The 57671-nt window shown below is 69.5% G+C and carries 41 protein-coding genes (1 of these 41 only partly in view); 29 read left to right on the top strand and 12 right to left on the bottom strand.

Annotation, left to right across the window (positions count from 1 at the left end; genetic code table 11):
* Positions 1-251 precede the first annotated feature (251 nt).
* The 6 genes from D892_RS0134840 to D892_RS0134810 all read left to right on the top strand — a co-directional run bounded on the left by D892_RS0134840 (position 252) and on the right by D892_RS0134810 (position 14210).
* The gene (locus tag D892_RS0134840) at positions 252-6758 is read left to right on the top strand and encodes a type I polyketide synthase (RefSeq protein WP_024805686.1); all 6507 of its coding nucleotides are present in this window, start codon (positions 252-254) and stop codon (positions 6756-6758) included.
* A gap of 86 nt (positions 6759-6844) precedes the next feature.
* Positions 6845-8287, top strand: a complete 1443-nt coding sequence (locus D892_RS0134835) for a condensation domain-containing protein (protein ID WP_024805685.1) — start codon at positions 6845-6847, stop codon at positions 8285-8287.
* Between the two features lie 452 nt (positions 8288-8739).
* On the top strand, positions 8740-9195 hold the full coding sequence (locus D892_RS0134825; protein ID WP_156959822.1) for an NUDIX hydrolase: 456 nt from the start codon (positions 8740-8742) through the stop codon (positions 9193-9195).
* Between the two features lie 703 nt (positions 9196-9898).
* Positions 9899-12124 carry an MMPL family transporter gene (locus tag D892_RS0134820; protein ID WP_024805682.1) on the top strand — a complete coding sequence of 742 codons (2226 nt, stop codon included), beginning with the start codon at positions 9899-9901 and terminating at the stop codon, positions 12122-12124.
* 219 nt (positions 12125-12343) lie between these two features.
* A complete protein-coding gene (locus D892_RS0134815) occupies positions 12344-12790 on the top strand; it encodes a CBS domain-containing protein (protein ID WP_024805681.1) in 447 nt (148 codons plus the stop codon).
* Positions 12791-12917: 127 nt separating this feature from the next.
* Positions 12918-14210: an ArsB/NhaD family transporter gene (locus D892_RS0134810; RefSeq protein WP_024805680.1), complete on the top strand. Its 1293-nt coding sequence runs from the start codon at positions 12918-12920 to the stop codon at positions 14208-14210.
* A 7-nt stretch (positions 14211-14217) separates the two neighbouring features.
* Here the strand turns inward: D892_RS0134810 and D892_RS0134805 are convergent, their stop codons facing one another.
* Positions 14218-15792, bottom strand: a complete 1575-nt coding sequence (locus D892_RS0134805; protein WP_024805679.1) for an amidase — start codon at positions 15790-15792, stop codon at positions 14218-14220.
* 455 nt (positions 15793-16247) lie between these two features.
* Between D892_RS0134805 and D892_RS0134800 the strand changes: the two genes are divergently transcribed.
* From D892_RS0134800 to D892_RS42865, 3 genes are all read left to right on the top strand, one after another.
* Complete coding sequence (locus tag D892_RS0134800; protein WP_024805678.1) at positions 16248-18449, top strand: SulP family inorganic anion transporter; 2202 nt, start codon at positions 16248-16250, stop codon at positions 18447-18449.
* Positions 18450-18742: 293 nt separating this feature from the next.
* Positions 18743-20974, top strand: a complete 2232-nt coding sequence (locus tag D892_RS0134795; protein WP_024805677.1) for a bifunctional SulP family inorganic anion transporter/carbonic anhydrase — start codon at positions 18743-18745, stop codon at positions 20972-20974.
* Positions 20975-21179: 205 nt separating this feature from the next.
* On the top strand, positions 21180-22226 hold the full coding sequence (locus D892_RS42865; RefSeq protein ID WP_024805676.1) for an HD domain-containing protein: 1047 nt from the start codon (positions 21180-21182) through the stop codon (positions 22224-22226).
* 235 nt (positions 22227-22461) lie between these two features.
* On the opposite strand, the gene D892_RS0134785 is transcribed toward D892_RS42865, so the two are convergent.
* Positions 22462-23709 (bottom strand): Glu/Leu/Phe/Val dehydrogenase dimerization domain-containing protein, encoded by a 1248-nt coding sequence (locus D892_RS0134785; protein ID WP_198037189.1) that lies wholly within the window; start codon positions 23707-23709, stop codon positions 22462-22464.
* A gap of 277 nt (positions 23710-23986) precedes the next feature.
* On the opposite strand from D892_RS0134785, the gene D892_RS0134780 reads away from it, so the two are divergent.
* Complete coding sequence (locus D892_RS0134780) at positions 23987-24988, top strand: LysR family transcriptional regulator (protein ID WP_024805674.1); 1002 nt, start codon at positions 23987-23989, stop codon at positions 24986-24988.
* A 41-nt stretch (positions 24989-25029) separates the two neighbouring features.
* Here the strand turns inward: D892_RS0134780 and D892_RS0134775 are convergent, their stop codons facing one another.
* From D892_RS0134775 to D892_RS0134760, 3 genes are all read right to left on the bottom strand, one after another.
* The gene (locus D892_RS0134775; protein WP_024805673.1) at positions 25030-26505 is read right to left on the bottom strand and encodes a glyceraldehyde-3-phosphate dehydrogenase; all 1476 of its coding nucleotides are present in this window, start codon (positions 26503-26505) and stop codon (positions 25030-25032) included.
* A gap of 250 nt (positions 26506-26755) precedes the next feature.
* The gene (locus D892_RS0134765; RefSeq protein ID WP_024805672.1) at positions 26756-28051 is read right to left on the bottom strand and encodes a cysteine desulfurase; all 1296 of its coding nucleotides are present in this window, start codon (positions 28049-28051) and stop codon (positions 26756-26758) included.
* Entirely contained in the window at positions 28048-29448 is a 1401-nt protein-coding gene (locus D892_RS0134760) for a family 2B encapsulin nanocompartment shell protein (RefSeq protein WP_024805671.1), read from the bottom strand. Before D892_RS0134760 ends, D892_RS0134765 begins: the two co-directional genes overlap by 4 nt.
* A gap of 187 nt (positions 29449-29635) precedes the next feature.
* Between D892_RS0134760 and D892_RS48960 the strand changes: the two genes are divergently transcribed.
* The 8 genes from D892_RS48960 (at position 29636) to D892_RS0134720 (ending at position 38469) form a co-directional block, all read left to right on the top strand.
* Positions 29636-30040 (top strand): TIGR02611 family protein, encoded by a 405-nt coding sequence (locus D892_RS48960; protein ID WP_036570915.1) that lies wholly within the window; start codon positions 29636-29638, stop codon positions 30038-30040.
* A 293-nt stretch (positions 30041-30333) separates the two neighbouring features.
* Positions 30334-31092 (top strand): (2Fe-2S)-binding protein, encoded by a 759-nt coding sequence (locus D892_RS0134750; RefSeq protein ID WP_024805669.1) that lies wholly within the window; start codon positions 30334-30336, stop codon positions 31090-31092.
* 560 nt (positions 31093-31652) lie between these two features.
* Complete coding sequence (gene thrS, locus D892_RS0134745; protein ID WP_024805668.1) at positions 31653-33728, top strand: threonine--tRNA ligase; 2076 nt, start codon at positions 31653-31655, stop codon at positions 33726-33728.
* Positions 33721-34344: an HIT domain-containing protein gene (locus tag D892_RS0134740; protein WP_024805667.1), complete on the top strand. Its 624-nt coding sequence runs from the start codon at positions 33721-33723 to the stop codon at positions 34342-34344. The genes thrS and D892_RS0134740 overlap by 8 nt, the downstream gene beginning before the upstream one ends.
* Position 34345: 1 nt before the next feature.
* A complete protein-coding gene (pgsA, locus tag D892_RS0134735; protein ID WP_024805666.1) occupies positions 34346-35020 on the top strand; it encodes a phosphatidylinositol phosphate synthase in 675 nt (224 codons plus the stop codon).
* A 58-nt stretch (positions 35021-35078) separates the two neighbouring features.
* On the top strand, positions 35079-36119 hold the full coding sequence (locus tag D892_RS0134730) for a phosphatidylinositol mannoside acyltransferase (protein WP_024805665.1): 1041 nt from the start codon (positions 35079-35081) through the stop codon (positions 36117-36119).
* Positions 36116-37240 carry a glycosyltransferase family 4 protein gene (locus D892_RS0134725; protein WP_024805664.1) on the top strand — a complete coding sequence of 375 codons (1125 nt, stop codon included), beginning with the start codon at positions 36116-36118 and terminating at the stop codon, positions 37238-37240. Before D892_RS0134730 ends, D892_RS0134725 begins: the two co-directional genes overlap by 4 nt.
* Positions 37237-38469, top strand: coding sequence for an NUDIX domain-containing protein (locus tag D892_RS0134720; protein WP_036567695.1), 1233 nt, complete (start codon positions 37237-37239; stop codon positions 38467-38469). The genes D892_RS0134725 and D892_RS0134720 overlap by 4 nt, the downstream gene beginning before the upstream one ends.
* 11 nt (positions 38470-38480) lie before the next feature.
* Here the strand turns inward: D892_RS0134720 and D892_RS0134715 are convergent, their stop codons facing one another.
* On the bottom strand, positions 38481-38873 hold the full coding sequence (locus D892_RS0134715) for a hypothetical protein (protein ID WP_024805662.1): 393 nt from the start codon (positions 38871-38873) through the stop codon (positions 38481-38483).
* A 288-nt stretch (positions 38874-39161) separates the two neighbouring features.
* Between D892_RS0134715 and D892_RS49290 the strand changes: the two genes are divergently transcribed.
* Positions 39162-39293 carry a hypothetical protein gene (locus tag D892_RS49290; protein ID WP_255360270.1) on the top strand — a complete coding sequence of 44 codons (132 nt, stop codon included), beginning with the start codon at positions 39162-39164 and terminating at the stop codon, positions 39291-39293.
* A 167-nt stretch (positions 39294-39460) separates the two neighbouring features.
* Complete coding sequence (gene pdxS, locus D892_RS0134700) at positions 39461-40363, top strand: pyridoxal 5'-phosphate synthase lyase subunit PdxS (protein WP_024805661.1); 903 nt, start codon at positions 39461-39463, stop codon at positions 40361-40363.
* Between the two features lie 95 nt (positions 40364-40458).
* Here pdxS and dnaE read toward each other — a convergent pair whose 3' ends face one another.
* Positions 40459-43950: a DNA polymerase III subunit alpha gene (gene dnaE / locus D892_RS0134695; protein WP_369801849.1), complete on the bottom strand. Its 3492-nt coding sequence runs from the start codon at positions 43948-43950 to the stop codon at positions 40459-40461.
* A 203-nt stretch (positions 43951-44153) separates the two neighbouring features.
* On the opposite strand from dnaE, the gene D892_RS0134690 reads away from it, so the two are divergent.
* Together D892_RS0134690 and D892_RS0134685 are read left to right on the top strand one after the other, a co-directional pair.
* Positions 44154-45134 carry a LysR family transcriptional regulator gene (locus tag D892_RS0134690; protein WP_024805659.1) on the top strand — a complete coding sequence of 327 codons (981 nt, stop codon included), beginning with the start codon at positions 44154-44156 and terminating at the stop codon, positions 45132-45134.
* Positions 45135-45645: 511 nt separating this feature from the next.
* Positions 45646-47328, top strand: a complete 1683-nt coding sequence (locus D892_RS0134685; RefSeq protein WP_036567691.1) for an ABC-F family ATP-binding cassette domain-containing protein — start codon at positions 45646-45648, stop codon at positions 47326-47328.
* Positions 47329-47525: 197 nt separating this feature from the next.
* Here the strand turns inward: D892_RS0134685 and D892_RS0134680 are convergent, their stop codons facing one another.
* Positions 47526-48221 (bottom strand): class II aldolase/adducin family protein, encoded by a 696-nt coding sequence (locus D892_RS0134680; protein WP_024805657.1) that lies wholly within the window; start codon positions 48219-48221, stop codon positions 47526-47528.
* 110 nt (positions 48222-48331) lie between these two features.
* Between D892_RS0134680 and D892_RS0134675 the strand changes: the two genes are divergently transcribed.
* Positions 48332-48841, top strand: a complete 510-nt coding sequence (locus D892_RS0134675) for a pyridoxamine 5'-phosphate oxidase family protein (protein ID WP_024805656.1) — start codon at positions 48332-48334, stop codon at positions 48839-48841.
* Positions 48842-48951: 110 nt separating this feature from the next.
* On the opposite strand, the gene D892_RS48075 is transcribed toward D892_RS0134675, so the two are convergent.
* Positions 48952-49455, bottom strand: coding sequence for a hypothetical protein (locus D892_RS48075; RefSeq protein WP_051499297.1), 504 nt, complete (start codon positions 49453-49455; stop codon positions 48952-48954).
* Between the two features lie 239 nt (positions 49456-49694).
* Here D892_RS48075 and D892_RS44200 point away from each other — a divergent pair, with 239 nt between their 5' ends.
* Together D892_RS44200 and D892_RS0134655 are read left to right on the top strand one after the other, a co-directional pair.
* On the top strand, positions 49695-50345 hold the full coding sequence (locus D892_RS44200; protein WP_198037064.1) for a TetR/AcrR family transcriptional regulator: 651 nt from the start codon (positions 49695-49697) through the stop codon (positions 50343-50345).
* Entirely contained in the window at positions 50327-51217 is an 891-nt protein-coding gene (locus D892_RS0134655; protein ID WP_024805654.1) for an alpha/beta hydrolase, read from the top strand. Before D892_RS44200 ends, D892_RS0134655 begins: the two co-directional genes overlap by 19 nt.
* 1 nt (position 51218) lies before the next feature.
* On the opposite strand, the gene D892_RS0134650 is transcribed toward D892_RS0134655, so the two are convergent.
* Positions 51219-52046: a mycofactocin-coupled SDR family oxidoreductase gene (locus tag D892_RS0134650; RefSeq protein ID WP_024805653.1), complete on the bottom strand. Its 828-nt coding sequence runs from the start codon at positions 52044-52046 to the stop codon at positions 51219-51221.
* Between the two features lie 202 nt (positions 52047-52248).
* On the opposite strand from D892_RS0134650, the gene D892_RS0134645 reads away from it, so the two are divergent.
* Both D892_RS0134645 and D892_RS0134640 read left to right on the top strand, forming a co-directional pair.
* On the top strand, positions 52249-53487 hold the full coding sequence (locus D892_RS0134645) for a cytochrome P450 (RefSeq protein WP_024805652.1): 1239 nt from the start codon (positions 52249-52251) through the stop codon (positions 53485-53487).
* Between the two features lie 113 nt (positions 53488-53600).
* Complete coding sequence (locus D892_RS0134640) at positions 53601-54575, top strand: enoyl-CoA hydratase/isomerase family protein (RefSeq protein WP_024805651.1); 975 nt, start codon at positions 53601-53603, stop codon at positions 54573-54575.
* Positions 54576-54643: 68 nt separating this feature from the next.
* Here D892_RS0134640 and D892_RS0134635 read toward each other — a convergent pair whose 3' ends face one another.
* Together D892_RS0134635 and D892_RS48070 are read right to left on the bottom strand one after the other, a co-directional pair.
* Positions 54644-55126 carry a hypothetical protein gene (locus tag D892_RS0134635; protein ID WP_024805650.1) on the bottom strand — a complete coding sequence of 161 codons (483 nt, stop codon included), beginning with the start codon at positions 55124-55126 and terminating at the stop codon, positions 54644-54646.
* 9 nt (positions 55127-55135) lie between these two features.
* Positions 55136-56584, bottom strand: coding sequence for a DNA-binding transcriptional regulator (locus D892_RS48070; protein ID WP_198037063.1), 1449 nt, complete (start codon positions 56582-56584; stop codon positions 55136-55138).
* A gap of 373 nt (positions 56585-56957) precedes the next feature.
* On the opposite strand from D892_RS48070, the gene D892_RS0134625 reads away from it, so the two are divergent.
* Positions 56958-57488: a hypothetical protein gene (locus D892_RS0134625; protein WP_024805648.1), complete on the top strand. Its 531-nt coding sequence runs from the start codon at positions 56958-56960 to the stop codon at positions 57486-57488.
* A gap of 7 nt (positions 57489-57495) precedes the next feature.
* Positions 57496-57671, top strand: partial view of a hypothetical protein gene (locus tag D892_RS0134620; protein WP_024805647.1) — the 5' portion only. The gene runs 103 nt beyond the window's last position; only the first 176 of its 279 coding nucleotides appear in the window; the start codon lies at positions 57496-57498; the stop codon falls past the right edge of the window.

The raw sequence follows: 57671 nt of genomic DNA, 5'->3' as shown, positions 1-57671 counted from the left end.
GTAGCGGAACAGCGCACCATGCCCTAACACCGAATCAGCCATTCAGAGCTGCGATTAGGTCATCTCACAGCCGCGCTGGACCGAGTCCGTGAAAGACACAGAAATGCCGTAGGGGTCGGGTCGGCGTCGCCCCGTGTCGTCCATGCTTGGCCCGATCGGTCAACGATGTATTGACCTCTGTCCGGCATGGTCCGGCACGTCGCTCGGGGTAGAGCGACACATACCGAACACCCGACCGCGGGAGGACACGCGTGTCAGATATTGCAATTGTCGGTATCGGCTGTCGATTCGCGGGGGGAATCGACTCACCCGACACCTTCTGGGACTTCGTCGTCGACAAGCGGGACGGTGTGGTCGAGGTTCCGGCGAACCGGTGGGACTACCGGCGCTACTACGACCCCGAACCGCGCACGCCCGGCCGCGCCTACACGAAGCACGGCGCGTTCATGACGGTCGACCCGTGGGAGTTCGACCCGGACTTCTTCGGCATCTCGCCGCGCGAGGCCACGGTGCTGGATCCGCAGCAGCGCCTGATGCTGGAGGTTACCTGGGAGGCCCTCGACGACGCCGGGATGGCCGGGCGTGCCGCCGGGGGGTCGGTAGGCGTCTACGTCGGCGGATTCGTGGTCGACCAGTCGGTCATCGGCGTGGTCGGGCCCGCCCTGTTCCACACCGATATGCACACCCCGGCGAGCGCGTCGTACACGATGCTGTCGAACCGGATCTCCTACGCGCTCAACCTGATCGGGCCGGCGCTGACCGTCGACACGGCGTGCTCGTCGTCGCTGGTGGCGTTCCATCTGGCCTGCCAGGCGATCGAGAACGGCGACTGCGAGGTGGCGCTGGCGGGCGGCGTGAACGTCATGCTGCAGCCCGAGACGTTCGTGCTGATGTGCAAGGGCGGCTTCCTGGCCACCGACGGCCGCTGCAAATCCTTCGACGCCAGTGCCGACGGTTACGGCCGTGGCGAGGGCGCCGGCATGGTGGCGCTGAAGAAGGTCGAGGATGCGGTGCGCGACGGCGACCGCATCTACGCCGTGGTCAAGGCCACCGGCTCCAACCAGGACGGCCGCACCACTGCGATCACCGTGCCGAACGTCGACTCGCAGGAGTCGCTGGCGCGTGCCACCTGCCTGCGGTCCGGCCTGGCCCCGCACGAGATCACCTATCTGGAGGCGCACGGCACCGGCACGCTGGTCGGCGACCCGGTCGAACTGCGGGCGCTGGGAAGGGTTTTCGGCGCACCGGCCGGCCGCGACGAGGCCATCGGTGTCGGCTCGGTGAAGGCGACCATCGGCCACACCGAGGCGGCCGCGGGCATCGCCAGCGTGATCAAGTCGGCGCTGGCGATCCGGCATCGCACCATTCCGCCGCAGGGCTGGCTGGAGAAGCCGAACCCGGACATCCCGTTCGACGAGTTGGGCCTGCGCGTCCAGCTGGAGGCCGAACCGGTGGCGCCGGGCGCGGACCCGATGTCCATCGCGGTCAACGGATTCGGCTACGGCGGCACCAACGCGCACGCGATCCTGCAGGAGTACCGCGGTGAGCCGGCGGCGCCGGCGCCGACCGGGCGGCACCACGGGATCCTGCCCATCTCGGCCCGCAGCACCGGCGCGGCCCGGGCACTGGCGGGCCGCTTCGCCGACCTGATCTCCGGCGGCACCGATCCGGGCCATCTGGCCGAGGCGGCCTGGACCCGGTTGGCGCACCATCACTTCCGCACCGGCGTGCTGGTCGGCGACAGCACCGAGGACCTGATCCGGGACCTGCGCGAGTATGCGGCGGGGGAGGGGCGCGAGGCGGCGCGCACGATCATCTCGCGCGCCGCCGAGCCGGTGTTCGTATTCTCCGGGATGGGCCCGCAGCACTGGCGGATGGGTCGCGAACTGCTGTCCGCGGGTGGCGTTTTCGCCGAGACCGCGGAGCAGATCGACAAGGAGTTCCGGGACCTGTCGGGCTGGTCGATCATCGAGGAGCTGCAACGCCCGGAGGAGGAGTCGCGGGTCGGCCGCACCGAGATCGCGCAGCCGGCCAACTTCCTGGTCCAGGTGGGGCTCGTGCGGGAGCTGGCGCAGTACGGTATCGAGCCCGCCGCCATCGTCGGCCACAGCGTCGGCGAGGTGTCGGCGGCGTACGTCGGCGGCATGCTGTCGCTGCGCGACGCCGTGCAGGTGGCCTACCACCGGGCCCGGCTACAGGCGACCACGGCCGGTACGGGCGGCATGCTCGCGGTCGGCCTGTCCCCGGAGCAGGCGAACGAACTCGTCGGCGACGACCCCCGCGTGGACATCGCCGCGATGAACAGCGCGAGCGCGCTGACCCTCGCCGGTGACGAGGACCGCCTGGACGAGATCGCCGAAAAGCTCACGGAGGACGGTGTTTTCGCCCGCCGCCTGCGGGTGGAGGTGCCCTATCACAGCCGCCTGATGGATCCGATCCTGGCCGAGCTGCGCGAGGTGCTGGCGGATCTGACCCCGCGGCAGCCGGCCGTGACGATGTACTCCTCGGTCACCGGCGGGCTGGTCACCGAGGGCGACTGGGACGCCGACTACTGGTGCGCGAACGTCCGTCAGCCGGTGCGGTTCGGCGCCGCGATCACCGAGATGATCGCCGCCGGCAGCCGCGTCTTCCTGGAGGTCGGCCCGCATCCGGTGCTGTCGGGCAACATCCGCGAGACGATGCTCGGCGCGGACGTCAGCGGCACCACGGTGGGAACGCTGAACCGCGAGGAGGCCGACGCGGATGCCCTCCGCCGCGCGCTGATCGGCCTGCACGCCGCCGGAGTCCTCGACCGGGAGCGGCTGTTCCCGGCCGACGGACCGGCCACGCCGCATCTGCGGCTGCCCCGCTACCCGTGGCAGCGCACCCGGCTGCACGCGCCGCTGCCGCTGTTCGAGCAGGCGCGGCTGGGCACCCCCGACGGCTACGCCATGCTCGGCGACCCGGATATCGAGGGACGGCCGGACTACCTGCTGCAGGTCGGCTCCGAGGTGCTGCCCTGGCTGGACGACCACGTGGTCAACGGGATCCGGATCATGCCCGGCGCGGCGTATCTCGATGCCGCGCTCAGTGCCACCGCGACGCGGATCGGCTCGAAGCGGGTCGGGGTGGAGGACGTCCGGTTCGTGGCGCCGCTGATCATGGGCTCGCCCGATGTGCCGCTGATGTCGCTGACCCTGGAGGAGGCGAGCAACCGCTTCCAGATCCGCTCGCGCAGCGCGACCGGTACGGCGTGGACGGTGCACGCCCACGGCCGCACGCTCACCGGCAGCTACGAGGAGTCGACGGCCGAGGTCCCGTCGATCGATGTCGGCGTCGACGTCGACCCGGAGATGTTCTACTCCGGCCTGCACGCCGCGGGCCTGCAGTACGGCCCGTCGTTCCGGCGGGTGACCCGGGTACGGGTCGGCGAGGACACGGTGGTGGCGACGGTCGACGGCAGCATCGCCGCCGGATCGCGGCACCTGGCGCATCCGGCGGTCGTGGACGCGGCGATGCAGAGCGCCGCCATGCTTTTCGCCGACGAGCGGATCAACGAGGGCGTCCTCGTTCCCGTCGGGGTGGCGGCGGTGCGGCTGCTCGGCGAGCTGCCCGAGGAGGTCACCGTCGTCGCGCGCAAGCACCCGACGATGCGGCTGCGCGCCGACGTGGACCTGCTCGACGGCGAACACCACCTGGTGATGCGGCTGACCGGCCTGCAGATCGGCGCGCTGAAGCCGGGCGACGATCCGCTGCACCGGATGTCGGACTTCTACTACAGCGACACGATGGAGGAACGCGACCCCGTCGACCCGGCCGCACTGGCGGATACGCCGCCGGCCACCACACTCGTCGTGGCGCTCGGAAACAGCGGCCGCGCAGACGAACTCGCGGCGGCGATCACCGGATCGCGGCAGGTTCTCGCCGACCCGTCCGACGAGGAGCTGGAGAAGGAACTGGTCGCGAACCTCGAGGCCGTGCGGGCGACCGAACCGCAGCGCCTGCACGTCTGCGTGGTCGCCGGCACCGCGAACGAGGATATGGCGAACCTCTGGACGCTCAAGCGGATCGCGGTCGCCCTGGAGGAATTCGTCACCCCGGAAACGGCGGCCGAGTCCCCGCAGTCGGTCTTCGGCGACGGCTCCGTGCACGCCACGCTGGTGACCGAGCGGGCATTCGTGTTGCCGGACACCACGATCGCGCCGAACACCGAACAGTCCGCGCTGGCCGGCGCGCGCCGGGTGCTGCTCAACGAGCAGACGTCGCTGCGGTGGCGGCTGATCGACGTGGAACCCGACACCCCGATCGCCGAGATCGTCACGGAAATGGCCGTACCGGGCGCGTTCGCCTACGACAACGCCGACGAGGTGCTGTTGCGCGACGGCAAGCGCTGGGCGCCGGTGGTGACCAGGCCGCTGCCCGAGCGCCTCGAGGCCCACGACACCGATCACCCGCTGACCGATCCGGAGGCCAACTTCGCCCTGGAACTGCCCCGGACCCGCCTGCTGCAGGCGCTGGCCTGGCGGGAGTGCGAGCGCCCGGAACCCGGGCCCGAGCAGGTCGAGGTGCGGATGCAGGTCATCGGACTGAACTACAAGGACCCGCTGAAGGTCATCGGCCTGCTCGGTGAACGAGAGCTGGCGCCCACCTATTTCGGCACGGTCCCCGGGATGGAGGGCGTCGGCACCGTCGTCCGGGTCGGTTCCGGCATCGACCATGTCAAGGCGGGCGATCTGGTTGCCGTAGCCGCCAAGGGCATGATGCGGCGTTACGCCCTCATCGACCGCGAACTGGCGATTCCGCTGCCGCCCGACGCCGACCCGGCGTACTGCACCAGCACCATCGCCTTCGGCACCGCCGAATACGCCCTCAACGACCTGGCACACCTGGAGCCGGGGGAGACCGTGCTGATCCACGGTGCGGCGGGCGGCGTCGGCACCGCGGCGATCCAGGTCGCCAAGGCGGCGGGCGCGCGCATCATCGGCACGGCCAGCACCGAGGAGCGGCGTGCCCACGTGCTGTCGCTGGGTGCCGACCACGCGGTGAACTCGCGCTCGCTGAACTTCGTCGACGAGGTGCTGGCGCTGACCGGCGGCAAGGGCGCCGAGGTGATCGTGAGCAGCGCGCCCGGCGAGATCCTGCGCCAGAACTTCAACGCCGCAGCGGAATTCGGGCGCATCGTCGAGGTCGGCAAGGCCGACATCTACACCGGCGGCGTGCTGGAGATGTCGTACTTCGACAAGAACCTGGCGTACTTCTCGATGGATCTGGACCGGCTGGTGGCGGTCGACCCGCAACGGCTGGCCAACCTGCTGCAGCGGGTCTACGAGAAGGTGCTGGCGGGCACCTATACGCCGCTGCCGTACAAGCTGTTCGAGACCGACGAGGTCAGCAAGGCCTTCGAGGAGACGCTCCGCTCGACCCGGCTCACCCGGATCGCGCTGAAGATGGACGCGCCGGAGCCGCCCGTGCGGCCGTACCTGCCGGACATCGAGATCGACGGCGCCGCAACCTATCTCGTCACCGGTGGCTTCGGCGGCTTCGGCATGGCCACCGCCCGCTGGCTGACCATGCGCGGCGCCCGCCGGCTGGTGCTGGTCGGGCGCAGCGGCGCGACCACCGAGGAGGCGCGGCGGCAGCTCGAGGCGTGGCGCACGGTGGGCGTCGAGGTGGTCGAGGAACGGGCGGACGTGACCGACGCCGAGGCCCTCGCCGGCGTGGTGGCGCGGGCGCACAGCGCCGAACACCCGCTGCGCGGCGTATTCCACGCGGCCGGTTCGGTGGCCGACAACCGCATCGGCAAGATGGAGCACGCCGAAATGGACCGGGTGTACCGGCCGAAGGTGCACGGCGCGCGCATCCTGCACGAGGTGATCAACGATGCGGGCATCGAGCTGGACATGTTCGTGCTCTGCTCCTCCGGCGGCTCGATGTACGGCATCTACGGCCAGTACAACTACTGCGCGGCCAACGTCGCGGTGGAGCAGCTGGCCGAGCAGTGGTCGCGGGCGGGGGAGCGGGCGCTGTGCATCGGCTGGGGCCACCTGTCCGGGGCGACCGGCGGCATGGCGGCCGACGAGACCGCCGTGAAATACCTCGACCTGGTGGGCTTCGGTCCGATCGACATGTCCGACGCCACCGCGTACATGGAGCAGACGCTGCGGCTGGGAGCGACTCGGGCGGCGATCATTCCGACCGACTGGGCCAAGCTCACCGGCACCTTCCCGCAGCTGACCCGCACCGGCCGCACCATCGCGCTGGCCCAGGCCTCCGCCAAGGACACCTCCGAACTGGCCCAGCTGCGTGCCGAATTGGTGGCGATGGAGGAGAGCAAGCGCGGACCCTTCGTCGCGCGGAAGATGGCCGAGGAGCTCGCCGTCGTGATGGGCGTGCCGGTGGACTCGATCGACATGACCGTTCCGGTACCGGAGTTGGGGCTGGACTCGCTGATGGCGGTCGAGCTCGGCGCCCGCGTCACCAAATCCCTGGGCATCGACCTGATGTCGCTGCAGATGGGCCGGTCGTTCAGCCTGGAGCAGGCCGGGCCGAAGGTGGCGGAGCTGATCGTCGCCTCCGAACCCGGTCAGCCGGAACCGCTTCCGGAGTCCGGGATCGCGGAACCGGCCGCGGCGGCCAACGGGTCCGCGGGTGAGCGGCCCGCGACGTCCGGGAACGGTTCGGCGGGCAACGGAGCCCACGGCAGCGGGTCCGATGGCAACGGAGCCGACGGCAACGGCGGCAGTGTTGCCGCGGAGCCGGTGCCGGCCTCGCAGGGATGACGAAACGCCGGTCGGCGGAAGGGTTTCCGCCGACCGGCGGACCGGCGGTACCGGCCCCGCAGTTTCGACGAAGAGAGGTTGTCTCCGTGGTCAATTTCGGGCTGATCGACGAGTGGGAACCGGCGCCCGGCCGGCTGACCACCTGGGTCGCCACGCCGGAGTCGCTGGCGCGGGCGGCGCAGGCGCCCGTGCATCCGGCCCCGCCGTCGCACCAGCAGGAGCAGTATCTGCAACTGGCCGATCGGCATTCCGAGGCCGATTTCCGCTTCTCCGGACTGTGCCTGGTGACCGCGGAGATACCCCTGGGCGACCTGGACCAGGAGGCGATGACGCGCGCCATCAACGCCTTCCTGATGCGCCACGACACCTTCCGGACGTGGTTCTCGCTCGCGTCCGGCGGCGTGGTGCGCAGGCATCTCGTGGACGCCGGGGCGGTCGACTTCGCTCCGGTCGACTACGGCCTGATCGACGATCCCGAGGCCATCCGCCAGCACGTGCAGAAGACGACTCCCGGTCCGCTGCAATGGGATTGCTTCACCTTCGGCGTCATCGAGCACGGCGAGTCGACCACGGTGTACCTCGCCGCCGACCACCTGCACACCGACGGTCTCGGGCAGTACCTGTCGTGTTACGACCTGGCCCACCTGTACGCGGCCGAGGTGGGGGAGGAGGTCGACGAACTCCCTCCGGCCGCAAGCTATCTCGACTACTGCACGATGGAGCGCGGCTACACCGCGCAGCTGACCCCGGCCTCGCTCGGCGTCCGGAAGTGGCTCGAGCTCATCCGCGGCAACGACGGCCGATTGCCCTCCTTCCCTTTGAATCTCGGCAGGCGGTCGGACGTGTACAACCGCAGCGCGCACCGCAGCATCGAACTGCTGAGCGAGGAGGAGGCGCTGCGTTTCGAACAGCACTGCCGGGACAACGAGGCCGAGTTCATCGGCGGGGTCTTCGCCGCGGCGGCGCTGGCCGAACGCGAGCTCGTCGGCTCCGACTACTACTTCGGCATGACGCCGATCAGCACCCGCACCTCCGCGCCGGAGCGCGCCTCGGTCGGCTGGTACGTGACGCTGGTGCCGGTGGCGTTCCCGGTCGGCCCGACCACGTCGTTCGAGCGTGCCGCGACCATCGCGCAGCGGGCCTACGAGAACGGTATCCGGCTGGGCCCCACGACCTTTCACCGCGTCCTGGAGCTACTGCCGGCCGATTCGGAGATCCAGGCCGGACCGGGGCATCCGAATCCGATGATCTCCTACGTCGACGCCCGCGACTTCATCGGCAGCGAGTTCTTCGGCGAGGTGACCGGTGGCATCTACGCCAACCGCGCGGCCTCCGAAGAGGTCCTCATCTGGGTCAACCGATTCCCGTCGGGCACCTCGCTGAGCGTCATCTACCCCGACACGCCGGTGGCGCACGAATCCGTCGAACGCTACGTGGCCGCCATGAGCGCGGTGTTCGAGCGGGCGCTCAGGCAATCAGCTCCACCAGCGCCCGCTGCGCCGACGGCACCGGCTCGATCGGAAAGCTGAACCGCACCAGCCGGTGCGGCGGCGCCGTCTCGAAATGCGCGAAGCACGGTGGGAGCGGTATCGGGCGGATCGCCCGTCCCGACGCGCCGTCTCCGGCATGATCGTCGTCACCGGTGCCGGTCGCGCGGAAGTGTGCGGAGCCCGCCGGTGGCCGTTCGCCCGGTAGCCGCTCCATGGCGGGCGGATGTGTCCGGATCGTGCCGCGCGCGGATGTTGCCGCCCGGTTTCGTCGCGGGTGGGCCGGTTCGAGCGCCCGGTCTCCGGGTGGTCCGGCGCCCGCTGGAACGGCTGGTAGGGGACCGGAGCGAGGTGCGCAGGCTGCGCGGTCCGGGGCGGAACAGCAGGTACGAGTTCGGTGTTGAGGCGTCCTGGTGTCATGTGGTGGACACGTCGCGGTAATATCGAATAATCGCCGCCGGTTGGCTGCGGCGAGTACGCCGGATCGAAGGTTGGTGAGTTCGCCGATGTCGGTGTCGATGTTCGACGAGGTACTTCCGCACGGTGAACGAGACGGTGTCGGGCTGCGCGTGGGTGCCGTCATCGATCGTGGCGGCGAGGTGCTGCTGCTGGAACCGCACAGTTCGGGGCCCATCCAGCCCACCCGGAAGCTTCCCGGAGCGACCGTGAAACCCGGGGAATCGGTGTCGGGGGCGGTGATTCGCGGCGTCGCCGAGGAGACCGGCCTGCTGGTCACCGCCGTCGGCCACCACATCGGCGATTTCGACTATCTGTCCCCGGCCGGACACCCCGTGCGCCGCTTGCACTTCGTGGTGGAAGTGGCGAGCACCGGCCCGGTCCGGCTGAGCGCCCACGGCGGATACATCTGGGCTCCCCTGGACGGCGACCTGCACGTCACCTCGTCCATTCGCGGAATCCTGGACGCCTACCGCGAACTCGCGTACCCGTAGCCGTCGGTGCGGCGGCGCCGTCGGAGCTGCGGTCATCCTTCCCGGCGCGCGGCGGTCGGCCTGCTCGTTGCCGGGATACGGACGCACGGTGTCATTTCCGCGCATGCGGATGCCGAGCGGTGGTCGTCCGCCGCCGCGGCACGGCGTCGTCGTGCACCGGCACCCGATGTGGCCACCAAGTTCGACCTGGAGGTCATCGCCGCCGAGTGACCATCCGGCCACCCGATCCTGCGTGGCAACGATGGGCACCTTCGTCTGCCGTGCGTCCTCCCGCGGTCTGCCGCGCGTGCTTCCTTCGTTCGTTCCGGCGTTCCCCGCATTGTCGTTCCGGCATGGTCTCGGCCGGATCGGACGGTGCCCGCGCTTGCGGTACGGATCTCGGCCGACATCGCGCCGGGATGATGCGGGGGATCGCGGGCTGGGGTCGTAGGAGCATGCTGAGGACGGTGGGGGAGCGCCGGGACGACAGATGGTCGGGTCGCGGCGGACGACAGTCGAACCGGCGCCGGCGAGTAGCGGGGCGGTGCGCTCATACCGTGGTAGGAGCCCGAGGTCGTCCCGGGGTAGCTGGTTCGTTCGGCTCGGACGAAGTACTGTCCCTTCCGGAAGGGGGCGCGGTCCGAGGACCCGACTGATCCGGCGAAGCCGGGTTCGTCCCGGGTCGCGGTGCGGCGCAGACGTTTTCGGAGCAGCGGGAGGGACCATGGCCGTGACACAGGAGCTGGTCGAGGCCAGGCCGTCGGTCGGTCTCGTGCAACGCTGGGGGCGCGCCGTGGCGCGCCGCAGCCGGCTCGTGCTCGGGGTCTGGGTGCTGCTGCTGGTGCTGTGCGGCATCGCCTATCCGATGCTGCAATCGCGTCTCGAGGCACCGAACTACAACCCGGAGCAGTCCGAATTCCTGCGCGCGGAACAGCTGGTCCGGGAGTATTTCCCGGCGCTCGGCGACGAGCAGGACGTGGTCGTCTTCGATTCGCCGACCCGCACGGTCGACAGCCCGGAGTTCCGGCAGACGGTGTCGGAGGTGCTGGGCCGCCTGCACGGCGCCGAGGGCATCACCCGCGTGACGGGCCCGTTCGAGGGAATGGGCCAGATCTCGCCGGACCGGCACACCGCCTTCGCACTGGTCGGCCAGACCGGCACGCCACCGGAGCGGGCTGATCGGGCACAACACTGGCAGGACGATCTGCGCTCCGCGGGGGCCGGCGACATCGGCGTCGCGGTGACGGGTTTCGTGCCGATCCAGAACGATCTCGCCACCGCCGAGAAGACCGATCTGACCCGTGCGGAGATGATCGGCCTGCCGGTCGCGCTGCTGGTGATGATGGTGGCGCTGGGCGCCGTGGTCGCCGCGGCGGTACCGGTCGGCATCGGGCTGGCCGCGATCCTGCTCGCCAACGGCGTGCTGTTGGCGCTGTCCCCGCTCACCGGCATCGACATCCTGATGACCACGATGGCGTCGATGATCGGGCTCGGCATCGGCATCGACTACGCGATGTTCGTGGTCAGCCGCTTCCGTGAGGAACTCGGCCGGGCCGGGGTGACCAGCCGCCGCGATCCGGCCGTGGCGGAGGCGATCGGTGCCGCGATGAATACCGCGGGTCGCACCGTCCTCGCGTCGGGGGTGATCGTCGCGGTATCCGTCGTCGCGCTGGCGCTCATCCCGGCCCCGACGTATCGCGGCCTCGCGCTGTCGATTTCGGTGTCCGTCGCCGCCACCCTGGCCGTGGCGCTGATCCTGCTGCCCGCGCTGCTGGCGGAGCTGGGTCCCGCGGTGAACCGCGGCGCGCTGCCGGAGCGGTTCCGGCCGGCGGTCATGCGCGGTGAGGCGGCCGCGGCGCACGGCAACTGGTATCGGTGGGCGCAGACGATGATGCGCCGGCCCCTGCTGTTCGGGGTGGGCGCCGTATTACTGCTGCTGGCGCTCGCACTGCCGCTCACCCGCATCGAGCACGGCCTCAACCTGGGCGTGGACAGCCTCGGCGGGCAACCGGCGGGCCGGGCCGCCCAGGTGATGGCCGCCGACTTCCCGCCCGGCACGATGGCGCCGATCACGATCGTGGCGACGGGTCCGGGCGGCGGGCCGCTGACCGCCGACGGCTCCGATCAACTGGACCGTTTCGTGGCCGCGACGAGCGCCGACTCGCGCGTGACCACAGCCTTCCAGCAGCAATCCGACGGCCGCACGCTCGTCGTCGCGCTGCCCGCGGCGGCCGTCGACGACCCGCAATCGGCGCGGCTGGTCACCGATCTGCGCGACCGGGCCCGACACCTCGACGGCGTACAGGCCACGGTCGGCGGCGTCAACGCCGGATTCGTCGACGTCTCCGGCATGATTACCGGCAGGCTGCCCGCGGTGGTGGCGTTCGTGCTGATCGTGTCGTTCGCCTTCCTGGTGTTCGCGTTCCGCAGTATCGTGTTGCCGCTCAAGGCGATCGCGATGAACCTGCTCGCCACCGGCGCCGCCCTGGGCCTGACGGTGGCCGTCTTCCAATGGGGCTGGGGCGAATCGCTGTTCGGTTTCCACAGTCCCGGCTACCTCCAGGTCTATCTGCCGGGCATGGTGTTCGTGATCCTGTTCGGGCTGTCGATGGACTACGAGGTGTTCCTCATCCGGCGGATGAAGGAGCGCTGGGACGCCGCCGGCGACCACTCCGACACGGGCAACCGCGCCGCGGTGGCGGAGGGCATCGAGCACACCGCCCGGCCGATCACGGCCGCGGCGGCCATCATGGTCGTGATCTTCGGCAGCTTCCTGACCGCGGATGTGCTGGAGCTGAAACAGATCGGCTTCGCCCTGGCGGTGGCCGTGACGCTGGATGCGATCGTGGTGCGGATGGTGCTGGTCCCGGCCTTCATGCGGCTGTTCGGGCGCTGGAACTGGTGGTTGCCGGGCCGGTCGGCGGCCTCCGCCCCACAGTCCGTCGAGTAGCACCGGCGGCCGGGGCACCGGCGATTCGATTTGCCCCGACGAGGGCATTTACGGCATCTTTACTACCAGGTGTGCCGGGAAGTCTGGTCGGCGAGCGACGCCCGTGAACTCGGGCGACGCGGAATCTGCCGACAGGAGGCCCGCCGTTGACCCACGCCGATTCGATCTTGACGATTTCTCTACCGGTGATCATGCACCGTCCGGTCGTATCCTGCGAGTGTGCATGCTTCTCAGATGGCCGAGGATTATCCGGTGGTCGGGTTGGACACCGACGCGCTCGACGCGGCCCGGCTGCTCGCCGAGCACCGGCTGCCCGGCATCGTGGTGACCGATCCGAAGGGACGTCCGGAGGCGGTGCTGCCGGCGTCGCAGGTGGTGCGTTTCCTGGTGCCGACCTACGTGCAGGACGACCCGTCGCTGGCCGGGGTGCTGAACGAGTCGATGTGCGACCGGGTGGTGGCGAAGCTGCGCGGCAAGAAGGTCCGCGACGTCCTCCCGGAACGGCTGGCGAAGGTCCCGGCCGTCGAGGCCGACGACACCGTCATCGAGGTGGCGGCCACGATGGCGCAGTTCCGCAGCCCGCTGGTCGCGGTCGTGAAGGATTCCGAGATGATCGGCGTGATCACCGCGTCCCGGTTGCTGCAGGCGTCGCTGCAGAGCTGCTGAGCCGCGCCCGCGCGACCGGGCTGTCGCACGGCGGCACCAGGCATGGCGCCGGGGAAGGGCTTCCGGTCGGCAGCACGGGCTCGTGGGACGGTACCTTCGCATCGGCGCCCGGGCGGACGTCGTGAGCATGTCCGCCGTCGTCGCGGTCGGCGTCTTCGCCGTCGCCTACGTCCTGATCGCGACCGAACGCATCCACAAGACCGCGGCCGCGCTCGGCGGCGCGGCGATCGTGCTCGCGCTCGGTGTCGTCGGTTCGGGCGACAGTTTCTTCTCCCACGACACCGGCATCGACTGGAACGTCATCTTCCTGCTGCTGGGGATGATGATCATCGTCGGGGTGCTGCGCCGGACCGGCGTGTTCGAGTACACGGCGATCTGGGCGGTCAAGCGCGCCAAGGGATCTCCGCTGCGGGTGATGATCCTGCTGACTCTCATCACCGCGGTGGCGTCGGCGTTCCTGGACAACGTCACCACCGTGCTGCTCATCGCGCCGGTCACGCTGCTGGTGTGCGAGCGCCTCGACATCAATCCGGTGCCGTTCCTCATCGCCGAGGTCCTGGCGTCGAATATCGGCGGCGCCGCGACGCTGATCGGCGACCCGCCCAACATCATCATCGGCAGCCGGGCGGGCCTGGCGTTCAACGACTTCCTGGTGCACATGGCGCCGCTGGTGGTCCTCGAACTGATCGTGTTCACGCTGGTGCTGCCGCTGTTGTTCCGCGGCAGTTTCTCGGTCGACCCGGAGCGTGCCGAGGATGTCATGTCGCTGAACGAGCGCGAGGCGATCCGCGACCCGCGGCTGCTGATCAAGTGCGGCCTGGTGCTGGCAGGAGTGTTCGCCGGGTTCGTCGGGCATTCGGTGTTCCACGTCGACCCGTCGGTGGTGGCGCTGCTGGGCGCCGGGGTGCTGGTGCTGATCTCCGGTGTGCCGCAACAGGATTACCTGTCGGCGGTGGAATGGGAGACGCTGCTGTTCTTCGCGGGCCTGTTCGTGATGATCGGCGCGCTGGTGAAAACGGGTGTGATCGAGGATCTTTCGCGCCTGGCGGTGGACGCGACCGGTGGTGACGCGCTGGTGGCGACGATGCTGATCCTGGTGGTGTCGGCGGTGCTGTCGGGCGTGATCGACAACATCCCGTACGTGGCCACGATGAGCCCGCTGGTCGCCGAGCTGGTCGGCGGGATGGACCAGCACGCCGACACCCTGTGGTGGGCGCTCGCGATCGGCGCCGACTTCGGCGGCAACCTCACCGCCGTGGGCGCGAGCGCCAACGTGGTCATGCTCGGTATCGCGAAACGGGCAGGGACACCGATCTCGTTCTGGGAGTTCACCCGCAAGGGCATCGTCGTCACCACGATCACCATCGCGATCGCCGCACCGTATCTGTGGCTGCGCTACTTCGTCTTCGGCTCGGGCTGAGCGGGCCTCACCCCAGGGGCGGGGGCGCGCGATGCCCGGTGGCCTGCTCGTAGGCGTAGGCCATCCCGATGAGTTTTCCGTCGTCGAACGGCCTGCCCAGCAGCTCGATGCCGATGGGCAGGTTCCGGTCGGTGAACCCGGCCGGAACGGTGATGGCCGGCAGCCCGGTCACGGGGCTGCGGCCCTGGGCCAGCATCTGGATCTCGTGCCGGGCCACCGGCGCCGCGGCGATCAACGGCGCACCCGTGGGCGTGGTGGGATAGAGCAGGGCGTCGAGCCGGTTGTCGTCGAGCACGCCCAGCGTGTATCCGATCATTGCGGCGCGGGCCGCCGTGGCCGTCCGGTACATCGGGAAGTCCGTGGTGAACGGCTGGTAGGCGACGAGCTGCTGCTGTACGTCGGGCACGGTGGTGTTGGACGCGATGATCTCCGCCAGATCCCGCGCCGGCGTCGGCGTGCCGGACTCGGCGAGATAGCGGTCGAGGCCCTGCCGGAACTCGTACTCGGTCAGTTCGGCGGCGAGCGAGGTGACGGTGCCCAGGTCGCCCACGTGGACGAATTCGGCGCCCAGCGCGGCCATGTCGCCGATCGCGCGGTCGGCGAGGGCGTTGGTGGCCGCGCAGTCGGGATCGGCCGGGTCGCCGAAGAAACTGTCCACAATGCCGATTCGCTTGCCCGCCAACGCATTCGGATGCATCCCGGCCGAGAAGCCGATCTCCGGGCGGGCCGTGTCGAGCGTGCTGGGGTCGGCCGGATCGGGTCCGGCGATGAGGTCCAGGAGCAGGGCGGCGTCGCCGACCGTGCGCGCGATCGGCCCGGGGATGTCCTGGGTCGTCGACAGCGGGATCATTCCGGCCCGGCTGACCAGTCCGGCGGTGGGCCGGATGCCGACGCAGTTGTTGCGTGCGGCCGGTATCCGGATCGACCCGAGGGTGTCGGTGCCCAGCCCGGCCGCGGCGAACCCGGCGGCGACCGCGGCCGCCGTGCCGCCGCTGGAGCCGCCGGGATTGCGCGCGGTGTCGTAGGGGTTGCGGGTCTGCCCGCCCAGGGAGCTGACGGTGGTCGTGCCCATCGCCCATTCGTGCATGTTCGTCTTGCCCACGATGATCGCGCCCGCCCGCCGCAGCAGCCCGGTGACCGTCGCGTCGCGGCCGGGAACGTAGTCGCGGAACAGGATGTTGCCGGCGGTCGTCGGCAGGTCCGCGGTGTTGAGATTGTCCTTGAGCACGATCGGAATGCCGTGCAGCGGACCGCGTTTCCCGGTCGCGGCGCGCTCGGCGTCCAGGGCGGCGGCCCGGTCGACCGCGGTGTGGTCGACGGTGATGAACGCGTTGATCGCGGGGCCGGACCGGTCGTAGGCGGCGATCCGGTCGAGGTGGTAGCGGACCAGGTCGCGGGAGGTGAGCGCGCCGCCGTCGAGCGCGGCGCCCAGGTCGCCGATCGTCATCTCCGCCATCTCGTGCGCGGACGTGCGCGCCCTCGCGCGCCCGGGGGCCGCCAACCCCAGTGCGGTGGCGCCGGCCAGGGCGAGGAACTCGCGCCGCCGGCGGCCGGGCGGCGTGGTCGTATCGCGGGCCATCATGTCTCCTGAGTGGGCTGTCACCGGATCGCCCGAGCCACGATGCCGGCGAACGGGTCGCTCCTGTGTCGCCCGATGTCCACCTCCGCGTTACCTACCGCGGACCGGACGAGCGCGGCGCGGACGGCCCGTTACGTTACGGCCGGGCCGTCGCCCGGGTACGCAGCGGGTTCTCTGTCACATGACCAAGATCACGATTCGATCGCGGTGCGACCTTTGTCACCACAGAAGCTTTTCATGTGCTTTGCACAGTCTTTACTATTGGACCGGCTCCGCCGCGGAGTCATCAGCTCCGCAGCAGCACAGTTTCGCAGCAGCACAGTTCCGCAGTCGCACAGCTCGAGAGCGTCTCGGCTGCACAGCTCCCCGCTTCACCCGGCTTCGCCCGCCGGCTTCTCGATGCCAGTACATGTTCGACCGATGAACCGAACCCGTCGAGGGTTCGGCGAAGGAGAAATATGACCGACACCGATCCAGCCCGACGGACGTCGCTCCCCGGCCTCGCCGAGGTGCTTCGCCACGATCTTCCCGCCTCCGTGGTGGTCTTTCTCGTCGCTTTACCTTTATCCATCGGCGTCGCGGTCGCCACCGGCGCACCCGTCACCGCCGGACTGCTGGCCGCCGTCGTGGGCGGCCTGGTCGCCGGGCTGCTCGGTGGGTCGTCGTTGCAGGTCAGCGGGCCCACCGCGAGCCTCACCGTGGTGGTGGCCCAGGCCATTCACCAGTTCGGCTGGGCCGCCACCTGTTTCATCACCGTCGGCGCGGGCGTCCTGCAGATGCTGTTCGGCCTGAGCCGGATCGCCCGCGCGGCGCTGGCCATCGCGCCGGTGGTCGTGCACGGCATGCTCGCCGGGATCGGCGTCGTCATCGCGCTGCAACAACTGCACGTGCTGCTGGGCGGGCAGTCGCTGAGCTCGTCCTGGGAGAGCATCACCCAGCTGCCGCATCAGCTGGCGTCGGTCAACGTCGGCGACGCGTTCGTGGGCGGCGTCGTCATCGCCATCCTGCTCGGCTGGCGGTATCTGCCGAGCCGGGTCCGGATGGTGCCCGCCCCGCTGGTCGCGGTGGTGGTGGCGACCGCGCTGGCCATGGTGGTGCCGACCAGCGTCGAGCGGATCGTGCTGTCCGGTTCGCTGTTCGACGACCTCGCGCTGCCGCAGGTGCCGGGCGGGGGATGGGGCGCGGTGGCGCTCGCGATGGTGACGATCGCGCTGATCGCCAGCGTGGAGACGCTGCTGTCGGCCGTCGCCGTGGACCGGATGAGCCCCGGCCGCCGCACCGATCTCGACCGCGAGCTGATCGGCCAGGGCGTGGCGAACGTGACCTCCGGCATGCTGGGCGGCCTGCCCGTCGCCGCGGTGATCGTCCGCAGCATCACCAACGTGAAGGCGGGCGCGCGGACCAAGCTGTCGACGATGCTCAGCGGCGTCTGGGTGCTGGTCTTCGCGGTGGCGCTGGTCGAGCTCGTGCGGCAGATCCCGAAGGCGGCGCTGGCCGGGCTGCTGATCGTCATCGGTCTGGGGCTGATCAAGCTCGCCCATATCCGGTTGGCCCGGCGCACCGGCGACCTGATCGTGTACGCGACGACCGTGCTGGTGGTGGTGTTCGCGAATCTGCTGCTGGGCATGCTGGTCGGTCTCGCGCTGGCGCTGGCGCTGCTGCTGTGGCGGGTGGCGAAGGTGGCGGTCACCGCGCAGCCGGTCGGCGGGCGCTGGGTGGTCGGCGTCGACGGGCCGCTCACCTTCATGGCCGTCCCGAGGCTGACCACCGTGCTGTCCGAGATTCCGGCCGGTGCCGGGGTGACGGTGGAGCTGGCGGTGGACTTCGTCGATCACGCTGCCTCCGACGCGCTGCACGAATGGGCGAGCGAGCACCGGAGCACCGGCGGCACGGTGGATTTCGTGGAGATGGGTGCGGCCCGGATCGCCGATCTGGCGGTCGGTCCGCCCGCCCGCGGCCAGGCCCGCCGGATCCTGAACGACGCGCTGGGCCCGTGGCGCCGGACCGCGCGCACCGATCCGATCGCGGCCGGGGTGGCCGCCTATCACCGCGGTCACGCGCACGTGGTCCGCCCGCACCTGGACGGGCTGCGCGACGGCCAGAATCCGGACTCGCTGTTCATCACCTGCGCCGATTCCCGGATCGTGCCGAACGTGATCACCAGCAGCGGTCCCGGCGACCTGTTCACCGTCCGCAATATCGGCAACCTGATCCCCGCCGGGGGGCGCGATACGTCGATGGAGGCGGCGCTGGTCTACGCGCTGGACAAGCTGGATGTCCGGTCGGTGGTGGTGTGCGGGCACTCCGGCTGCGGCGCGATGGACGCGCTGTTCCACGAGCGGGTCACCGGATCCGGACTGGACGCCTGGCTGGCGCACGGCCGGCCGACCCTGGACCGGTTCCGGGCCGGGCATCCCGTGGCGGCGGCGGCCGCGGCGGCCGGCTTCGCGGAGGTCGATCAGTTGGGCATGGTGAACGTCGCGGTGCAGCTCGAGGTGCTCTCACGGCATCCGGTGGTGCGGTGCGGCATCGAGGAGCGCGGCGTGGTGCTGTCCGGTCTGTTCTTCGATATCGCCACCGCCAGCGTCATCGAGATCACCGCCGATGCGATCGGTGAAATCGACGGCGCCACAAGGCAAGTCACGGCACTGCCGGTCTAGGGAGGTCCCGGCCGCGGGCGACGGCCGGGAGCGGCGGGTCGGGCAACGCCCCGGGGTGAGCTCCCGGGGCGTTGTTGCATTGTGGGGCCCGCGGATGTGAGGGCAATCACGCGAGTGTAGATCGTGTCCTAGCCTAACTACCCTTTTCTCAGGCTTTGCTAAGTCTTTACTATTAATCTCAGCCTCACTTCCGGGTGGCTGTCGGACAGAGTGGTCCCGCAGCTCGCTTTCGATGCCTGGAGAACATGTTCGACCGACTGGACCGGCCCCACCCGGCCTGGTGAAGGAGAAATATGTCCACCGACACCGATTCGTCTGTCAGATCGGCGAACTCACCGGAGAGTTCCTGGTCCGATCGTCTGTCTTCGATTACGCGCTACGATCTGCCCGCCTCGATCGTGGTGTTCCTCGTCGCCCTGCCGTTGTCGCTGGGCATTGCGATTGCCTCCGATGCCCCCGTCGCCGCCGGCCTGATCGCGGCGGCGATCGGCGGTATCGTCGTGGGTTTCCTGGGCGGGTCACCGTTGCAGGTCAGCGGTCCCGCCGCCGGCCTGACCGTCGTCGTCGCCGAAACCATCCACCAATTCGGTTGGAAGGTCACGTGTTTCATCACCGTGGCGGCCGGCATCCTGCAGATCCTGTTCGGGCTGAGCCGGATCGCGCGGGCGGCGCTGGCGATCGCGCCGGTGGTGGTGCACGCCATGCTGGCGGGTATCGGTGTGACGATCGCGTTGCAGCAGGTGCATGTGCTGCTGGGTGGGTCGTCACGCAGTTCGGCATTCGAGAACCTGACCGAACTGCCGAGTCAGCTGCTGCACCTGGACGCTAGCGCGGTGCTGATCGGCGTCGTCGTGATCGGCATCATCGTGGCGTGGCGGTGGGTGCCGCAACGGGTGCGGATGATTCCGGGCCAGCTGGTCGCGGTATTGGCCGGCACCCTGCTGGCGATGACACTGCCGGGCGACGTGGCCCGCATCGAGATCGACGGGTCGCTGTTCGACGCGATCGGACTACCCGGAATGCCCTCCGGCGACTGGGGCGCGGTCGCGCTGGCGGTGCTGACGATCGCGTTGATCGCCAGCGTGGAGAGCCTGCTGTCGGCGGTCGCGGTGGACAAGATGCACACCGGTAAACGCACCAACTTCGACCGCGAGCTGATGGCCCAAGGCGCCGCGAATGCCACCCCGGGTCTGCTGGGTGGTCTGCCGGTGACGGGTGTGATCGTGCGTAGTTCCACCAATGTCGCGGTGGGTGCGCGTTCGCAGGCGTCGGCGATCCTGCACGGTGTGTGGATTCTGGTGTTCTCGATCGCGCTGGTGTCGGTGGTGCAGCAGATCCCGAAGTCCGCGCTGGCCGGGCTGTTGATCGTGGTCGGTGTCCAGCTGGTGAAACTCGCCCACATCCGGCTGGCGCGGCGCACCGGGGATCTGGCCGTGTATCTGGTGACGATCGTGTCGGTGGTGTTCCTGAACCTGCTCGAAGGGGTGCTGATCGGGCTGGCGCTGGCGTTCGTGCTGCTGCTGTGGCGGGTGGTGCGGGTGTCGGTGCAGGCCGCTGCGGTCGCCGGCACCGACCGGTGGATCGTGAGCGTGGACGGCACCTGCACGTTCCTGGCGCTGCCGAAGCTGACCAAGGAGCTGGCGAAGGTGCCCACGGGCACCGACGTGCTGGTCGAGCTGACGGTGGACTTCCTGGACCACGCCGCCTACGAGGCCATTCACGACTGGACCCGGCAGCACGAATCCACCGGCGGCACGGTCGAGTTCGTGGAGATCGGCACCGCGCGTATGGAGCATGCCACGGAGGGCCCGCCGAAGCGGGGTGCGGCGCGTGGCCTGCTGGATGAGGTGCTGGGGCCGTGGCGGGAACGCAGTGCGGATCCGGTCGCGTCGGGTGTGGCGGCGTATCACCGCAGTCATGCGCATGTGGTGCGGCCGCATCTGGACGAGTTGCGGGACAAGCAGGATCCGCATTCGTTGTTCTTGACGTGTGCGGACTCGCGGATCGTGCCGAATGTGATCACCAACAGTGGTCCGGGTGATCTGTTCACGGTCCGTAATGTGGGCAACCTGCATCCGGCCGACGGGTCGGATGCCTCGGGGGAGGCGGCGCTGGCGTTCGCGGTGGACAACCTGAAGGTGCGCAATGTGGTGGTGTGCGGGCATTCCTCGTGCGGGGCGATGAAGGCGCTGCTGTCGGGTGCGTCGGCGGGGCCGGGGTTGGATGACTGGCTCGCGCACGGGCGGCCGAGTTTGGAGGTCTTCCGGGCCGGGCATCCGGTGCGGGCGGCCGCGGCGGCGGCCGGGTATGACGAGGCCGCGCAGCTGGCCATGGTCAACGTCGCGGTTCAGCTGCGGACTCTGGAGAATCATGCGGTGGTGCGTCGTGCGGTGGCCGAACGCGGCCTGACGGTGTCGGGCCTGTTCTTCGATATCGCCTCGGCCACCGTCCTCGAGGTCACCACCGACGGGATCCGTGAGGTGGCCGACCGTTCCGACCAGGCCGCCGATCCGGTCACGGTCTGATCCGCCGGGTGCGGGTTCGCCTGCCGCGCAGGCGAACCCGCACCCGCATCGGTGTCCGTAGTGCCGACCGCGGGATGCCCCCAGGGCCGTGGGACCGCTGTCGGCCGGGAGTCCGCCGCGGGTGAAACCCGCAAGCCGGCCGGGACGGCAGCGGTAGGCAGAAATCTGTCGACACCCGGGCGCGACGTCGGATAGGACGGACGGTGTGACAGCGTCCGGATACGACACCCACGGCTCTCCCGACACCCACGGCTCTCCCGACACCCTCGACACGTCCGCCACGACCACGGGAATCGCGGGCATTCTCGGCCGTGGCGGCCGGTACCACGACCCGATGTGGACCCTCGACGTGCGGCTGACGCCCCTGGAGCAGCGGCTGCTGCGCACCTGGCCGGTGCGCCGGTTGCAGTTCGTAGCGCATGCCGGCGCGGCCGTGCTGACCACCAACCAGACCTATTCCAGGCTCGAGCACAGCCTCGGATTGCTGGCCCTGGTGGCGCATTTCGCGCCCGGCGACCACGTCGCCCGGGCCGCGGCGCTGCTGCACGATGTCGGCCATCTGCCGTTCAGCCACACCTTCGAGGGCCTCGCCGGACTGGATCATCACCGCCTCGGCGCGCGGCGGATCCGCGATATGGCGCCGCTGCTGGCCGAATACGATGTCGACGCCGAAGCCGTCCTCGCCGCCGAGTCCGGGGCACGGCCGTCGGTCCTGCACGCCCCCGCCGGCGCCCTGAAGCTGGACCATCTCGAATCGTTCCTGCGCAGCGGACGCGCCCACGGCCGCCTGACCGAGAACCCACCGCGGACCCTCGCCCGGCTGCGAGTCGAGAACGGCGCCGTGCACACCGACCGCGCCACCGCCGGCTACCTGGCACAGCTCGCGATCGGGGAGGCGACCTATCTGTGCTCGTGGGACGCCGCACTGGCCAACGGCGCGGTACGCGGCATGGTCGACGACCTCATCGCCGCCGACGACTCCGCGGCAGCCCGCATCGCGACCCTGACCGACGACGAACTGTGGGCCGAACTGCTCACCGACCCACGCACAAGCGCCCGGGCTCGTTCCCTGCGCCACGACCCGCTCGCCTGGGATATGCGCCCGGCCGACGGCAATGACCACGACGGCTACGCCTACCGCATCACCAAGCTGTATCTCGACACCGCTTGCGTCGACGGATATCCGATCGGCCTGCCGAATCACCCACTCCCGCAACTGCCTTGGGAATGCGTCGTCACACCTCCCGTGTGACGGCACCGCCGGTACCGCAACATCACTCGCCCCGCCATCCCGTCACCGTCCCGCCGTCGCTGTCGCCCTCGTCCCTCTTCGTGATCCCGGCGTACCGCCGGCCGGATCCCTCACCAAAATCTGTGGGATTCCGGCCGAAGCACGCCGGGATGACGGGCGTGACAGCACGCCGGAAGATCCGCTGCGCCGCCGGTCTTCTCGTCTCCCCGGTGTGTCCCGGGGCGGCGTGTCGCGGTCAGGGGATGACGACCGGAGCGGTGACCGCCGCCGGCTCGTCGGCCCAGCGGTGGCCGGTCTCGCGCGGGGTGACGCCCTGGTCGGTCCACGCCGACAGCAGCAGCGCCACCTTGCTGTGCATGATGGTGCGCAGCCGGTCGAACGAGTTCTCCGGGGTGTCGTCGACCTCGCCGAGCAGCAGCCACCAGGCCCAGGCCACGGCCCCGGCGTTGGCCACGAAGTCGGGCACCACCGGGACACCGCGGGCGGCGAGCATGGCCTCCGCCTCCGGCGTGGTGGCGGCGTTCGCGGCCTCGACGATGATGCGGGCCCGCACGTCGAACGAGTTGTCCGGCGTGATCGCGTACGAGATCGCCGCCGGGACAAGGATATCCGCGTCGGCGGCCAGGATCGCGTTGCGCGGCAGCTGCTCGACGCCCGCGGGCAGCCGGGAGCGGTCGATCTCGCCGTAGCCGTCGCGCAGCTCCAGCAGCGCGGGGACGTCCAGGCCGTCGGCGCTGTGCAGGGTGCCCGCGGCGTCGGCGACGGTGGTGACCTTCATCCCGGCCTCGTGCAGGTAGTAGGCCGCGGCCCCGCCCATGGTGCCGACGCCCTGGATCGCGACGGTCGTCCCGGCGGGCGACTGGCCCCAGGACACCGCGGCGGCCAGGCAGGCGTGCGCGACTCCGTAGCCGCCGATCACGTCGCCCAACAGGAATCCGCCCTCGACCTCGGCGTTCAGTCCGCTCCGGACACGTTCCAGGGTGGCGGCCGGATCGGCGGCCCGGCGGATCGCGGCGTGGTAGCTCTGTCCGAGGCCGAGCTTCTCGAAGACCTCGTCGATCAGGTGCTGCGGGACGCCCAGGTCCTCCGCGGTCACCCAGTGCGCATCGATCCACGGGCGCATGGCCTCACAGAAACGCTCCAGCACCTCGACGGCACGCGGATCCTTGGGGTCGAAGTCGATCCCGCCCTTGGCGCCGCCGACCGGCAGGTCGAAGGTGGCGGTCTTGTTCGCCATGCCGCGGGCCAGATCCTCGACCTCGCTGACCGTGCAGCCGGCCCGCATCCGGGTGCCGCCGGTGGCCAGGCCGGCGCGCAGCGTGTGCACGACGAGGTAGCCGACCGCGCCGGTGAGCGAATCCGTCCACTGCAGGCGCATATACGGTTCGGGCCGGCGGACCGCGGGAGCGACGGGCGCTGCCGAGGGAATCGTCGGAACGGTCTGCGCTGTCATCTCCGGCGTGCCCCCGGCCGGGTTCTGCATCGTCGTCACGGCGAACTACCTCCTCCACTGCTCGTATCGGTCCTTGCACCACTGCGGTTCTCGCGCCACAAGAAATGCCTGGTCGCGTATCTCTCCCGTCCGGACTTCGTCGTCCTCGGCCGATGCTTCGCGTCCTGCACACAGCCTGCGGGAGGACCCGTCCGCGCGTCCATTTACGGTTTGTTCACGGCAGTGTTCAGGGTTCCTGCACAACACGCTGGTCACGCCGCCGGCTCCGCGAGCGGCGCGGTTTCGCGGTCGCCCTTAGGCTCGTGCCATGGACCTGTCGCTGCCCCGTCTGCGAATGTTGCGTGAATTGCACCGGCGCGGGACGATCACGGCGGCCGCGGGTGCGCTGCACTACACCGCGTCGGCGGTCTCGCAGCAGCTCGCGCAGCTGGAACGTGACGTCGGCACCCGCCTGTTCGAGCGGCGGGGGCGCCGGGTGCAACTCACCGACCTCGGGGTGCTGCTCGCCGAGCACGCCGAGGAGATCCTCGCCTCCGTCGAGCGCGCCACCCAGGCCCTCGAGGAGGCCGGCGAATCGATGACGGCGAAAATCACTGTCGGCGTGTGGGCTTCGGTCGCATCCGGTCTGCTGCCCGACGCGCTCACCACCCTCGCCCGGACCCACCCGGGCATACTGGTGCGGACGCAGGAACTTCCGCCGGAGGCGACGGCCGGCGCGGTCCGCGACGGCACGTTCGACCTGTCCTTCGTCCTCGACTACTCGAATTACCCGATGACCTGGGACCGCGGCCTGGAACGGGCGATCATCGCGGTCGAGCGGCTGTATGCCGCCGTCCCGGCCGGTGCGGTGCCGGCGGCCAGCGTGACGCTGGCCGAACTGTCGGAGCACCCGTGGATCCTGGCGCCGGCCCGGTCGCACTTCGGGCACGCCACCCGGCTGGCCTTCCAGTCCGCGGGCCTGCAACCCCGGATCGACCATGCGGTGGAGGAACAGGCGACGGCGATGGCGATGGTCGCGTCCGGACTGGGCGTGACGCTGGTCTCCGACCTGGGCCTGGCGCTGCGCCCGCCGGGGGTGGACATCGTCGCGCTCGGCGACGTGCTCACCCGGACCGTCTCGGTCGCCTATCGCACCAATACGGCGCGCCGGGCCGCGCTGCTGCTGGTCGTGGACGCGATACGGACCGCCGCGGCGGAGAAGGGGCTGGGCGCCGACACCCCGTTACCCGCGCCGACCGCCGCGGTGGAATCCGTTCCGCCGCCGCCGAAACCGCTCGGCGTGCCGAACGGGGGAGTGGAGTTCGGCTGATCACCCCGGACCGGGCGGCGTGCACGGATCCGGCGGGCCGGTCAGCGCGCGTCGGCCGTGACGGGCGTGGAAAGGTCGTCGGCGCGCTCCCGTGGATAGGTCGGATATTCGATTCCCGAGATGTATTGCACCGTCCGCACCACCTGGCACGAATAGCCGAATTCGTTGTCGTACCAGAGATACAGAATCGCCGTGTCGCCGTCGACGATGGTGGCGTTGGCATCGACGATCGAGGCGGCGCGGGAGCCGATGAAATCGCTCGAGACCACATCGGTGGCCGCGGTGTAGTCGAGGTTGCGGCTCAGCGGCCCGGCCAGCGACACCTGGCGAAGATATTCGAGCACTTCGGTTTTCGTGGTTTCGCGCTCCAGGTGCAGATTCAGGATCGCGACCGAGACGTCCGGGGTGGGGACGCGAATCGAATTGCCGGTGATCTTGGCCTTGAAGTCCGGCATCGCCTTCGCGACCGCGGATGCGGCGCCGGTCTCGGTGAGCACCAGGTTGAACGGGGCGGAGCGGCCGCGCCGGTCGGCCTTGTGGAAGTTGTCCAGCAGGTTCTGGTCGTTGGTGAACGAATGCACCGTCTCCACGTGACCGCGGACGATGCCGAATTCGTCGTCCATCGCCTTGAGCGGCGGGACGATCGCATTGGTCGTGCACGAGGCGCACGAGACGATTCGGTCCGACGGATCCAGATCGCGGTGATTGACGCCGTGCACGAGATTCGGGACGTCGCCTTTACCGGGTGCGGTGAGAACGACCTTCGCGATGCCGGGCCGGAGATGCTTCGACAGCCCTTCGCGATCGCGCCACTTACCGGTGTTGTCGATCAGGATGGCCTCGTCGATGCCGAATTCGGTGTAATCGATCGCCGCCGGATCGTCGCTGTAGAGGAAGCGGATCACGTTGCCGTTCGCGATGATCGTGTCATTGTCGGCGTCGACCTTGATGGTTCCGTCGAACTTTCCGTGCACCGAATCGCGCCGCAGCAGCGACGCGCGCTTGGCCAGATCGCCCGCGCCGCCCTTGCGCACCACCACGGCCCGCAGCTTCAGCCCGTTGCCCGATCCGGCCTTCTCGATCAGCAGCCGGGCGACCAGGCGCCCGATCCGGCCGAAGCCGTACAGCACCACGTCCCGCGGCCCCTGCGGTTCGGCCTTGTTGCCGTCGGTGACGTCGGCCAGCACCGCGGCGGCGAATTCGGGAACCGACAGGCCGCGGCCCTCGGTCCGGTAGGCCGTCACCAGGCGGCCGAGGTCGATCTTGCAGGGACCCAGGTCCAGGGCGCCGAGCACCTCGAGGAACGGCAGGGTCTCGTCGATCGACAGCTCCTCGCCCTCGATCTGCCGCGCGAAGCGGTGCGTCCGCAGGATGCTGATCACCGACTTGTTCACCAGCGACCGGCTGTGCAGCAGGATCGTCACCCCCTTGTCGCGATACAGCTTTCCGATGATCGGAATCATCGCTTCCGCCGCGGCCTCGTGAGCGTTCCAGCGGTCAAGATGGTCGTCAGTCAACGCAATTCCTCGGGGTGTCCTCGATATGTACGACCGATGCTAACCAGGGCCGCACTTTCACAGGCCCCCGCTACCCCGCTGTGAGATCGGCGCCACTACCTGCGTCATTCGGATGCGCCCTGGAGGGCGCCGGTGAACCGGTCGATGAGGCCGAATGGTGCGCGGTCGCCGAGGCAGAGGTCGACGCTGCCGCCGGCGCGGTGGTCGTGTTCTCCCACGGATGACACACCTCGGTCCCTGCGAGGCGTGATCACCGGTAGTCCGGCGCCGCCCGGCCTCCGGTGCCCGAGCGCACGACCGTCGACAGGACATCGACCAGCCGGTCCACCTCGGCGCGGGTGTTGTAGAGGGCGAGGGAGGGGCGGACCGCGGAGGTGAGACCGAAATGGGCCAGCGTGGGCTGGGCGCAGTGGTGGCCGGCCCGGACCATGATGCCCGCCCGGTCCAGCGCGGCGGCGACGTGTTCCGGTGGGACGCCGTCGACGGTGCAGGTGAGGACCCCGACCTGCGGGTCCGGCCGGCCGAGCATCCGCAGGCCGGGCAGCCGTTCCATGGCCCGGCGGGCATGGGCGTGCACGCGCTGCTCGTGCGCCCACGCCGCCGCGGGATCGATGCTCGCGAGATAGTCCACGGCGGCGGCCAGCCCGATCGCGCCCGCGATGGGCGGGGTACCGGCCTCGAAGCGGGCGGGAACCGGGGCGAAGGTGGTGTGGCGGAAGCTCACCGTATCGATCATGCCGCCGCCGCCCTGCCACGGTGGCATGTCCTCCAGCAGGTCGCGGCGGGCGTAGAGCGCGCCGATTCCGGTGGGGCCGAACAACTTGTGGCCCGAGAAGGCGTAGCAGTCCGCTCCCAGCGCCCGCACGTCGATCGGCAGGTGCGCCACCGCCTGCGCGCCGTCGACGACGACCACCGCGCCGTGGGCGTGGGCGAGCTCGGCCATCCGCCGCACCGGTGGGACCGTGCCCAGCAGATTGGAAACCTGGGACACGGCGACGATTTTGGTGCGCGGACCGAGCAGCCGCGCGAAGGCCCCCAGATCCACCTCGCCGCTGTCGTCGATCGGCGCCTCGTGCAGCACGGCGCGACGTTCGTCGCAGATCAGTTGCCACGGAACGATATTCGAGTGATGTTCCAGCGTGGTGGCCACCACCTCGTCGCCCGGACGCAGATGGGCGCGCCCGTAGCTCTGTGCCACCAGATTGATCGCCTCGGTGGCGCCGCGGGTGAAGACGATCTCCTCGGCGTGCGCGGCGCCGAGGAATTCGGCTACCCGCTCCCGGGCGCCCTCGTAGCGGGCGGTGGCGTGCCGGGCGGCGGCGTGGGCGCCGCGGTGGATATTGGAATTCTCGTGGCGATGGAACCGGTCCAGCGCCTCCAATACGGGGCGGGGCTTGTGCGTGGTGGCGGCATTGTCCAGCCACGCCGTCGGCCGGCCGCCGGTGCTCCGGTGCAGTGCCGGAAAGTCCCGCCGCACCTCCTCGACCGGGAAGCCGGTGGGTGCGGGCAGCCAGTACCGTTGCGGCGGAACGATATCGAGGGTCATGAGTAGTCGTGGTAGTGGGCGATCTGCACGTGCTCGAGCATCGCCACCGCATCGTCGACCAGCGGTGCGATCGAATAGTACGCGCTGACAAGGTAATTGGTGACGGCGCGCTCGTCGACGGCCATCGGGCGCACCGAAACGCCCGGACAGTACTCGTCGCGTACCGTCGCCGGCCGGAGCCCGACGACACCGCGCTTGGGCTCGCCCACCCGCAGCAACAGGATGCTGGAGGTCGTATCGACCGGGTCGATGGGAATCTTGTCGGTGGGAATCAACGGAACGCCCCGCCAGGTCAGCAGCGGGCTGCCGTGCAGTTCGAAGATCGCCGGCGGCACGCCGCGGCGCGTGCACTCCCGGCCGAAGGCCGCGATGGTGCGCGGATGGGCGAGGAAGAACGCCGGCTCCTTCCACACCAGGGCCAGCAGTTCGTCCAGATCGTCGGGAGTCGGGGGGCCGGTGCGGGTCTTGATCCGCCGGCCCGGCGGCGTCGCCGTCAGCAGGCCGAACGCGGGGTTGGTGAGCAGTTCGCTCTCCTGGCGTTCCAGGACCGTCTCGACGACCAGGCGGACTTGTTCGGCGGTCTGATCCATCGGGTCGTTGAACAGATCGGCGACGCGGGTGTGCATCCGCAGTACCGTCTGCGCGACGGCCAGCTCGTATTCGCCGGGATGCTGGCTGTAGTCGATGAATGTGGCCGGTAGCGGGTGTTCGCCCTGGTGCCCCGCGGCCACCGCGGCGGGTTCGGGGGCGGCGGTTCCGGTGGCCCGCCACGCGGACAACGCCCGGCTCGCCTGCGGGTGCTGCTCCGCCAGTCCGAGCAGCCGATCCCGGTCCGCGCAGAGCAGCACCGCGTCGGTGACCGCCCGCACCGTCCAGGGCCACGTGTCCCCGCGCAGTACCGCATCCTCGTCGAAGAACTGTTCCTCGGTCACCTGGCCGAGGCGGGTCTCCTCCCCGTAGCGGCCGGCGCCGGTCTTCTCGAGTTTGCCGCGCGCCACGATGACGAGCCGGTCCGCCGGTTGCCCGGCCGCGGCGACCTGGTCGCCGGCCTCGACCCGCCGCACGGTGAACAGCTCCGCGAACCGGTCGAGAATGTCGAGGTCGTCGACGGCCCGCAGGAAGCCCAGCTCCTGGAGATCCCCGGACAGGATCTCCGGGCCGTCGGCGCCGGCGAGCAGGCTGATCAGGCCGTCGCCGACGTTGTAGGACCGGCATCGGTTGACCCGGTAGGTACCGGCCTCCACCTCCACCCACGGCAGCAGGCGCAGCAGCCAGCGCGGAGTGATCGCCTCCATCTGAACGGGCGTCTTGGTCGTGGTGGTGATGGTGCGGGCCGCCCGCGTGCCCAGGCTGCTCGGTGCGGCGCCGTCGGCGCCCGCGTTCGAAGCCGGTTGCACGGTCTGTCTCCTCCCCGTCGGAGAACATTCCTGTGTGCCGAAACGTAGCAGTAGCCGACGAGTTGCGCTCGTAGAATGGTCATTTCGGATCCGTGCCGGGGGAGAACGGCGGCCGCCGTGTCCGGTCCGTACGATCTCCGAAGCCCACCGCGCCGGTGGCGGCGTGATCATCCGTAGTCTGGCTTCCGTGGTACCGGACTCCCATCGCTTGCGTGCGCTACGGGCGTCGGTCGCCGAGCGGCCGACGCTGAATCTCGCCTATCGCATCGGCGTCGGGTTATTGGGGGTGGTGGTGCTGGCCGCCGGGATCGTGGCCATTCCGTATCCCGGGCCGGGCTGGCTGATCGTCTTCGCGGGGCTGGGCATTCTGGCCACCGAATTCGTGTGGGCGCACCGCACCCTGCGCTGGACTCGGGAGCGGTACCGGCAGGTCATGGACTGGTACTCGGCTCGCGGCCTCGTCGTCAAGACGCTCGGGGCGCTGCTGACCGTGGCGGTGGTGCTGGCGACGCTGTGGGTCCTGGGCACGTTCGGGCTGGTCGACAGCTGGCTCGGACTCGACCAGAAGTGGCTGCACGGCCCACTGGCCTGAACCGCGCACGAGATGCGGTGGGTGGGTGCTCGCTGTCCGGCCCGGGCGACGGAGATCGTGCCGCGGTCGCGCCCGTGAGCGGTCGTGGAGTGTGGTCGCGTGGGGCTCGGTGGGCGTGGCTGCGGGATACGGGTCGGGGCTGGTCCTAGGCTGTTCGCGCATGCTCGGGCCGGAGATGTGGTGTCGGGAGCGTTGCCGGATACGAGTTGTCCTCGGCGGATGCGGCGACCGTGGCCGGGCGTCCGCAAGCGTGTCAGGGTGGTAGTCGAAGGCATTCGGTGAATCGGAGGAACATGGTTGCGGAATCGGCGGTGTCGGCGCGCGCCGCGATGGTCCCGGGTACCGCGCTGACCAACCCGCAGTGGCTCGGCGAGCGCATCGCGGACATGGGAATCTCGTGGGGCACCGGCAATTCGCGGGTGGCGGGCACGCTGTGGTGGTGCATGGCCGCCTCGTCGCTGGTGGATCCGATCGCCACCGCCTACGCCGAAGGCCGCCCCGCGCACGTCCCCGAACTCGAGCACCTGCGGTGCGAGATCCGGCCGGACGGCGGCGTCGAGCGCGTGCTGCCGGTGGACGAGGGCGCGGGGCAGGACGCGGCTGCCGCGGGTACCGGCCGGGTGGACACGGTGATGTCCCCTCGCCGCGGGCATTCGGACTCGGGGGATACGGCTGTCGCACCGCCGGTTCCCGAAGTGGCGGACGACCGGGCGGTCGGGCCCGCACTGCGGAAGTCGTTGGGACGCATCATTCCCGCGGTTGCCGAGGTGTCGGGGGCGGGTGTCGCGTCGCTGTGGGCGATCGTGGCCGACACGATCGGGAACCGGGCCCTCGACGCCGGGGACGCGGAGGCCGGGTCGCGGCTGGCACGGGAGGTGGCGGGGCGGCTGCCGGTGCCGCGGTTCACCGATATCGGCGGGCGGACGTTCGTGCGGCGCATCTCGTGCTGCCTGGTGTTCGAGGTGCCGGGCTGCGAGATGTGCACCAGCTGCCCGAAGCGTCCCCCGGCGCAGCGGCACGCGCTGCTGAGCGAACTCGCGGCGCGGCGATGATCGCGCTACCGAGACGACGCGAGAGGGCGGCGCGGAGAGGCGACTCGGAGATATCGAGCGCCCGAACATCTCGAAAACGGATTGCATCGCCCGTCGGACGGCGGTGAGCATGGTGGTAACCACGTACCCGAGCGCTCCGCATTGCGCACGCGAGCACCTCGGAGACGGCGAGTACCCAGGAGACGCAGTGCCGCCAGGAGACACAGTGCCGACAGACCACACCGCACACCGCGGCCGACGCCGAACGCCGAGTCGGCGCGGTGCCCGTTCCGGGGCCGGTACGTCGTCGCGCACCGGTCGGACGGCTCCCCGCCGACCCTGAACGTCGGCGCCGCCCCTGAATGCCGCCGCCCCTGAAAGCCGCCGCCCCTGAATGCCGCCGACCCGGAACGCCACAGGCCGGTCCATCGGCACGCGGCCCGCATGCTCCCGATAGCATGGTCGCGCCGGGGCACTGTCCGAATCCGGCCTGGAATTCCCGGAGTTCCAGTCGCGGGGACTCCCCGCACCCCGAAGCCGCGGGCACCGCGCCCGCCCCGAACATCAAGGAGAGCGCAGCCGTGACCACCTCAGCCCGCATATCCCCAGCCGCCCTCGTTCGGGTGCCGGCCGGGACGACGGCGGGCGCCGCGGTGCGCGAGGCGGGCCTGCCGACCAAGGGCCCCGACACCGTGGTCGTCGTGCGCGATCCGGAGGGCAACCTCAAGGACCTGTCCTGGATCCCCGGCGAGGACGTCGAGGTCGAGCCCGTCGCCGCCGACACCGAGGACGGCCGCAGCGTGATCCGGCATTCGGCCGCGCACGTGCTGGCGCAGGCGGTGCAGCAGGAGTTCCCGGAGGCCAGGCTGGGCATCGGCCCGCCGATCAAGGACGGTTTCTACTACGACTTCCGGGTCGACCGGCCCTTCACTCCCGACGATCTGGCCAAGCTGGAATCGCGGATGAAGAAGATCGTCAAAGGCGCGCAGCGGTTTTCGCGCCGGGTGGTCGAGATCGAGGAGGCCCGCGTCGAACTGGCGAAGGAGCCGTTCAAGCTGGAGCTGATCGGCGACAAGTCGGGGATCGACGATCCGGAAATTATGGAAGTCGGCGGCAGTGACATTGCACCGAATGAGCTGACCATCTACGACAACCTGGACCCGCGCAGCGGCGAGAAGGTCTGGGGCGATCTGTGCCGCGGCCCGCACATCCCCACCACCAAGTTCATCCCGGCGTTCAAGCTGACCCGCAGCTCGGCCGCCTACTGGCGCGGCGACCAGAACCGCGAGGATCTGCAGCGCATCTACGGCACCGCCTGGGAGTCGCAGGAGGCCCTGGACGCCTACCTGCACCTGCTGGCGGAGGCCGAGCGGCGCGACCACCGCAAGCTGGGCCTGGAGCTGGACCTGTTCTCGTTCCCGGACGAGCTGGGGTCGGGCCTGCCGGTGTTCCACCCCAAGGGCGGCATCATCCGCAAGGAGCTGGAGGAGTACTCGCGGCAGCGCCACGTCGACGCCGGCTACGAGTTCGTCAACACCCCGCACGTCACCAAGGGCCAGCTGTTCGAGGTCTCCGGCCACCTGGACTGGTACCGCGACGGCATGTTCCCGCCCATGCACCTGGACGCGGTTTACAGCACCGACGGTGTTCTTCAAAAGCCCGGCCAGGACTATTACGTCAAGCCGATGAACTGCCCGATGCACAACCTGATCTTCCGGGCCCGCGGCCGGTCGTACCGTGAGCTGCCGCTGCGGCTGTTCGAATTCGGCTCGGTCTACCGGTACGAGAAGTCGGGCGTGATCCACGGCCTGACCCGGGTCCGCGGCATGACCCAGGACGACGCGCACATCTACTGCACCAAGGAGCAGATGCACGCGGAGCTGACCAGCACCCTGACCTTCGTGCTGTCGCTGCTGAAGGACTACGGCCTGGACGACTTCTATCTGGAGCTGTCTACCAAGGATCCGGAGAAGTTCGTCGGCTCGGACGAGATCTGGGAGGAGGCCACCGAGACCCTGGAGAAGGTCGCCGGGGCCTCCGGGCTGGAGCTGGTCCCCGATCCGGGCGGCGCCGCGTTCTACGGGCCGAAGATCTCGGTGCAGGCCAAGGACGCGCTGGGGCGGACCTGGCAGATGTCGACCATCCAGCTCGACTTCAATCTGCCCGAGCGGTTCGGCCTCGAGTACACCGCCTCCGACGGCACCAAGCAGCGGCCGGTGATGATCCACCGCGCCCTGTTCGGTTCGATCGAGCGGTTCTTCGGAGTGCTCACCGAACATTACGCGGGTGCCTTCCCGGCCTGGCTGTCGCCGGTGCAGGCGGTCGGCATCCCGGTCGCGGAAAACTTTGCCCCGCATCTGGATCGGGTGGTCGAGCTGCTGCGCGACGCGGGCATCCGCGCCGAGGTGGACCGCGGCGACGACCGGATGCAGAAGAAGATCTTCAACCAGACCGCGCAGAAGGTCCCGTTCATGCTGCTGGCCGGCGAGCGGGACGTGAACGCCGGCGCGGTGAGCTTCCGGTTCCGGGACGGCACCCAGGTCAACGGCGTTCCGGTGGCCGATGCGGTCGCCTCGATCGTCGGCTGGATCGATCGGCGCGAGAACGCCTCACCGACCGCGGCGGGATTCGAGATTCGGACTGGTGGCAATGAGTGAGGCTGTGTCGCACGGGGATTCGGCTCGTCCGGAGGAGATGGTGGACACCGGCGCGGGCGACCCCGACCGGTTGCAACGACTGTGGACGCCGTACCGGATGTCCTACATCACCGGCGCCATCGCCGAGCGGGAGGCGCCGGAAGCGGAGACCGGCGCGACCGAGGACGCGGCGGCCGAGCGGAAATCCGCCGGACATCCGTTCATCGAGATCCCGAAGATGTCCGACGAGGACGGCCTGGTCGTCGCGCGCGGCGACCACGTGTACGCGGTGCTCAACCTGTATCCGTACAACCCGGGTCACATGATGGTGGTGCCGTACCGGCGGGTGGCCAATCTGGAGGACCTCACGGTCGAGGAGAGCGCCGAGCTGATGGCGTTCACCCAGCGGGCGATCCGGGTGATGAAGCAGGTGTCGCGGCCGGAGGGTTTCAACGTCGGCCTGAATCTCGGTGGGGTGGCGGGCGGTTCGCTCGCCGACCACCTGCACCAGCACATCGTGCCGCGCTGGGGCGGGGACGCGAATTTCATCACGGTCGTCGGCGGGGTGAAGGTGATGCCGCAGCTGTTGCGGGAGACCCGGGCTCTGCTGGCAACGGCTTGGAAGGACGTCGAGTAGGGTGCTCAGCTTCTTCGGTCGTGAGACGTTCGCCAAAGCGACCGCGCCCCTGGGCAAGGCGCTGGTGAGTACCGGGCTCACGCCCGATGCGGTGACGGTCATCGGCACCACGGCCTCGATCGCGGCGGCGGTGACGTTGTTCCCGACCGGTCACCTGTTCTGGGGCACGATGGTGATCTGGCTGTTCGTCATGTTCGACATGCTCGACGGCGCCATGGCCCGCGCCCGCGGCGGCGGCACGAAATACGGTGCGGTACTGGATGCGACGTGCGACCGGGTCGCCGACGGCGCGGTCTTCGGCGGGCTGGCCTGGTGGTCGGTCTACCACGCGCAGAGCAAGGAGCTGTTCATCGCGACCCTGGTCGTCCTGGTGACCTCCCAGGTGATCTCGTACGCCAAGGCGCGCGCGGAGGCCAGCGGATTGTCGGCCGACGGCGGGCTGATCGAGCGGCCGGACCGCCTGGTGATCGTGCTGGTCGGCGCCGGATTCACCGGGATCGGCGGCTACTGGGACATCGAATGGCTCACCTACGCGGTCTATCTCGCGATGTACATTCTGGCTGTGTTGAGCGTTGTCACGGTATTCCAGCGGGTGCTGGCGGTCCGCAGTTCCGCGGGCGCCCGCGACGTCATCCCGATGCCCGGCCGGGCGCAGACCCAGGGAGACAGTCAGTGAGGGCTCGGCCGGAGTTCGCGACGATGCCTGCCGAACCGGTGACGTAGGTGGCGACTGTATGGGCGAGATGAAATCCCGGCTGACCGACCAGGCGTATGCGGCCGGGTGGCGGCTGGTCCGGGCGCTGCCCGAGCGCACCGCCCGGCGGCTGTTCGACGCGGGTGGTGACTGGGCCGGGCGGCGCGCGAATCGTGCGGCGCACCGAACCGGGACGCCGAACCAGCTGCGGCGCAATCTCTCCCGCGTGCTCGGCGTGGAGCCGTCGGCGGTGCCCGACGATCTGATCCGCGACAGCATGCGGTCCTACGCCCGCTACTGGCGCGAGGCTTTCCGGCTGCCGACGATGGATCACGCCGCCGTCGCGCGGCCGCCGCTGATGCCGGACCCGGACGGGATCGAGCATGTGGACGCCGCGCTGGCGAAGGGCCGGGGTGTGGTGCTCGTGCTGCCGCATTCGGGCAACTGGGATATGGCCGGGACGTGGCTGGTGCAGCACTACGGCAGCTTGACCACGGTCATGGAACGGCTGCAACCGGAATCGTTGTTCGAGCGGTTCCTGGCCTATCGGGCAAGCCTCGGTTTCGAGGTGTTCCCGCTCACCGGCGGCGAGCAGCCGCCGTTTCCGCAGCTGGCGGATCGGTTGCGGCAGAACAAGATCGTCTGCCTGCTGGGCGAGCGCGACCTGACCGGTAAGGGCGTCCCGGTGACGTTCTTCGGCGAGCGCACCTGGATGCCCGCGGGCGCGGCGAAGCTGGCGATCGAGACCGGCGCCGCGTTGATGCCGGTGCACGCCCGGTTCACCGTCGATGCCGAGGGCCGCGAGGGCTGGCGCCTGAAGACCGATGCGCCGCTGGACGTTTCGAACGGGGTGGCGGCGGCCACCCAGGAGGTGGCGGACTGGTTCGCGGCCCATATCGCCGCGCATCCCGCCGACTGGCACATGCTGCAACCGCTCTGGGAGGCGGATCTGTCCGAGGCCCGCCGGGCCCGGATCGCCGCCGCGCAGGCGGAACGCACGGCGGGAGACGGGACAGCGGGAGGTGTGGCGGCGCCGGACGTGTCCGCCGGGAACGCTGCCGCGGGAGACGATGCGTCATGAGGATCGGCATGGTCTGCCCGTACTCGTTCGACGTGCCGGGCGGGGTGCAATCCCATGTCGTGGAGCTGGCCGAGGTGCTGATCGAGCGAGGGCACCGGGTCAGCGTGCTGGCGCCGTCGGCCGAGAACACCACGCTGCCGGGGTTCGTGGTCTCCGCCGGGAAGGCCGTGGCGATCCCGTACAACGGCTCGGTGGCGCGGCTGTCGTTCGGCCCGACCGCCTACAACCGGATCCGGCGCTGGATCGCCGACAACGACTTCGACGTGCTGCACATCCACGAGCCGAACGCGCCGAGCCTGTCGATGCTGGCGTTGAAGATCGCCGAGGGCCCGATCGTGGCGACCTTCCACACCTCGACCACGAAATCGTTGGTGCTCAGCACCTTTCAGGGCGTGCTGCGGCCCTACCACGAGAAGATCAGCGGCCGGATCGCGGTGTCGGAGCTGGCGCGGCGCTGGCAGGTGGAGGCGCTCGGCGGCGACGCGGTGGAGATCCCGAACGGTGTCGACGTGCCGGCCTTCGCGCACGCCCCGCTGCTGGACGGGTATCCGCGTTCCGGCGGGACGGTGCTGTTCCTGGGCCGCTACGACGAACCACGCAAGGGCATGGCGGTGCTGCTGGGCGCGCTGCCCGCGCTGGTGCGGCGGCATCCCGACGTGCAGATCCTGATCGTCGGGCGCGGCGACGAGGAGCGGCTGCGCCGGGAGGCCGGCGAGCTGGCCGGGCATCTGCGGTTCCTCGGTCAGGTGTCGGACGGCGAGAAGGCCTCGGCGATGCGCAGCGCGGACGTGTACTGCGCGCCCAACATCGGCGGCGAGAGCTTCGGCATCGTGCTGGTGGAGGCGATGGCGGCCGGAACCGCCGTGGTGGCCAGCGAATTGGACGCCTTCCGCCGGGTGCTGCGCGACGGCAGCGCGGGAATGCTGGTCCCCGTGGGTGATTCGGCGCGGATGGCGTCGGCGATCAACGAGCTGCTCGGTGACGCTCAGCGCCGCGACAACCTGGTCCGCGCCGCGAATCAGGTTGTCGGCGAATACGACTGGCCGGTGGTGGCCGAACAGATTCTGCGGGTGTACGAGACGGTGACCGTCGGCGAGACCCGGGTGAGGACGGCGGGATGATCACTTTCTCCGCGACTACGATCCTCGTTCTCGCGCTGGTCGCGGCGCTGGTCGTCGTCGCGGCCGGTTGGGCGTACTCGACGGCCAATCGGCTGGACCGGCTGCATGTGCGCAGCGATCAGGCCCGGCATGCGCTGGAGGCGGCGCTGGCGCGGCGTGCGGTGGTGGCCCGCGCGGTGGCGCTGTCGCTGAGCAGTCCCAGGTCGCCGCCGGGCGGTGCGGGAACGTTGCCGAGCGGCGTCGGGTCGCCACCCAGCGGTCCGGGAACGTCGCCGAGTGGTCCGGGGTTGCCGAGTGATTCGGGGCCGTCGTTGAGCACTGCCGGATCGGTGGGCAGCACCGGCGGAGTACCCAGCGGTGCCGAATCGCTTCCGCCCACCGCGAATTCGGGTCGGGCCGCGGCGGGGGAGCAGGCTCGGGTGTTGCACACGCTGGCGGACCGGGCCGAGCGGGTCGACTGGTCCGAGCGCGAGACCGTCGAGAATCGGCTGGCCGCGGCACTGTCCACGATCGATATCACGCTGCTGCCGCCGCAGCTGGTGGCCGAGCTGGCCGATGCCGAGGCGCGGGTGCTGATCGCCCGCCGCTTCCACAACGACGCCGTGCGCGACACGCTGGCCCTGCGTACCCGCCGCCCGGTACGGCTGCTGCATCTGGGCGGTACCGCGCCACTGCCGCGCTACTTCGAGATCGCCGAGCGTGTCACGCCCGCGGCGACCACGGGGCTGGAGGTCGACACCGTGCGCACCTCGGCCCGCGTGGTGCTGCTCGACGACCGGGACCGGGTGCTGCTGCTGCGCGGCCACGACCCGAAGACCCCCGACCTGCCGTTCTGGTTCACCGTCGGGGGCGGTGTCGAGCCCGGCGAAACCCTCCGCACGGCCGCCGTGCGCGAGCTGTGGGAGGAAACCGGCCGGGCGCTGGACTCGACGGCGCTCCGCGGACCGATCTGGCGCCGGGTCGCGGTGTTCCCGTTCAACGGCCGGCTGGTCCGCTCGGAGGAGCTGTTCTTCGTCGCCCGCACAACGGTTTTCGAGCCGACGGCGAGCAGCCCCACGATGTGGGAGCGGCACTGCGTGACCGACGACAAGTGGTGTACGGCCGACGACATCCGGGCGCTGGATGCGATGGGGGAGACGGTATATCCGTACCACCTCGACCAGTTGCTGGCCGAGGCCGCGACGATCGCGGGCAGCGACACCGAACCCGAGGTCCGCTCGATCCGCTGATCGAGCGGACCTTACCGGAGTCCGTACGGGCGGCGCCTGCGGCGGCGGCGCGGGCTCAGGTCGGTGGTCTCCGGGCGCTCGGGGACGGCGGGGCGGTTCACGGTCAGCGCGAGCATGGCCAGGCCCGCATCGCGGATGAGCATGTCCAGGTCGTCGAGCAGGAGGCCGATGGCCTCGCCGGCCGCGCGCGTCTCCTCGGAGGTGGCGTCGGGCCGATCGAAGACCGATCGCATCGCGTGCAATTGCAGGCCGACATCGAACAGATGGCGGACCAACCGGTCGCTGGAATCGGCGAAGACGGCGGCGGCACCGGACGGCGGCGCGGCGTCCAGGAGGTATTGCGGCACGAGTATCGAATCGACGGGCGACCCGGCCGGCCGGATGGGCAGCAGGACATCTTCCACGTCCGCCTCCTGAACGATATCGAAGTGAGCCCGGCCCGAGAGCGATCCCGGGATGCCGATGCCCGAAGAGGTAGAACACAGCCTACGAATCCGTGCGCCCCCCGATAGGGTCGTTGGTCCTCACCGGCACCCCGTCCGAGGACCGACCGGGCGAGGGGACTTGCACCCGGCCACCATCCCGGACCACTCCGCGCCGAACCACGATGTCCTCGAACTGCATGGTCGACATGATCCCCTGTGCGGTGGCCCGAATTCGGATATCGTCGGAACCGGTTCGCAGTCGGTGTCGTGGCGAACCGCCTGATGGAGGTGAAGTACCGCATGCCGATGTCCTATCTGCTCTACGATTTTCTGCTGCCCTATCTGGGTAACGAGGCCGCGACCTACTGGGCCCAGTTGCTCGTCGTCAATCCGATCTGACCCGCGGCGTAGCGGTGGGGTAGCCCGGAGTTCCTGGTCACGGCGGTTCCGGTGGTCCTCGCAGGCCAGTGGTCGCCGACTGGCTATCTAGTGGCCTGATCGTCGCGCCTAGAATCGTGTCGTTCGATTCCGAAACACACGATTGTCCCGATGATCAGGAGTTTGCCGTGACTACGCCCGAAACCACCCCGACGACCGGCACCGCCCGCGTGAAGCGCGGGATGGCCGAGATGCTCGAGGGGGGTGTGATCATGGACGTCGTCACCGCCGAGCAGGCCAAGATCGCCGAGGACGCCGGCGCGGTGGCCGTGATGGCGCTGGAGCGGGTGCCGGCCGACATCCGGGCCCAGGGCGGCGTGGCGCGCATGAGCGATCCCGACCTGATCGACGGCATCATCGAGGCGGTGTCCATCCCGGTGATGGCCAAGGCCCGGATCGGCCACTTCGTCGAGGCCCAGGTGCTGCAGAGCCTCGGCGTCGACTACATCGACGAGTCGGAGGTGCTCACGCCCGCCGACTACGACCACCACATCGACAAGTGGCAGTTCACCGTGCCGTTCGTGTGCGGCGCCACCAACCTGGGCGAGGCGCTGCGCCGGCTCACCGAGGGCGCGGGCATGATCCGCTCCAAGGGCGAGGCCGGTACCGGCGACGTGTCCAACGCCACCACGCACATGCGCAGGATCCGCGACGAGATCCGCCGCCTGCAGTCGCTGCCGGAGGACGAGCTGTACGTCGCCGCCAAGGAGTTGCAGGCGCCCTACGAGCTGGTCCGCGAGGTCGCCGAGGCCGGGAGGCTGCCGGTCGTGCTGTTCACCGCCGGCGGCATCGCCACCCCGGCCGACGCCGCGATGATGAGGCAGCTGGGCGCCGAGGGCGTCTTCGTCGGCTCCGGCATCTTCAAGTCCGGCAACCCGGCCGAGCGTGCGGCGGCCATCGTCAAGGCCACCACCTTCTACGACGATCCGGACGTGCTGGCGAAGGTGTCGCGCGGGCTGGGTGAGGCCATGGTCGGCATCAACGTCGAGGAGATCGCCGAGCCGCACCGGCTGGCCGAACGCGGCTGGTAGTCGGCACTGTCATTCCGGGTGCCTTCGCCATTCGGGCATGCTTCGTCCCGTCGTCATTCCAGCATGCTTTCGGCCGGAGCGGTGACCGGGCGACATCAGGTGAGGCAGGCGGGACCCAGCAGCGCCTTGAGTTCGCCCATCAGGGCAGGCGACGGCCGCACGCGGTAGCGCGGGTCGATCGCGAGTAGTTGCGGTCCGTTCTTGCCTACCAACCGAATTCGCACTTCGGCCGGGCCAGGGTGTTGCTCGAGCGTTTCGCGCAGCGTGCGGACGGTGGCGGGGGTGCACGCCGGGACGGGGATGGTCACGACGATCGGCCCCGCCCCGGACGCCCCGGCCAGGTCCGGCACGGTGACCTGGTCGCCGAGCAGCGACATGCGCCCGTCGCGGACGCTGACGTGCGCGGTGACCAGCAGGACGGCGTCCTCGGCGAGCGCGGTGGCGGCGCCGGCGTAGGCGCCGGGGAAGAACAGGATCTCGGTGGTGGCGTCGAGATCCTCGAGCCGCACGATCGCCCACGGCTCGCCCTTCTTGGTGACCCGGCGATCGACCGACGTGACCAATCCGCCCACCACCACCTGCTTGCCGTGCCCGATGCGGCCCTCGGCGACCGCGGCGACGGGGGTATCGCACCGCGCGGCCAGTGCCGGGGCGATGGCGTCGAGCGGATGCCCGGAGACGTAGAGGCCCAGCATTTCCCGCTCGAACCCGAGCAGCTGCCGGCTGTCCCATTCCCGGTCCGGCACGGGCACCTCGAATACCGATGCGGCCGAATCAGAGTCGTCGACCGAGCCGGAGAAGAGGTCGAACTGCCCACGCGCCGCGGCCTTCTTGGTGCTCATCGCCGCGTCGACGGCCTCGCCGTGCACCAGGTGCAGCCCCTGCCGGGGATGTTTCAGCGAATCGAAACCGCCCGCCTTGACCAGGGATTCGACCACCTTCTTGGTGCAGGCCGTGGCATCGACCTTGGTCAGGTAGTCGGTGAAGCCGGTGAACGCGCCCGCGGATTCCCGTGCGCGGACGATGGATTCGACGACCGGTTCGCCCACGTTGCGCACGGCGCCGAGGCCGAAGCGGATATTTGAACCGACGCAGGTGAAGGTCGCGGCCGACTCGTTCACGTCGGGCGGCAGCACCCGGATGCCGCGCTTGCGGCAGTCGGCCAGGTAGCTCGCGGACTTGTCCTTGTCGTCGCCGACCGAGGTGAGCAGCGCCGCCATGAACTCCGCGGGATAGTTCGCCTTGAGGTAGGCGGTCCAGTACATGACCAGGCTGTAGCCCGCGGCATGCGACTTGTTGTACGCGTATCCGGCGAACGGCAGCACCGCCTCCCACAGCGCAGACACTGCCTCGTCGCGGTATCCGTTGTCGTGCATGCCGTTCCGGAAGTTCTCGAACTCCTGGGCGAGTACCTCGGGCTTCTTCTTGCCCATCGCGCGGCGCAGCAGATCGGCCTGTCCCAGCGAGTATCCGGCGACCCGCTGCGCGAGCTGCATGATCTGCTCCTGGTAGACGATCAGCGCATAGGTCTCGGCGAGGATCTCCCGCAGCGCCTCGTCGAGGTCGGGGTGGATCGGGGTGACCGATTCGCGGCCGTTCTTGCGGTCGGCGTAGGCCCAGTGCGCGCCGACGCCCATCGGCCCCGGACGGTAGAGCGCGTTGGAGGCGACCAGATCGTTGAACTCGGTGGGCGCCATCCGCAGCAGCAGCTCCCGCATGCCCGCCGAATCCATCTGGAACACACCGAGATTGTCGCCGCGGGCGAGCATGGCGTAGGTCTTCTCGTCGTCGAGTCCCAGGGTGTCGAGGTCGATCTCGATGCCGCGGTTGTCACGGATATTGGCCAGGCAGTCGCCGATCACGGTGAGCGTGCGCAGGCCGAGGAAATCCATCTTCAGCAGGCCGATGTCCTCGCACGACGGGTAGTCCCAGCCGGTGATGATCGCGCCGTCCTGCGGCCGCTTCCACAGCGGCACCACGTCCATCAGCGGCTCGCTGGACAGGATGACCGCGCACGCGTGCACGCCCGCGCCGCGCACCATGCCCTCCAAACCCACTGCGGTGTCGTAGATCTGCCGCATGCTCGGGTCGGCGTCGAGCAGCGCGCGCACCTCGGCCGCCTCGCCGTAGCGTTCGTGCGCCGGATCGGTGATGCCCGCGACCGGAATGTCCTTGGCCGCCACCGGCGGCGGCAGCGCCTTGGTGATGCGGTCGGCGAGGGCGAAACCGGGCTGGCCGAAATGCACGCGGGCGGAATCCTTCAGCGCGGCCTTCGTCTTGATGGTGCCGAACGTGATGACCTGCGCGACCTTGTCGGCGCCCCAGCGCTCGGTGGCGTAGCGGATCATCTCGCCGCGGCGGCGATCGTCGAAGTCGATATCGATGTCGGGCGCCGACGGCCGCTCCGGATTGAGGAACCGCTCGAACAGCAGGCCGTGCTCGATCGGGTCGATATTGGTGATCGCCAGCGCGTAGGCGACCAGCGAACCGGCGGCCGATCCGCGGCCCGGCCCGACCCGGATGCCCACCTCGCGGGCGTGCGCCACCAGATCGCCGACCACCAGGAAGTAGGCCGGAAAACCCTTGTCCCGGATGATGTTCAGCTCGAACTCCGCCCGGTCGAGATAGTGCCCGGGCACCCCGGCAGGGAAGCGCCAGCGCAGGCCCGCGGCCACCTCGTGGCGCAGCCAGCTGTCCTCGGTGTGGCCGTCCGGCACCGGGAACACCGGCATCCGGTCGCGGAACTCCCACACCTCGTCGTACGGTTCGACGCGTTCGGCGACCGCCAGGGTGGCGTCGCAGGCGCCCGGCACCTCGTCGTCCCACAGCGCCCGCATCTCGGCGGCCGTCCGGAGGTAGTAGCCGTCGCCGCCGAACCGGAACCGGCTCGGATCGGAGAGGGTCTTGCCGGTCTGCACGCACAGCATCGCCTCGTGCGCCGACGACTGGTGCCGCAGCACGTAGTGACAGTCGTTGGTGGCCAACGGAGTCAGGCCCGCCTTGTCGCCGACCGCGAGCAGATCCTCGCGGACCCGGCGTTCGATGGACAGGCCGTGGTCCATCACCTCGAGGAAGAAGTTCTCCGGGCCGAAGATCTCGCGCCACCGACCGGCGGCCTCGTACGCCTCGTCGAATTGTCCCAGGCGCAAACGGGTCTGGACCTCACCCGACGGGCAGCCGGTGGTGGCCATGATGCCCTCGGCATGGTCGGCGATCAGTTCGGCGTCCATCCGCGGCCACTTGCCGAGCTGTCCCTCGAACGAGGCCAGCGACGACAGAGTGAACAGATTACGCAGTCCCACAGCGTTTCTCGCGAACATCGTCATGTGCAGGTAGGCGCCCGAACCGGAGATGTCGTCGGACTTCTGCGACGGGTCGCCCCAGAACACCCGCTTACCGGAGAACCGGGATTCCGGCGCGACGTAGGCCTCGATGCCGATGATCGGCTTGATGCCCGAGCGCTGCGACTGCCGGAAGAATTCCGCGGCCCCGTACATGTTGCCGTGGTCGGTCATCCCGACCGCCGGCATGCCCAGCCGCTCGGCCTCGGCGAACAGCGGCGCCACCTTGGCCATGCCGTCGAGCATCGAGTACTCGGTGTGGTTGTGCAGATGGACGAAGGACGCGTCGCTCACTCGAATCACCTGTGCCGTAGGTCGGGATCGGCGCAGTCGGTTGTGGAAGCGTCTACGCCGGTGCGGTATTCGGGTACATATGACCAGGTGAATCGGTGTGCGTCGAACAACCGACACGTTATGCTGCACAACCGATGGTTGTTCTGGGAGGTGTGATGACGGATCTCGACCTGACGGCGGTGCGGGCGTTCGTGACCGCGGCCGACGAGCGGCAGTTCGGCCATGCCGCCGCGCTGCTGGGCATCAGCCAGCAGGCGGTGTCGAAGCGGATCGCCAAGCTGGAGGCGCAGCTCGGTGCGGCGCTGTTCGACCGCGTGCCGGCCGGGATCGTCCCGACCGCCGCCGGCCTCCGGCTGCTACCGCATGCGCGGTCGCTGCTCGCCGTCGCCGAGGGGGCGGTGGCGGCGGTGCGGGAGGCGCCACGGCAGCTGCGGGTCGCGATCCTGGGGGAGCGGCAGGGCGCCATCGAGCAGATGCGGTTCTACCTGGACCGCCACCCGGAATCCGATGCCGAGATCGTCATCTCGGGCATGTCGGTCACCTCGCGGGACATGCTGGTGCACGGACGCGCCGACGCCGCGTTCGCGCGGCCGCACGGCGGGCCGCGGCCGCTCCCGGCGGAAATCGCCGCCGTCCCGGCCTACCTGGATATCGCGCATCTGCTGGTCGGACGGAATCATCCGCTCGCCAAGCGATCCGCCGTGACGATGGCCGAACTCGGCGGCATGTCGGTGTGGATCCCGGGCGCCGGGGTCCCGTCGGAATGGGCCGACTACTACCGCGAACTGAGCGAGTTCTGCGGTGTCACAATCGATACCACCCGCCGGTCGGACCGGGGCGGCGAGGCTCGGCGGGACCCCACGGAGGGCATGACGGCCATGCTCGACCGCATCGCCGCCTCCGACAGCCTGGCCACCATCAGCGGCGACAACTTCCGCGACCCGTGGCATCCGCACATCCGGCGACTGCCGATCGTCGACCCCACCCCCGCCTACCCGCACGCCCTGCTGTGGTCGACCGCCAACCCGCACCCCGGCCTCTCGCACCTGATCGCCTACTTCCGCGACACCTACGACCGCGATCTGGCCCGCGATTTCTGGGTGCCGGCACCCGACCGGGAGTTGTTCCTGCCCTGAGGGTTTCGGCGCAGACTGCGAACTTCTTCGGAACTCGGAGACGGTCCGGCCGCCGGTCTCTGCGGATCGTGCCGGCTCGACGCGCGTCTTCGCGAGTTGTCGACCAGGGCCTCTGCCGACGTGCGGATCGCGACGGATCATGCGTGCGCCGGACCGGGAGCCCGAACGACACTGCACGGTCGCCGCTGTCCGGCGCGAGTTTCCGGCGACCGATCGGTCACCCCCGCGCCCGGCCTGTGGCCGAGGCGTGATCGGCGCCCGGATTCGTGCGGTGCCAGGGACGTGTGGAGCACGTCACCGGTAAACCCTTCGACCCCTCGGCGCGATCTTGTTATCCTGGGTCTCGTGCATCTTTACTTCCTCTGATCACTCCGGGCCCGCATCCGCGTCGGCGGATTGCTGAGGGGCCCCGTTTCGATGTTCGGTCGCACCGGTTTCCGCGGTGCGTAGTCATCGACCAAGGCGCACCTTCTTTCAGCCCTGCGGCTGACGTGTGCCCGGAGGAAGAATCATGATCATCTGGACTCATCCTGCCCGTGCTCGGGCGCAATTGACCTGTTCGGACGTTGTGGTGCGGCGCGGGGAGCGCACCGTGCTCGACGGCGTCGATATCACGGTGTCGCCCGGTTCGCGGTGGGGGATCGTCGGCGAGAACGGGCGCGGCAAGTCGACGCTGCTGCACGTGCTCGCCGGCCTGCTCACGCCCGACGAGGGGGAGGTGCGGTGCGTCGGCACATCGGCGCTGGCCAGGCAGGAGCTGCCCGACCACGACGACCGCACGGTCGGGAATCTGGTCGACGAGCACCTGGCGGCGGCCCGCGCGGCGATGGAGCGGCTCGACGAGGCGACGGTGGCGCTGGCCGAGGAGCGGCCCGGCGCCGAGCAGCGGTACAGCGACGCCCTGGATCTCGCTCAGCTGCTCGAGGCGTGGGATGCCGACCGGCGCGTCGACGTCGCGCTCGAAGGTCTCGGGGCCGTGACTGATCGGGATCGCCTACTGGCGACCTTGTCGGTGGGGCAGCGGTATCGCGTGCGGTTGGCCGTTCTGTTGGCGGCGGGCGACGATTTCCTGCTGCTGGACGAGCCGACCAACCATCTCGACCACGCGGCACTGGAGTTCCTGACCGCCCGGCTGCGCGCCCATGCGGGCGGAGTGGTTGTGGTGAGCCATGATCGGGCCCTGCTGGCGGACGTCGCGGACACGATCCTCGACCTGGATCCGACCCACGACGGCCGCCCCCGCGTCTACGGCGGCGGATACGCCGGGTACCGGGAGGGCCGCCGGGCCGAGCGCGAGCGCTGGGAGCAGGAGTACGAACAGCAGCGGGCCGAGCGCACCCGGCTGGCCCAGGACCTGTCGGCGGCGCAGAATCGCCTGGTCACCGGCTGGCGACCGGATAAGGGCACCGGAAAACATCAACGCGCCACGCGGGCGGGGTCGGTGGCGCGGGCCGTGCACCGGCGGCAGGACGAGCTGGAGCGGCACCGGGTCACCGCGCCGACCCCGCCGCAGCGGTTCGCCATGCCGGAACTGCCGGTCCGACAGGGGGTTACGCTGATTCGTGCCGAGAATGTCACCGTCGCCGGGCGATTGCCGCGGCCGGTGGAGCTGTCGCTGGATTCGGGTGACCGCCTGGTGATCACGGGTGCCAACGGCGCGGGCAAGTCCACGCTGCTGGCCGTGCTCGCCGGATCGCTCACACCCACCACCGGTGCTGTCCACCGGGCCCGCAGGGCACGAGTTCGCCTGCTACATCAGGAATCTCGGCTGCCACGCCATCGCCGGGCCCGCGAGGTGTACGAGACGCACGTGGCGGAGCTGGTGACGGCCGGACTGCTGCCCCGCGACGAGACCACCGGTCTGGCCGGGCTCGGCCTGCTGACCTCGCACGAGGCCGGCAAGCGGATCGGCGACCTGTCCATGGGCCAGCAGCGCCGCCTGGAACTGGCCTGCGCCTTGGCAACCCGCCCGCACGCCCTCCTCCTCGACGAGCCCACCAACCACCTGTCCATCACCCTGGTGGACGAACTCACCGAGGCCCTGCACACCACCCCGGCCGCCGTGGTGGTAGCCACCCACGACCGCCAGTTACGCCGGGACGTGGCCGACTGGCCCCACCTGCCCCTGTCTCCGTCACCGCAACCGTCGGCGAGCAGCGTACGTCGCGAGCCGTCCGGCACGACCGGCGAGTGACGCGGCGGTACCGGCGAGCACGAGAACACCCACGGCGATACAGGTCCGGGGCGTCGACACGCCCTGCGATGCGCGGCCCCGCGAGTGCGACGGCCACGGGGATGGTGGCGAAGGTGAACAGCGAGGTAGTGCGGAGGTTGGTGTTCTCGTGGGAGGTCCGGGCAAATCCATTGTCTCGCCCAGGATTGTGCGAAACGTCAGAGGAGGCCGTGCTGTTGGTGGTGGGTGTTCGGCAGGTCGTGGCCGGCCGGTTTCGTCGTTCCGTAGCCGAGGTGGTCGGTGATCTCGCGGACGGCGTTCTGCTGGTCGGGGGTCAAGGCGCGTGGTGGGCCCGCGGTGGCGGCGTCGAGGTAGATTCCGCAGGCCCACTCCAGTAGGAGCGTGTTGTCGACCGCCTCGGTGAGGTCGGCGCCGAGTGTGACCGCGCCGTGGTTGGCCAGGAGGGCGGCCCGCCGGTCGTGTAGCGAATCTCGCACGGCCGCAGCGAGTTCCGGGGTGCCGAACGGGTGGAAGGGGACGACCGGCGTCGGGCCGCCGAGCGGGAGCTGCTGATAGTGGACGACCGGGAGCTCGTCGCGGACCAGTCCGAACGCGATCGAGCGCGGGGCGTGCGTGTGCACGATCGCACCGGCATCGTGGGTGCGGTAGATGGTCACGTGCAGTGCCAGCTCCGAGGTCGGCGCGAGCGCGCCGTCCACGACCGCGCCGTCGACATCGACCACGGTCACGGCGGATTCGGTGAGTTCGGCCAGCACCGCGCCGGTCGCGGTCACCGCCACCAGGTCGCCGCAGCGCACACTCAGGTTCCCTGCCGTCCCGAGCACCAAACCCGCCGCCGCGAGCCGGCGACACTGCGCGACGATCCCGGCACGAGCGGCCTCCACCGACGACATTCCTCCAACCTAATCGAAGCAGCAGGCTCCTCCGAGGGCGCACATCTGCCGCGATGAATTCCGGCTGCCCGGCCCGTCGGTACGTATATCCCTACCCTTGGAGGAATATCGTGCGAACAGAAGCGGTCAACCTGGATGGTTACGGCAACGCCCCGTTGCCGTGGGCGCGGGCGCGGCAGGCATTGGAAGGTTTCGCCGCAGGTCCGGACAACTCGGTCTTCCTGAGCACCTGTCGGCCCGACGGCCGCCCCCACACGACCGGCATCGGCGCCCTGTGGCTCGACGACGGCGTCTACATCGTCAGTGGGGAGTCGACCCGGAAGTCCCGCAACCTCGCGACGAATCCGTTCTGCACCGTCGCCTTCGCCCTGCCCGGACTCGATCTCGTCGTCGAGGGCACGGCCGCCCTCGTCACCGCCACGGAGACCCTGGAACGAGTCGCGCACCGCTACCGAGAGGTGGGCTGGCCCGCCGAAGTGCGGGACGGTGCCTTCACCGCACCCTTCAGTGCCCCGAGCGCCGGCCCGCCGCCCTGGCGCGTCTACTTCATCACTCCGCACAGCGCCGTCGGCGTCGCCTCCGCCGAACCGCACGGCGCCACCCGCTGGAGCTTCGCCTGACATCCCACGGCGGACGTCATCGCACGATGCCCAGCCGCCACCGGCAGGCCGTCGATCGGCTTGCGCCGTATGGACCGTGCGCCCGAGGTACCGGAGTTCCGCTGTTGTATTCACCTTGTGGTGAAGGAACTTTCGGTCGCCTCGCCCGCCGAGGCGCCGGCCGGATCGCCGGTCGCCCGGCGCTTCCCGGCATACGACAGCACGACCATGGACAGGCCCGAGAGCAGGAGACCGAGTAGCGGGAACAGCGGCAGGTAGGACACCCACACCAGGGGCCCCGGCTGCGCGAGGGCGACGGTTGCGGCGACGACGGTTGCGGTGAAGGCCACGGCCGACCACCGGTGCGCCTGCCGGATCCACACGGCGAGTGAGTGTTTCCCGATGTCGGTGCGGGCCGTTCCCCTACCGGCCGTCCGGTCGCGTCGCCTGGTCACATACGGCAGCACGAACATGTACAGACCCGAGAAGAACAGCAGGGCCAGCGGTAGCAATGGCAGATAGGACACCCAGACCGGCCCCCGCACCGCCAGGGTGATGACGGTGACAACCACAGTCGCCGCGAAGGCAATGCCCAGCCGGCGGTGTACGGACCGAACAGACTCGTTCCCGCGCATATGTTTTCTCCTCCGATGTCGAACAGCCGCACCCAGGTCATCCACCGGGCGGGCGGCAGTGGCGAAAACGTTAGCCATGGCCCGGTGACCACCGCTTCTCGATTCCTGACCGTTCGTCCGGGTCGACGGGCAGGACAGTCCTCGAATTGCCGGCCTTGCCGCATGCCGAGAGGAAATGTATTAGCCATATCGACAGACCAACCGTCGGTCTGTAGTCTTCCGGGAAGGAGGTGTTGCCGGTGCGCCAGGTCAAGAGGCCCGAGGTCCGGCGGTCCGAGATCGTCGCCGCCGCGGCGGAGCTGTTCGCGGCGCGGGGATACGAGAAGACCGGCGTCGCGGATATCATCGGCCGCCTCGGTGTCGCCAAAGGCTGCTTCTACCATCACTTTTCGTCCAAGGACGAGGTGTTCGCCGCCTGCGCCGAGACGCTCTCGGCGCAGGCCCGCACGCGCTACCTCGCCCTCCTCGGCGACCTCTCGGTTTCTCCCCGGGCCCGCCTGCTGGCGTATCTGGACGACACCTACGACGTGCCCATGCGCGGGGGAGTGCTGTCCGTGCTGCACGGCGACCGCTTCCACGACCTGCACAGCAGGGTCGCCGAGGAGGTTGTGGCCGAGGTGCGCCCGGCGTTGGCGGCGTTGATCGCCGAGGGCGCCGCCGCCGGGGAGTTCGCTTCCGGCGACCCGGAGTTCGCGGCGACGGCGCTGATCGGAGCGTTGCGCGGGCTGCACGAGGTCTACGCCGAACGCGCGGATCTCGGTCTGCGGCAACACCATGACCAGGTGCTGGAGCTGATCGGGCGCATGCTGGGATTCGCGCCCGGCGGGCAGGACGACTCCGGAAGTGGTCACGGACGTGGAGGGAGCACAGTATGCAGGCCGACCGGGTGACGTTCGCCTCCGCCGGCACCGCCCTGACGGGATACGTCTACACACCGGAACACCCGGCCCCGGGCAGCGCCTGCGTGGTGATCTGCCCGGGCTTCGGCGGTACCCAGGACACCCCGTCGATCATCGCCGCGGCAACGGCATTCACCGAGGCCGGGTACCTCGCGGTGACCTTCGACTACCGCGGCTTCGGGCAGAGCGACGGACATCCCCGGCAGGTCCCCGACATTCCGGGCCAGCTCGAAGATGTCCGCGCGGCAACGGAATTCGGCCGCAGCTACCCGGGGGTCGATCCCGATCGCATGGTGCTGTGGGGAAGTTCGCTCGGCGGCGGGCATGTCGTGTCGGCGGCCGCGGCGGATCCGCGAATCGCCGCGGTCGTCGCCCAGGTGCCCTTCAACGGCTTCCCGAAGAAGGCCGAGGGACGCTCGGCGACAGCCACACTGCGGCTACTGGCGGCGATGTTCCGCGACCGGCTCCGCGGTGCCCTCGGGCGGCCACCGTTGTACATCCCCGCCGTGGGCCGGACCGGCGACCTGGCGGTGATGACCGGCCCGGGGGCCGAGGACACGATCGCGGCGATGGCGAGCGAGACCTGGGAGAATCGGGTGGCGCCGCGGGCGCTGCTGCAGATGGCGCGCTACAAACCCGGAGACCGTGCGCCCGAACTGCGGATGCCGCTGCTGGTGTGTATCGGCGAGTACGACCGCGAGACGGTCGGCGCCGACACCGTGGAACTCGCCCGGAAGGCGCCGCACGGCGAACTGCGCAGCTACCCCTTCGCGCATTTCGACATCTACCGGGCGGACAACCGCACGCGAGTGCTCGACGACCAGGTGGCATTTCTCGAACGGGTACTCACGCGAGCCCGCTGACTCACAGCGCTCCGCCGGCGTCGATCAACTGCGTTGTGCCCGTGACGAATTTCGCATCGTCGGACACGAGATGCAGGACGGTGGCGGTGATGTCCTCCGGCTCCAGCGCCGCGACCGACATGCGGTTCAGCGTCCGGGCCGCCTCCTCGAAATCCATCCGTCCCGGGCTCTCCAGGTCGGGGCGGAACAGCCGGTACGTGGCCTCGTTGAGGACCATCTCCGTGGCCACCGTGGTCGGATGCACCGTGTTCACCCGAATATTGTGCGCGGCAAGCTCTTTGGCCATCACCTTCATCAGCATGACCAGGCCCGCTTTGGAGGCCGAATAGTGGGCCATGTTCTCGTTGGCGCGCATGGCCGCCAGCGAACTGGCGATGACGACGGAGCCGCCCCGGCCGCCGTCGATGATGTGCGGCACCGAGGCCTTCAGCGTTTTCCAGGTACCGGTCAGGTTGATGTCGATCATGTCCTGCCAGGTGTCTTCGCTCATTTCGAGTGTCGGGGCCGGGCTGGAGATGCCCGCGTTGGCGACGACGATGTCGAGCCGGCCGAGGGCGCCCACGCCTTCCGCGACCGCGGCCGCCAGGGCGTCGTAGTCGCGAATATCGGCCTCGCGGGCGATGGTTCGCTGCCCGGTGGCCTCGACCAGCCGCGCCGTCTCGGCGAGATCCTCGGCGTCGGCGAGCGGGTACGGGACGCTGTCCACCGTCTCGGTCGTGTCGACCGCGATGATGTCGGCGCCTTCGCGAGCGAAACGTACTGCGTGGCTGCGTCCCTGGCCTCGCCCCGCGCCTGTGATGAACGCAACTCTACCGTCCAGTTTGCCCATGTGCCCTCTCCATCGCCGCACTACCCCGACATGATCATGCTGCTGACCGGGCTCGACAGTATGGCATCGGGCGACACCTCGTCGAGCGCCGTGAAACGACGCCCGCGCGCCGCGGAGCTATGGTGGAGCTACTGTCGGCCGACGGGTGCGAGGCCCGGGGGTCGCGCTGTGAAAGTTGCCGTCCGATATTGGAGTTCGCTACTTGTCCACGCCCGCGGATCCCGCGCACCCCGAGGCATCGCCCGCGCACGTCACCGGACCGCGCGTGAGCCTGTACTCCGGCGAATTCGCCGCCGACCCCCGCCGCGCCTACCGTGCAATGCGTGATCGTTACGGGTCTTTGGTGCCCGTCGAGCTGGCGCCGGGCGTTCCGGCGACGCTGGTCGTGGGTTACCGCACAGCGCTGCAGATCCTCAACGACCCGGACCGCTTCCCGGCCGATCCGCGCGCCTGGATGCAGAACGTGCCGTCGGACTGCCCGGTCCTGCCGGTGTTGCAGTGGCGGCCCGCCGCGCCTCGCAGCGCCGGTGCCGATCACGCGCGTTACCGCGGCGCTACCACCGCGGCCCTGGACGGCGTGAATCTGCACGGGCTGTACGGCATCGTGGAGCGGGCGGCCATGTCGCTGATCAATTCGTTCTGCTCGGCCGGTTCGGCCGATCTGGTCGCGCAGTACGCCGCGCCGCTCGCCTTCGAGATCGTCAACGCGATGCTGGGCTGCCCGCCCGGAATCAGCGAGAAGGCGGCCGCGGCGACGGCCGCGATCTTCGACGGCGTGGATGCCGAGGAGGGCAATCGGAGGTTCGGCGAGGCCGTGCTCGAGCTGGTCCGCCTCAAGCACGCCGAACCCGGCGACGACGTCACGACGCGACTGCTGCGCCATCCCGCGCAGTTCGACGAGTTCGAGATGGTCCATCAGGTGATCGCGCTCTACGGCGTGGGAATGGGCCCGCTCCAGGGCTTGGTCATCAACGCCCTGCGGCTGATCCTGACCGACGACAGGTTCGGTGCCGGCGTCGTCGGCGGTTCCCTGTCGACCAGGGACGCGCTGGACCAGGTCCTGTTCGAGGATCCGCCGCTGCCCAACGCCAGCGTCACCTACCCGCGGCATCCGGTCATGCTCGAGGACACCTGGCTGCCCGCGCACCAGCCGGTGGTGATCAGCCTGGCCGGCTGCAACGACGATCCCGCGATCGGCACCGGCGACCACACCGGCAACCGCGCGCACCTGGCGTGGGGTGCCGGAGCGCACGGCTGCCCCGCCAAGCCGCTGGCGTACCTGATCGCGCAGAGCGCGGTCGACCAGCTGCTCGACGCCCTGCCCGAGGTGGAGCTCGCGGTTCCGGCCGAGAAGCTGACCTGGCGGCCGGGCCCGCTGCACCGGACGCTCGTCGAACTTCCGGTGGCCTTTCCGCCGTCCCCGCCGCTGCATCTTCCCTGACGCCCGCGGCCGCCCGTTTTAAGCGAAGAGTACAAACCGCCCGGAACGCGACCCGCGCTGACAGACTGTCGGATGGTGTCCATTCCAGGCAATCGCGACGGGAGCCGAGAACCATGGTCGAGCGCGACTTCGAACAGATGAAGAAAGACGCGGAACCGTTCATCAAATTCGAGAAGGATGTCGAGAACCGGATCGCCTACATCACCTTCGACCGGCCCGACGAGCTCAACTCGACCAATCTGGGGATGCGGCAGAACTATGCCGACCTGATCCACAAATGCAATGCCGACGACGACGTCAAGGTCGTGGTCATCCGAGGCGAGGGCGAGCACTTCGGCAGCGGCGGCGATCTGCCGGAACAGCGCGATATGCTGGAGAACCCGGGAATGCCGCTGCTGCACGAGGTCTCGATCAACGACGACAACGTCAGGTACCCACCCGGCGACTCCTACCGCTACCTGGCCACCCTCACCGACCACTACGCCAAGGCGTCCGCCGGGAACCGGCCGCTGCAGGAGTTGAAGAAGGTCAGCATCATCGAGGCGAAGGGGTACTGCTACGGCTGGCATTTCTATCAGGCCGGCGACGCCGACCTGGTGGTGTCCAGCGACGACGCCCTGTTCGGCCATCCCGCATTCCGCTACGTCGGCTGGGGGCCGCGGCTGTGGTGGTGGGCCGAGACGATGGGCCTGCGCAAGTTCTCCGAAATGTTGTTCACGGGAAGGCCGTTCACCGCCGAGGAGATGGACGAGTGCGGGTTCCTCAACAGCGTCGTGCCGCGCGAGGACCTCGAGGCGGAAACGCTCAAATACGCGCTGGCCTGCTCCAGATCCCGGCCCACCGACACGGTGGCCGTGCAGAAGACGTTCCTCGAGCTGTACAAGCAGCACAAGGGTGAATACTTCGGCAGCGTGCTCACGGGATTCGTGGAGAGCATGCTGCCGATGATGACCAACGACCGCGACAACTATCCCGATCTGACCGAGGGCACATTCGGACAGGGACTCAACAACGTGGTCAAGGACAACGACATGAACTTTCCGCCCGAGTGGCGGCTCAGCCGTTCGGGTCGCAAGAAGAAGTCCTGACGGAGATCGGCTGTCGGTCACGGCCGACCACGGACCGACAGCCGATAGCTCAGTCGCGAACCGATAGCTCAGTCGCGCTGGGCGCCGTCGGGCCAGATCACGTCGACGGGCAGTGCTCTTTCGCGTGCTGCCGCAACCACGCTGCCGGTGCCGCTCCGCTCGCCCGCCCGGCCGTCCCACACCGCTATCAGCCGGTCACAGGAACCGAGGACAACCTCATTGGCTGCCTCGTAAGCGTCGGGACCGGTGTCTTCGAAGTCCATCACCCGTACCGTCTCGGCACGACCCAACAGGCTGTCGAACAGTTCGGCGTGGTCCGGCTTCACCTTCTTTTCGCGGTAGTTCCGGGAAGGGATGACCGCCTCCAGCCTGCCGCCTGCTTCGAGGACCGCTTGCGCGAATACGGAGTCGGCGCCTCGGGCGAGGCAGCTTACGCCGACGAGTTCGGCCGCGGCGCCTGCCTTCGCAAGGTGGCGGGCGATTTCCGCGTGCACGAGCGGCACGGTGTCCGTGGTGATGTTCATGTGCCCGGTAACCCCGATGCGCACCATCAGCTCCTTCTAGGTCGCTACCGCGACTATCGGCCGAATACGGTCTCGCAATTCGGCGACTGCGCCGACTTTCGTCAGCTGCTCGGTGCGGTTGTACACCTTCACCAGCTTCTTACGGACGCGATCGGAGCCGGTCTTCCCGACCGTCTCCAGTGCATCCAACCCGAGGCGGCGGGCTTCCTCGAACTCGCCCTCGATCATCCGAGCCTCGACGATCCCGAGCTGGTCGAGCGCCGAGCTGCGCAGCCGCTTCGGTCGGCGCACCGTTATGGCGTGTGCGATCGACTCGGCGGCTTCACCGGCGAACGCGGGGTCACGGCGGGCGATGTCGAGCAGCCGGCCACCGATGGTGCCGGACAGTTCGGCGGCGTCGAAGTAGTTGATCCAGTACGGATCGGCGGTCGGGTCGACGTTGGAGAACTCGTCGAATGCCTTGTCGCAAGCTCGGCGGAACGCTGAGGGGCGGCCGAGTTTGCTGTAGGCCCACGCTTCCCGCGTGTGCAACATCGCGCGCACGGTCGGCGTTGCCCGGTCGGCAAATTGGTCCTGAGCGACCCTGATGAGTTCGAGTGCGTCGATCGCGCGGTCGCGCTCGAGTTCGGCTCGTTGTACGGCGGTGCCGTAGTTGTCCAGTGAAAGCAGCTGGCGAGACATGCCGGCAATCGCGTTGGCGCACAACGCATAGTCGCCTGCCTCCTTGGCTGCGCGCGTCGCCAGCATGTAGTAACGCTGCGCCGTTTCCTGTTCCCCTGAGTCCCACGACATCGTTGCGGCTGTCTCTGCCAGCAGTGCGAGAACTCGTTGGAGGCGGCACTTGATCTGCGGGGGATGTGCGTCGCGCAAGATCTCGTTGACCTCGTCAAGTTGACCCACGACGGCCTTACGCCGTAGGCCACCACCGAATTGGTCGTCCCATTCACGGAAAACTCGCGCGGTGTTCTCCATCTCGGCAATCTCTTGCAGGCCGGCGCCAATCACCGGCGGTTCAGGAACCGCCCCCGGGGAATCGCGTAGCAGCCACCGTTCCAGCGGTTCCAGCAGATGCACGCCGACAACGACGCCGGCTAGCGCCCGCGAGACTTGGCGCCGATCCAACATGAGGTCCTTCCGTGCGAGGTCATTGGTAAGCGTCGAGCAGTCGCCGAACCACATGTCCAACACTGGACCGGATGGTATGACCTCGACTTCAACAGACTGTGGTGTTGCGCCGACCGACGCAAGCTGCGCGGTTGTGTCGCGAATCGCAGTGAAGCGCAGACGCTGTTCAGGCGTCGCCTGTTCCAGCATCGTGCTCATTATCCCGGCGAAAAGCTCGGGCAGGTCGATTGTTCCTGCTCGGCGCTTCCACTTCTTCACGACCGAGACGGAGATGCCCGCGCGCTTGGCGAACTGAGGCTGTGAAAGCCCCAGTGCATTGCGCAGGGCTGTCGCGTCGGCACCAGTCCACATGACCTGCATACCCAATACCTCGTCCCCTGCCAGAGGTGCGTATACCAGCGTGACCCGAAGCGTATACCAGCGTGATCCGCGTGCACCTTCTATCGCGAAACCTCCGGCGCGAGGGTTGACCCAGGCACCGCCGCCGGGCTCGAGCTGATGCCCCGATCAGCCGGTCGATCGGACCCAACTGACACCACTCGGTCGTCCGGCCCGCTCCCCGGTGGCGGTGCCTCCACACCGACAGACGACCAACTGAGGGGACGACATGGATTCCGGTGAGCAGCTGCACGATAGACCGACCGCGGTGTGCCTGGTGCGCCCAGATGTGTCGGGGCTCGAAGCGCCACGCCACGCTAACTTGGCGCAACGTCACGCGACGCAACGTGGGTACGTGGTCCTGTACACGGTGCGGCCGCCGGCCGACCATCCGGACCCGGTCGGGTATGCCCTCGGTCTGGCGGCTGGGCTGGCTGTCGATGCCGTGGTCGTCTATGACCTGGCCACCGTCGACAACACTCCCAGCCGGGTGTGTGAGATGTTCACCCTGGAAACCGTGTGCCCGCCGACCATCTGGGCGGCATCCCGGCCCGACGAGGCGGATCACGCCCACCCTGACCACCGGCTCACCGTGCCCGAGGCCGCGCGTATCCTCCAGCAGCACATCGCCTGCCGCGCGCTCGTGTGCCCGCGGAAGGCGAGCGCCTACAGTCGCCTGGTGAAGGCGGGGAAGATCGTGCCCCCGACGGAGACTCCGCGGGAACGTGCTGCCGTGCGGGGAATCTCGTTCCCGCCCCGGCCATCCGATCCCCTGGCGCTACCGCCCGTCCCGGACCTGCGAACACTCCTCGCGGTACTCGACGGCCTGGCCGACCCCAACTCCCACACACTCGCCGTGCACATGCCGGCGGGCACCGACGGGTAGGGCCGTCATGAGCGACGCCAAGGCTGCGAACATCCGCAGGACCGAGGTCGACGGGTGCGAGGTGACCTGGCAGCTGGCCGGCCACACCGCCCGCATCATGACCGTCCGCGAGGACGGTGTGGTGCTGGTGTCGTATGAGGTCTCTCCGGACTTGGCGCAGGCGCGGGACGGGTGGCCGCAGCT

Origin of the sequence: Nocardia sp. BMG51109 (assembly GCF_000526215.1) — a bacterium.
In the GTDB taxonomy this organism is placed as follows: Bacteria; Actinomycetota; Actinomycetes; order Mycobacteriales; family Mycobacteriaceae; genus Nocardia.
This window is presented reverse-complemented; position numbering and strand designations above follow the sequence as displayed.

What these genes read in the sequence shown, in the direction of transcription:
- D892_RS0134685 (WP_036567691.1), top strand. Translation starts at nt 45,646, where the DNA reads ATGATCATCTGGACTCATCCTGCCCGTGCTCGGGCGCAATTGACCTGT.
- D892_RS0134640 (WP_024805651.1), top strand. Translation starts at nt 53,601, where the DNA reads ATGGTCGAGCGCGACTTCGAACAGATGAAGAAAGACGCGGAACCGTTC.
- D892_RS0134750 (WP_024805669.1), top strand. Translation starts at nt 30,334, where the DNA reads ATGGTTGCGGAATCGGCGGTGTCGGCGCGCGCCGCGATGGTCCCGGGT.
- D892_RS0134795 (WP_024805677.1), top strand. Translation starts at nt 18,743, where the DNA reads ATGTCCACCGACACCGATTCGTCTGTCAGATCGGCGAACTCACCGGAG.
- D892_RS0134810 (WP_024805680.1), top strand. Translation starts at nt 12,918, where the DNA reads ATGTCCGCCGTCGTCGCGGTCGGCGTCTTCGCCGTCGCCTACGTCCTG.
- D892_RS0134730 (WP_024805665.1), top strand. Translation starts at nt 35,079, where the DNA reads ATGGGCGAGATGAAATCCCGGCTGACCGACCAGGCGTATGCGGCCGGG.
- D892_RS0134680 (WP_024805657.1), bottom strand. Translation starts at nt 48,221, where the DNA reads ATGTCGTCGGTGGAGGCCGCTCGTGCCGGGATCGTCGCGCAGTGTCGC.
- D892_RS0134650 (WP_024805653.1), bottom strand. Translation starts at nt 52,046, where the DNA reads ATGGGCAAACTGGACGGTAGAGTTGCGTTCATCACAGGCGCGGGGCGA.
- D892_RS0134805 (WP_024805679.1), bottom strand. Translation starts at nt 15,792, where the DNA reads ATGATGGCCCGCGATACGACCACGCCGCCCGGCCGCCGGCGGCGCGAG.
- D892_RS0134765 (WP_024805672.1), bottom strand. Translation starts at nt 28,051, where the DNA reads ATGACCCTCGATATCGTTCCGCCGCAACGGTACTGGCTGCCCGCACCC.
- D892_RS0134780 (WP_024805674.1), top strand. Translation starts at nt 23,987, where the DNA reads ATGGACCTGTCGCTGCCCCGTCTGCGAATGTTGCGTGAATTGCACCGG.
- D892_RS0134740 (WP_024805667.1), top strand. Translation starts at nt 33,721, where the DNA reads ATGAGTGAGGCTGTGTCGCACGGGGATTCGGCTCGTCCGGAGGAGATG.
- D892_RS0134720 (WP_036567695.1), top strand. Translation starts at nt 37,237, where the DNA reads ATGATCACTTTCTCCGCGACTACGATCCTCGTTCTCGCGCTGGTCGCG.
- D892_RS0134820 (WP_024805682.1), top strand. Translation starts at nt 9,899, where the DNA reads ATGGCCGTGACACAGGAGCTGGTCGAGGCCAGGCCGTCGGTCGGTCTC.
- D892_RS48075 (WP_051499297.1), bottom strand. Translation starts at nt 49,455, where the DNA reads ATGCGCGGGAACGAGTCTGTTCGGTCCGTACACCGCCGGCTGGGCATT.
- D892_RS0134800 (WP_024805678.1), top strand. Translation starts at nt 16,248, where the DNA reads ATGACCGACACCGATCCAGCCCGACGGACGTCGCTCCCCGGCCTCGCC.
- dnaE (WP_369801849.1), bottom strand. Translation starts at nt 43,950, where the DNA reads ATGCTCGACGGCATGGCCAAGGTGGCGCCGCTGTTCGCCGAGGCCGAG.
- D892_RS0134725 (WP_024805664.1), top strand. Translation starts at nt 36,116, where the DNA reads ATGAGGATCGGCATGGTCTGCCCGTACTCGTTCGACGTGCCGGGCGGG.
- D892_RS0134785 (WP_198037189.1), bottom strand. Translation starts at nt 23,709, where the DNA reads ATGCAGAACCCGGCCGGGGGCACGCCGGAGATGACAGCGCAGACCGTT.
- D892_RS0134635 (WP_024805650.1), bottom strand. Translation starts at nt 55,126, where the DNA reads ATGGTGCGCATCGGGGTTACCGGGCACATGAACATCACCACGGACACC.
- D892_RS0134690 (WP_024805659.1), top strand. Translation starts at nt 44,154, where the DNA reads ATGACGGATCTCGACCTGACGGCGGTGCGGGCGTTCGTGACCGCGGCC.
- D892_RS48070 (WP_198037063.1), bottom strand. Translation starts at nt 56,584, where the DNA reads ATGCAGGTCATGTGGACTGGTGCCGACGCGACAGCCCTGCGCAATGCA.
- D892_RS0134655 (WP_024805654.1), top strand. Translation starts at nt 50,327, where the DNA reads ATGCAGGCCGACCGGGTGACGTTCGCCTCCGCCGGCACCGCCCTGACG.